Annotated in this window: 62 protein-coding genes and 1 pseudogene (2 of these 63 running past the window's edge); 45 read left to right on the plus strand and 18 right to left on the minus strand. The window is 69.5% G+C overall.

The window, feature by feature from the left end:
* Window positions 1–241: the 5' portion of a PI-PLC domain-containing protein gene (locus CLV67_RS04125; protein WP_106315808.1), read on the minus strand. It extends 704 nt beyond the left edge of the window; only the first 241 of its 945 coding nucleotides appear in the window; its start codon is at window positions 239–241; the stop codon falls past the left edge of the window.
* Window positions 242–342: 101 nt separating this feature from the next.
* Here CLV67_RS04125 and sigJ point away from each other — a divergent pair, with 101 nt between their 5' ends.
* Window positions 343–1,230: an RNA polymerase sigma factor SigJ gene (gene sigJ / locus CLV67_RS04130; RefSeq protein WP_106315809.1), complete on the plus strand. Its 888-nt coding sequence runs from the start codon at window positions 343–345 to the stop codon at window positions 1,228–1,230.
* Here sigJ and CLV67_RS04135 read toward each other — a convergent pair.
* The gene (locus tag CLV67_RS04135) at window positions 1,227–1,739 is read right to left on the minus strand and encodes a DUF402 domain-containing protein (RefSeq protein ID WP_106315810.1); all 513 of its coding nucleotides are present in this window, start codon (window positions 1,737–1,739) and stop codon (window positions 1,227–1,229) included. The genes sigJ and CLV67_RS04135 overlap by 4 nt on opposite strands.
* A gap of 155 nt (window positions 1,740–1,894) precedes the next feature.
* Between CLV67_RS04135 and CLV67_RS04140 the strand changes: the two genes are divergently transcribed.
* From CLV67_RS04140 to CLV67_RS04150, 3 genes are all read left to right on the plus strand, one after another.
* Complete coding sequence (locus tag CLV67_RS04140; protein ID WP_239166053.1) at window positions 1,895–3,802, plus strand: ATP-dependent DNA helicase; 1,908 nt, start codon at window positions 1,895–1,897, stop codon at window positions 3,800–3,802.
* A 10-nt stretch (window positions 3,803–3,812) separates the two neighbouring features.
* Window positions 3,813–4,223 (plus strand): NUDIX hydrolase, encoded by a 411-nt coding sequence (locus tag CLV67_RS04145; RefSeq protein WP_239166048.1) that lies wholly within the window; start codon window positions 3,813–3,815, stop codon window positions 4,221–4,223.
* A 591-nt stretch (window positions 4,224–4,814) separates the two neighbouring features.
* Window positions 4,815–5,603: a hypothetical protein gene (locus tag CLV67_RS04150; RefSeq protein WP_239166043.1), complete on the plus strand. Its 789-nt coding sequence runs from the start codon at window positions 4,815–4,817 to the stop codon at window positions 5,601–5,603.
* A 521-nt stretch (window positions 5,604–6,124) separates the two neighbouring features.
* Here the strand turns inward: CLV67_RS04150 and CLV67_RS04155 are convergent.
* Complete coding sequence (locus tag CLV67_RS04155) at window positions 6,125–6,499, minus strand: DsrE family protein (RefSeq protein ID WP_106315813.1); 375 nt, start codon at window positions 6,497–6,499, stop codon at window positions 6,125–6,127.
* A gap of 14 nt (window positions 6,500–6,513) precedes the next feature.
* On the opposite strand from CLV67_RS04155, the gene mtfM reads away from it, so the two are divergent.
* Window positions 6,514–6,618: a small membrane protein MtfM gene (mtfM, locus tag CLV67_RS54140; protein WP_043533180.1), complete on the plus strand. Its 105-nt coding sequence runs from the start codon at window positions 6,514–6,516 to the stop codon at window positions 6,616–6,618.
* Window positions 6,615–7,214: a heme-binding beta-barrel domain-containing protein gene (locus CLV67_RS04160; protein ID WP_106315814.1), complete on the plus strand. Its 600-nt coding sequence runs from the start codon at window positions 6,615–6,617 to the stop codon at window positions 7,212–7,214. The genes mtfM and CLV67_RS04160 overlap by 4 nt, the downstream gene beginning before the upstream one ends.
* A gap of 60 nt (window positions 7,215–7,274) precedes the next feature.
* Here CLV67_RS04160 and CLV67_RS04165 read toward each other — a convergent pair whose 3' ends face one another.
* Complete coding sequence (locus CLV67_RS04165) at window positions 7,275–8,018, minus strand: aminotransferase class IV (protein WP_106315815.1); 744 nt, start codon at window positions 8,016–8,018, stop codon at window positions 7,275–7,277.
* A gap of 18 nt (window positions 8,019–8,036) precedes the next feature.
* Between CLV67_RS04165 and CLV67_RS04170 the strand changes: the two genes are divergently transcribed.
* Together CLV67_RS04170 and ygfZ are read left to right on the plus strand one after the other, a co-directional pair.
* Window positions 8,037–8,459: a Fur family transcriptional regulator gene (locus tag CLV67_RS04170; RefSeq protein WP_106315816.1), complete on the plus strand. Its 423-nt coding sequence runs from the start codon at window positions 8,037–8,039 to the stop codon at window positions 8,457–8,459.
* A gap of 8 nt (window positions 8,460–8,467) precedes the next feature.
* On the plus strand, window positions 8,468–9,496 hold the full coding sequence (gene ygfZ / locus CLV67_RS04175) for a CAF17-like 4Fe-4S cluster assembly/insertion protein YgfZ (protein WP_106316420.1): 1,029 nt from the start codon (window positions 8,468–8,470) through the stop codon (window positions 9,494–9,496).
* A gap of 35 nt (window positions 9,497–9,531) precedes the next feature.
* Here the strand turns inward: ygfZ and CLV67_RS04180 are convergent, their stop codons facing one another.
* Complete coding sequence (locus tag CLV67_RS04180; RefSeq protein ID WP_106315817.1) at window positions 9,532–9,723, minus strand: DUF397 domain-containing protein; 192 nt, start codon at window positions 9,721–9,723, stop codon at window positions 9,532–9,534.
* Window positions 9,720–10,625, minus strand: coding sequence for a helix-turn-helix domain-containing protein (locus tag CLV67_RS04185; protein ID WP_239166042.1), 906 nt, complete (start codon window positions 10,623–10,625; stop codon window positions 9,720–9,722). The genes CLV67_RS04180 and CLV67_RS04185 overlap by 4 nt, the downstream gene beginning before the upstream one ends.
* A gap of 177 nt (window positions 10,626–10,802) precedes the next feature.
* On the opposite strand from CLV67_RS04185, the gene CLV67_RS04190 reads away from it, so the two are divergent.
* The 11 genes and pseudogenes from CLV67_RS04190 to CLV67_RS04240 all read left to right on the plus strand — a co-directional run bounded on the left by CLV67_RS04190 (window position 10,803) and on the right by CLV67_RS04240 (window position 17,504).
* The gene (locus CLV67_RS04190) at window positions 10,803–11,045 is read left to right on the plus strand and encodes a hypothetical protein (protein WP_170153745.1); all 243 of its coding nucleotides are present in this window, start codon (window positions 10,803–10,805) and stop codon (window positions 11,043–11,045) included.
* Complete coding sequence (locus tag CLV67_RS04195; RefSeq protein WP_239166041.1) at window positions 11,042–11,254, plus strand: helix-turn-helix transcriptional regulator; 213 nt, start codon at window positions 11,042–11,044, stop codon at window positions 11,252–11,254. The genes CLV67_RS04190 and CLV67_RS04195 overlap by 4 nt, the downstream gene beginning before the upstream one ends.
* Before the next feature lie 5 nt (window positions 11,255–11,259).
* Window positions 11,260–12,093, plus strand: coding sequence for a beta-keto acid cleavage family enzyme (locus CLV67_RS04200; RefSeq protein WP_106316422.1), 834 nt, complete (start codon window positions 11,260–11,262; stop codon window positions 12,091–12,093).
* A complete protein-coding gene (locus tag CLV67_RS04205; RefSeq protein WP_106315820.1) occupies window positions 12,090–12,998 on the plus strand; it encodes an asparaginase in 909 nt (302 codons plus the stop codon). Before CLV67_RS04200 ends, CLV67_RS04205 begins: the two co-directional genes overlap by 4 nt.
* An 85-nt stretch (window positions 12,999–13,083) precedes the next feature.
* Window positions 13,084–13,470 (plus strand): annotated as a pseudogene (locus CLV67_RS04210) (helix-turn-helix domain-containing protein); the annotation flags it as partial.
* A gap of 11 nt (window positions 13,471–13,481) precedes the next feature.
* Entirely contained in the window at window positions 13,482–13,952 is a 471-nt protein-coding gene (locus tag CLV67_RS04215; protein WP_106315822.1) for a hypothetical protein, read from the plus strand.
* A 68-nt stretch (window positions 13,953–14,020) separates the two neighbouring features.
* Window positions 14,021–14,332, plus strand: coding sequence for a DUF2516 family protein (locus CLV67_RS04220; protein WP_106315823.1), 312 nt, complete (start codon window positions 14,021–14,023; stop codon window positions 14,330–14,332).
* Between the two features lie 13 nt (window positions 14,333–14,345).
* Entirely contained in the window at window positions 14,346–15,233 is an 888-nt protein-coding gene (locus CLV67_RS04225; protein WP_106315824.1) for an alpha/beta fold hydrolase, read from the plus strand.
* A gap of 262 nt (window positions 15,234–15,495) precedes the next feature.
* Entirely contained in the window at window positions 15,496–15,972 is a 477-nt protein-coding gene (locus tag CLV67_RS04230) for a hypothetical protein (RefSeq protein WP_146168981.1), read from the plus strand.
* 190 nt (window positions 15,973–16,162) lie between these two features.
* Window positions 16,163–16,969, plus strand: a complete 807-nt coding sequence (locus CLV67_RS04235) for an EI24 domain-containing protein (RefSeq protein WP_239166040.1) — start codon at window positions 16,163–16,165, stop codon at window positions 16,967–16,969.
* 19 nt (window positions 16,970–16,988) lie between these two features.
* Window positions 16,989–17,504: an O-acetyl-ADP-ribose deacetylase gene (locus tag CLV67_RS04240; protein ID WP_106315827.1), complete on the plus strand. Its 516-nt coding sequence runs from the start codon at window positions 16,989–16,991 to the stop codon at window positions 17,502–17,504.
* 413 nt (window positions 17,505–17,917) lie between these two features.
* On the opposite strand, the gene CLV67_RS04245 is transcribed toward CLV67_RS04240, so the two are convergent.
* From CLV67_RS04245 to CLV67_RS04255, 3 genes are all read right to left on the minus strand, one after another.
* Window positions 17,918–18,931 (minus strand): LacI family DNA-binding transcriptional regulator, encoded by a 1,014-nt coding sequence (locus tag CLV67_RS04245; protein WP_106315828.1) that lies wholly within the window; start codon window positions 18,929–18,931, stop codon window positions 17,918–17,920.
* A 96-nt stretch (window positions 18,932–19,027) separates the two neighbouring features.
* Window positions 19,028–20,413 carry a GH1 family beta-glucosidase gene (locus CLV67_RS04250; protein WP_106315829.1) on the minus strand — a complete coding sequence of 462 codons (1,386 nt, stop codon included), beginning with the start codon at window positions 20,411–20,413 and terminating at the stop codon, window positions 19,028–19,030.
* Window positions 20,414–20,498: 85 nt separating this feature from the next.
* Complete coding sequence (locus CLV67_RS04255) at window positions 20,499–21,257, minus strand: maleylpyruvate isomerase family mycothiol-dependent enzyme (RefSeq protein WP_106315830.1); 759 nt, start codon at window positions 21,255–21,257, stop codon at window positions 20,499–20,501.
* A 49-nt stretch (window positions 21,258–21,306) separates the two neighbouring features.
* Here CLV67_RS04255 and CLV67_RS04260 point away from each other — a divergent pair, with 49 nt between their 5' ends.
* Entirely contained in the window at window positions 21,307–22,368 is a 1,062-nt protein-coding gene (locus tag CLV67_RS04260; protein WP_106315831.1) for a UDP-N-acetylmuramate dehydrogenase, read from the plus strand.
* Window positions 22,369–22,393: 25 nt separating this feature from the next.
* On the opposite strand, the gene CLV67_RS04265 is transcribed toward CLV67_RS04260, so the two are convergent.
* Complete coding sequence (locus CLV67_RS04265) at window positions 22,394–23,047, minus strand: CAP domain-containing protein (protein WP_106315832.1); 654 nt, start codon at window positions 23,045–23,047, stop codon at window positions 22,394–22,396.
* 406 nt (window positions 23,048–23,453) lie between these two features.
* On the opposite strand from CLV67_RS04265, the gene CLV67_RS04270 reads away from it, so the two are divergent.
* From CLV67_RS04270 to CLV67_RS04390, 25 genes are all read left to right on the plus strand, one after another.
* Window positions 23,454–24,152, plus strand: a complete 699-nt coding sequence (locus CLV67_RS04270) for a response regulator transcription factor (RefSeq protein ID WP_093619553.1) — start codon at window positions 23,454–23,456, stop codon at window positions 24,150–24,152.
* A gap of 87 nt (window positions 24,153–24,239) precedes the next feature.
* Window positions 24,240–26,591: a chemotaxis protein CheA gene (locus CLV67_RS04275; protein WP_106315833.1), complete on the plus strand. Its 2,352-nt coding sequence runs from the start codon at window positions 24,240–24,242 to the stop codon at window positions 26,589–26,591.
* Between the two features lies 1 nt (window position 26,592).
* Window positions 26,593–27,030 (plus strand): chemotaxis protein CheW, encoded by a 438-nt coding sequence (locus tag CLV67_RS04280; RefSeq protein WP_106315834.1) that lies wholly within the window; start codon window positions 26,593–26,595, stop codon window positions 27,028–27,030.
* Window positions 27,030–27,902, plus strand: a complete 873-nt coding sequence (locus CLV67_RS04285) for a hypothetical protein (RefSeq protein WP_106315835.1) — start codon at window positions 27,030–27,032, stop codon at window positions 27,900–27,902. The genes CLV67_RS04280 and CLV67_RS04285 overlap by 1 nt, the downstream gene beginning before the upstream one ends.
* A 13-nt stretch (window positions 27,903–27,915) precedes the next feature.
* On the plus strand, window positions 27,916–29,064 hold the full coding sequence (locus tag CLV67_RS04290; RefSeq protein WP_106315836.1) for a protein-glutamate methylesterase/protein-glutamine glutaminase: 1,149 nt from the start codon (window positions 27,916–27,918) through the stop codon (window positions 29,062–29,064).
* Window positions 29,061–29,906, plus strand: a complete 846-nt coding sequence (locus CLV67_RS04295) for a CheR family methyltransferase (RefSeq protein ID WP_106315837.1) — start codon at window positions 29,061–29,063, stop codon at window positions 29,904–29,906. Before CLV67_RS04290 ends, CLV67_RS04295 begins: the two co-directional genes overlap by 4 nt.
* A gap of 5 nt (window positions 29,907–29,911) precedes the next feature.
* Window positions 29,912–30,298 carry a response regulator gene (locus CLV67_RS04300; RefSeq protein WP_173476755.1) on the plus strand — a complete coding sequence of 129 codons (387 nt, stop codon included), beginning with the start codon at window positions 29,912–29,914 and terminating at the stop codon, window positions 30,296–30,298.
* Window positions 30,295–30,780 carry a chemotaxis protein CheX gene (locus CLV67_RS04305; RefSeq protein ID WP_106315838.1) on the plus strand — a complete coding sequence of 162 codons (486 nt, stop codon included), beginning with the start codon at window positions 30,295–30,297 and terminating at the stop codon, window positions 30,778–30,780. The genes CLV67_RS04300 and CLV67_RS04305 overlap by 4 nt, the downstream gene beginning before the upstream one ends.
* A complete protein-coding gene (locus CLV67_RS04310) occupies window positions 30,777–31,139 on the plus strand; it encodes a response regulator (protein ID WP_106315839.1) in 363 nt (120 codons plus the stop codon). Before CLV67_RS04305 ends, CLV67_RS04310 begins: the two co-directional genes overlap by 4 nt.
* A gap of 7 nt (window positions 31,140–31,146) precedes the next feature.
* Window positions 31,147–31,635: a hypothetical protein gene (locus tag CLV67_RS04315; protein ID WP_106315840.1), complete on the plus strand. Its 489-nt coding sequence runs from the start codon at window positions 31,147–31,149 to the stop codon at window positions 31,633–31,635.
* Between the two features lie 144 nt (window positions 31,636–31,779).
* Window positions 31,780–32,214: a flagellar hook assembly protein FlgD gene (locus CLV67_RS04320; RefSeq protein WP_106315841.1), complete on the plus strand. Its 435-nt coding sequence runs from the start codon at window positions 31,780–31,782 to the stop codon at window positions 32,212–32,214.
* A 38-nt stretch (window positions 32,215–32,252) separates the two neighbouring features.
* Window positions 32,253–33,575, plus strand: a complete 1,323-nt coding sequence (locus tag CLV67_RS04325) for a flagellar hook protein FlgE (RefSeq protein WP_106315842.1) — start codon at window positions 32,253–32,255, stop codon at window positions 33,573–33,575.
* Window positions 33,576–33,770: 195 nt separating this feature from the next.
* Complete coding sequence (locus CLV67_RS04330) at window positions 33,771–34,058, plus strand: flagellar FlbD family protein (protein ID WP_106315843.1); 288 nt, start codon at window positions 33,771–33,773, stop codon at window positions 34,056–34,058.
* A complete protein-coding gene (locus tag CLV67_RS04335) occupies window positions 34,058–34,849 on the plus strand; it encodes a motility protein A (RefSeq protein WP_106315844.1) in 792 nt (263 codons plus the stop codon). The genes CLV67_RS04330 and CLV67_RS04335 overlap by 1 nt, the downstream gene beginning before the upstream one ends.
* A 5-nt stretch (window positions 34,850–34,854) precedes the next feature.
* Window positions 34,855–35,910 carry an OmpA/MotB family protein gene (locus CLV67_RS04340; protein WP_106315845.1) on the plus strand — a complete coding sequence of 352 codons (1,056 nt, stop codon included), beginning with the start codon at window positions 34,855–34,857 and terminating at the stop codon, window positions 35,908–35,910.
* A gap of 17 nt (window positions 35,911–35,927) precedes the next feature.
* Window positions 35,928–36,389: a flagellar basal body-associated FliL family protein gene (locus CLV67_RS04345; protein WP_106315846.1), complete on the plus strand. Its 462-nt coding sequence runs from the start codon at window positions 35,928–35,930 to the stop codon at window positions 36,387–36,389.
* 110 nt (window positions 36,390–36,499) lie between these two features.
* Entirely contained in the window at window positions 36,500–37,450 is a 951-nt protein-coding gene (locus CLV67_RS04350; protein ID WP_239166038.1) for a flagellar motor switch protein FliM, read from the plus strand.
* On the plus strand, window positions 37,447–38,196 hold the full coding sequence (gene fliN / locus CLV67_RS04355; RefSeq protein ID WP_106315848.1) for a flagellar motor switch protein FliN: 750 nt from the start codon (window positions 37,447–37,449) through the stop codon (window positions 38,194–38,196). The genes CLV67_RS04350 and fliN overlap by 4 nt, the downstream gene beginning before the upstream one ends.
* A 5-nt stretch (window positions 38,197–38,201) precedes the next feature.
* The gene (fliO, locus tag CLV67_RS04360) at window positions 38,202–38,624 is read left to right on the plus strand and encodes a flagellar biosynthetic protein FliO (protein WP_106315849.1); all 423 of its coding nucleotides are present in this window, start codon (window positions 38,202–38,204) and stop codon (window positions 38,622–38,624) included.
* A 4-nt stretch (window positions 38,625–38,628) separates the two neighbouring features.
* Window positions 38,629–39,387, plus strand: a complete 759-nt coding sequence (gene fliP, locus CLV67_RS04365) for a flagellar type III secretion system pore protein FliP (protein ID WP_106315850.1) — start codon at window positions 38,629–38,631, stop codon at window positions 39,385–39,387.
* Between the two features lie 4 nt (window positions 39,388–39,391).
* Window positions 39,392–40,156 carry a flagellar biosynthetic protein FliR gene (gene fliR / locus CLV67_RS04370; RefSeq protein ID WP_106315851.1) on the plus strand — a complete coding sequence of 255 codons (765 nt, stop codon included), beginning with the start codon at window positions 39,392–39,394 and terminating at the stop codon, window positions 40,154–40,156.
* 48 nt (window positions 40,157–40,204) lie between these two features.
* The gene (locus tag CLV67_RS04375; protein ID WP_106315852.1) at window positions 40,205–41,296 is read left to right on the plus strand and encodes an EscU/YscU/HrcU family type III secretion system export apparatus switch protein; all 1,092 of its coding nucleotides are present in this window, start codon (window positions 40,205–40,207) and stop codon (window positions 41,294–41,296) included.
* Between the two features lie 170 nt (window positions 41,297–41,466).
* Window positions 41,467–43,518 (plus strand): flagellar biosynthesis protein FlhA, encoded by a 2,052-nt coding sequence (locus CLV67_RS04380; RefSeq protein ID WP_106315853.1) that lies wholly within the window; start codon window positions 41,467–41,469, stop codon window positions 43,516–43,518.
* Window positions 43,496–45,079 carry a hypothetical protein gene (locus tag CLV67_RS04385; protein ID WP_239166037.1) on the plus strand — a complete coding sequence of 528 codons (1,584 nt, stop codon included), beginning with the start codon at window positions 43,496–43,498 and terminating at the stop codon, window positions 45,077–45,079. Before CLV67_RS04380 ends, CLV67_RS04385 begins: the two co-directional genes overlap by 23 nt.
* Before the next feature lie 12 nt (window positions 45,080–45,091).
* Window positions 45,092–45,343, plus strand: coding sequence for a hypothetical protein (locus tag CLV67_RS04390; protein ID WP_106315855.1), 252 nt, complete (start codon window positions 45,092–45,094; stop codon window positions 45,341–45,343).
* Window positions 45,344–45,391: 48 nt separating this feature from the next.
* On the opposite strand, the gene CLV67_RS54145 is transcribed toward CLV67_RS04390, so the two are convergent.
* The 8 genes from CLV67_RS54145 to fliE form a co-directional block, all read right to left on the minus strand.
* Window positions 45,392–47,650, minus strand: a complete 2,259-nt coding sequence (locus CLV67_RS54145) for a flagellar hook-length control protein FliK (protein WP_106315856.1) — start codon at window positions 47,648–47,650, stop codon at window positions 45,392–45,394.
* Window positions 47,651–47,691: 41 nt separating this feature from the next.
* Complete coding sequence (locus CLV67_RS04400; RefSeq protein WP_106315857.1) at window positions 47,692–48,666, minus strand: transglycosylase SLT domain-containing protein; 975 nt, start codon at window positions 48,664–48,666, stop codon at window positions 47,692–47,694.
* The gene (locus CLV67_RS04405; RefSeq protein ID WP_106315858.1) at window positions 48,663–49,121 is read right to left on the minus strand and encodes a flagellar export protein FliJ; all 459 of its coding nucleotides are present in this window, start codon (window positions 49,119–49,121) and stop codon (window positions 48,663–48,665) included. The genes CLV67_RS04400 and CLV67_RS04405 overlap by 4 nt, the downstream gene beginning before the upstream one ends.
* A gap of 472 nt (window positions 49,122–49,593) precedes the next feature.
* Window positions 49,594–50,901 (minus strand): FliI/YscN family ATPase, encoded by a 1,308-nt coding sequence (locus CLV67_RS04410; RefSeq protein WP_106315859.1) that lies wholly within the window; start codon window positions 50,899–50,901, stop codon window positions 49,594–49,596.
* Entirely contained in the window at window positions 50,898–51,566 is a 669-nt protein-coding gene (locus CLV67_RS04415) for a FliH/SctL family protein (RefSeq protein ID WP_106315860.1), read from the minus strand. Before CLV67_RS04415 ends, CLV67_RS04410 begins: the two co-directional genes overlap by 4 nt.
* On the minus strand, window positions 51,550–52,575 hold the full coding sequence (gene fliG, locus CLV67_RS04420) for a flagellar motor switch protein FliG (protein ID WP_106315861.1): 1,026 nt from the start codon (window positions 52,573–52,575) through the stop codon (window positions 51,550–51,552). The genes CLV67_RS04415 and fliG overlap by 17 nt, the downstream gene beginning before the upstream one ends.
* Window positions 52,576–52,591: 16 nt before the next feature.
* The gene (fliF, locus tag CLV67_RS04425) at window positions 52,592–54,202 is read right to left on the minus strand and encodes a flagellar basal-body MS-ring/collar protein FliF (RefSeq protein WP_106315862.1); all 1,611 of its coding nucleotides are present in this window, start codon (window positions 54,200–54,202) and stop codon (window positions 52,592–52,594) included.
* A gap of 1 nt (window position 54,203) precedes the next feature.
* Window positions 54,204–54,501 carry the 3' portion of a flagellar hook-basal body complex protein FliE gene (gene fliE, locus CLV67_RS04430; protein WP_239166036.1) on the minus strand. It continues 62 nt past the right edge of the window, so 298 of the gene's 360 nt are visible here — the last part of the coding sequence; its start codon lies off the right edge, out of view — the gene reads right to left on this strand; the stop codon is at window positions 54,204–54,206.

Genomic DNA, 54,501 nt, shown 5'->3' on the forward strand with positions numbered 1-54,501 from the left:
GGGTGCGGCCCGGCTGCGGCCCGCCCGGGCCGAGGTAGAGCTCGCCGTGCGGACCGGGCGCCGCCCGGACGGTCATCCCGGCCAGCCCCAGCTTGAGGACGGTGGGCAGCGGGTCTGCCGTGTCCGGGCAGGTCAGCGCGTGCCCGGCGGGGAGGTGGGGACGGGATCGGCGCAGAATCGCGACCGAGACCGCGCCGCCGGCACCGGCGAGACCCGCCAGGCCTCCCGCGATAGTCGCCATGTCTTGCACCGCGTGCACCATCCGATTCGTACTTTATGGGTGTTTTATACTGTGGCACAGCCGATACCCGCAGACCGGCAATGTCGCGCAGAATTTGTTTCATGCCGTCACCGTCCGCGGTCGAGTTCGAGGCCCAGCGTTCCTACCTGACAGCCGTCGCCTATCGGATGCTCGGCAGCCGTGCCGAAGCCGAGGACGCGGTCCAGGAGGCCTGGCTGCGCTACGCGCAGCAGACCCAGGAGATCCACGATGTGCGGGGGTGGCTCACCACGGTCACCGCACGGATCTGCCTGGACCAGCTCAATTCCGCTCGGGTACGCAGAACCGCGTACCCCGGTGAGTGGCTGCCCGTCTATGTGGTGAAACCGGACGCCGACCCGGCCGACCGCGCCGAACTCGCCGACCAGATCAGCATCGCCCTGCTCGTGGTGCTCGAGAAGCTCACCGCCGAGCAGCGGGTGGCGTTCGTGCTGCACGACGCGTTCGGGGTGCCGTTCGACGAGGTGGCGACGGTGCTCGACAGCACGCCGGCGGCCGCTCGGCAGCACGCGTCCCGGGCACGTAAAGCGGTCGCCGACGGTCAGGTCCGGCACACCGCGGGGCTGGCCGAACAGCGGCGGGTGCTCAACGCCTTCCTCGCCGCGGCACAGGACGGCGACATGCGTACGCTCGCCGCCGTTCTCGCCCCCGACGTGGTCGCCATCGGCGACGGCGGCGGAGTGGTCCGCACCGCCCTGCGCCCGGTCCTCGGCGCCGACAAGGTCGCCCGGTTCTTCACCGGCCTGCTCACGTACCGGCTGGCCGAGGTCACCGACATCAAGGTCGACCCGGTCGTCGTCAACGGCTCGGCCGGGATGATGCTGCGCGGCACGTGGCCGGACGGCAGCCCGCTGCTGGTGGTGAGCGTGGTCGCGGTCGCCGACGGCCGGATCACCGGCATCTACAACCAGCAGAACCCGGACAAGCTGGTGCTGGGAAGCGCCTTCTAGTCCTGGGGGGTGACTTCGAGCAGGTGCTTGCGGTAGTGCGAGGCGAACGGCTCGGTGCCGTCGCCCAGCGCCGTGAGCAGCTGCCGGGACGCCGCGTACGCGTGCTCCACGAGGTCGTCGGAGTAACCGAACGCCACCCGGTGCTCGGCGAACTCGTCCTCGTCGCGGAGCTCGACCAGGCCCGTCTCGCGGCGCCGTACCGCGTCCAGGTCGAGGTCGATGATGTGAACCGTGTCACCCTCCCAGCGGGCCGGGGTGGTGATGTCGCAGTAGACCTCACTGGTCCGCGGGGGCGGGTTGAACATGCCCGTCCACCAGGCGTGATGCGGGATGAGCAGGACGAACGGGATCTGCTCGACGGATGGTCGGCCGTGGTAGACCGAGGCGGTGCCGCGGGTCACGCCGACCCAGATGCCGAGATCGTCCTCGGCCAGGCGGCGGGCCGGGTAGTCACGATGCGCCGATCCGTCGTACTTCGTGTAGATCACCCGGACCATCTCGCTCGGCATGGCTTGCACCCTAGCGGTGACCCGGATATGTCGGTGGTGGCGGGTACGGTTCCTCCGTGCCCGCAACCGGTAAGAAGAAGGCCACCGCAGAGCAGGTCCTCGCCGCCGCCGTCGGGGCGGTCCCGGGAGGATCCGCCCGGCCCGGCCAGCAGGCCATGGTCGAGGCGATCGCCAAGGCCGTCAAGAACAAGGAGCACCTGCTCGTCCAGGCCGGCACGGGCACCGGCAAGAGCCTCGGCTACCTCGCTCCCGCCCTGCTCGTCGACGGTCCGGTGGTCGTCTCCACCGCCACCCTGGCCCTGCAGAACCAGCTGATCGCGCACGACCTGCCCCGGCTCGCCGAGGCGGTCCAGCCGGTGCTCGGGCGCAAACCCACGTTCGCCGTGCTCAAGGGCCGGCACCACTACCTGTGCGCGGCGAAGATGGAACACGCCGACGAGGAGGGGCCCACCGACACCCTCTTCGACGCAGCCCCGGCGCCCAAGGCCGGGCAGTGGCTCGGTGAAGGCGCACGACTCGGCAAGCAGATCATGCGGATCCGGAAATGGTCGGAGAAGACCCAGACCGGTGATCGCGACGAACTCGACCCCGGCGTCGAGGACCTCGCCTGGCGGCAGGTGTCCATGCCGGCCCGCGACTGCGTCGGGGCGGGCCGCTGTCCGTACGGCGCGGAGTGCTTCGCCGAGGCGTCCCGCGCCCGGGCCCGCGAGGCCGACATCGTCGTCACCAACCACAGCCTGCTCGCCGTCGACATGATCGCCGACCGCCAGATCGTGCCGCCGCACAAGCTGCTGATCGTCGACGAGGCGCACGAGCTGGCCGACCGGGTCTCCTCCGCCGCGCAGGCCGAGATCACCCCCGAGGCCGTCGAGCGCGCCGCCCGCCGGGCCCGCACCCTGATCACCCCGGCCGCCGCGGAGGCGCTGGCCGAGGCCGCTGACGCGCTCACCGTCGGCCTGGCCGACCTGCCCGCCGGACGGCTCACCGACGGTCTGCCCGAGCGGCTGCGGATGGCCGTCGCGACGCTCGAGTCGGCCACCCGCGCGGGGCTCACCGCGATCGGTGAGATCAAGTCCGACGATCCCGACCCGGTCGGCAAGCAGCAGGCCAAGGCGGTCCTCGACGAGCTGTCCACGACCGCGCAGCGGCTGCTCGAGGAGAACGCCTACGACGTCGCCTGGGTGGAGAAATCCGACCTGGGCAGCGGACGGCGGGCCCTCGTGGTGGCACCGCTGTCGGTCGCCGGCACGCTTTCGGAGAACCTGTATTCCGACCGGACCGTGGTGGTCACCTCGGCCACGCTCACCCTCGGCGGACGGTTCGACACGGTCGCCCGCTCGCTCGGCCTGCCCGTGGCCGCGGCCGGTCCCGAAGGGCAGCCCTCGTCCGGCGACGGGTGGTCGTCACTCGACGTCGGCTCGCCGTTCGATTACCCCAAACAGGGCATTCTGTACGTTGCGGCGCACCTCCCGCGGCCCGCGCAGTCCGGCCTGCCCGACGCGGCCGGGGCCGAACTGCTCCGGCTCGTGGAGGCGCTCGGTGGGCGTACGCTCGGGCTCTTCTCCTCCCGGAAGGCCGCCACCCAGGCCGCCGAGCTGCTGCGGGCCAAGACCGACCTGACGATCCTGCTGCAGGGCGAGGAGACGCTGCCGATCCTGGTCCGCAAGTTCAAGGAGGACCAGAACAGCTGCCTGTTCGGGGTGATGTCACTCTGGCAGGGCGTCGACGTGCCCGGCGACGCGTGCCAGCTGGTCGTCATCGACCGGCTGCCGTTCCCCCGCCCCGACGAGCCCCTCGCCGCGGCCAGGGCGGCAGCGGTCGACGCGTCCGGCGGCTCCGGCTTCACCGCGGTCAGCGTCCCGATCGCGGCCGTCCGCCTGGCCCAGGGCGTCGGCCGGCTGATCCGCTCGACCGGTGACAAGGGCGTGGTCGCGGTCCTCGACTCCCGCCTCGAGACGGCCCGCGGCTACGGCGCCTTCCTGCGCAGGTCACTGCCGCCGTTCTGGTACACGACAAAGCCGGATGTCGCCGAGGGCGCGCTACGCCGCCTGGCCAACTCCTGAAGGGATTCCCGTGATCCACGTCGCCTGCACGTTCCTGGTCGACCGCAGCGGATCGCTGTTGCTGCAGTTGCGAGACGACAAGGCCCCCTACTACCCGAACGTGTGGGGCCTGCCAGGGGGAGCGATCGAGGCCGGCGAGACACCGGTGGAGGGCGCGGTCCGCGAGTTGTGGGAGGAGACCCGCCTGCGCCCTGACGGCGAGTTGCGCCTGTTCGCCCAGCAGGAGCTTCCCGAGCAGAACCGAGTCAAGAACTACTTCTACGGTACGACCAGCGCCCGCCAGGAGGACGTGGTGCTCGGCGAGGGCGCCGCGATGGTCTTCATCCCACCGGCCGAGGTGCTGGACCGTCCCTTCACGCCGGGCAGCGCCGAGACGATCGAGCGCTTCCTGGCCTCCCCGCAGTACGCCTCCCTGTTCTGACCTCGCCACACTCCGGTCCCGCCACCACCCCGTGCCGGGCGGTCCTGTCATCCGTGCCGGGCGGTCCTGTCATCCGTGCCGGGCGGTCCTGTCATCCGTGCCGGGCGGTCCTGTCATCCGTGCCGGGCGGTCCCGTCATCCGTGCCGGGCGGTCCCGTCATCCGTGCCGGGCGGTCCCGTCATCCGTGCCGGGCGGTCCCGCCGTCACCTGCGCGTCGTCACCTGCGCCCGGCAATCCCCGTCGGCCGCCGCCGTGTCGACAAGGGCGTGCTCTGGAACAAGCAGGCGGTGTCCCCTCGCGGGGGTCCGTGCAGCTGGCTATGAGCCACCCCAGAAACCGCGGAACGCCCGAACGTCCGCCGTGTTCAGGGGTCGTTGACCGCGCGCCGTTCGCCGTGCATTCGCTGGCGCGCCGACGTGCGCATTCAGTCGGCGCGCCGACGTGCGCATTCAGTCGGCGGGGCGACGATCGGGGAGCACGCCGCTGTGGTCACGGTGGTCCCTCGTGTCACCATGGCTGCCGTGACGGGGCTGGGGTTTGCGGAGCCACCGCCGGAAGCTGCGCGGCGGCGGGGGCGGTGGCTGCGGATCGTGTCCGGGGTCTGGGCCGCGATGCTGCTGGCGGCCGTGTTCTGGTCGGTGCGTAGCGATCCGCCGACCGTTCCCGAGCAGCGAGACATAGCGCGGGCGCTGGCCGGCTTGAGGACCGCGTCGGGTGCCGTGGTGGCCGCCGCCCAGGATGAGCGGTGGGTGCTGAGCCTGGGCGAGCTGCGGCTTGAGGACTGTTCGATCAACCCCGCGTGGGACGGCCTGGTCGCGACTCGGGAGGTGGTGCTCTACGTGCCGGAGGGCGACGCGTGGACGGCTCTCGGCGGCATCGCCGACGGCCTGCCCGCGAACTATGCGGCCGGCATGAACGCCTCGCGCGGGGCGACGCGCCTGTCGCTGTTCGCCGATGCGGGGGAGCACGTGGGGATCGAGGCTGAGGCGCACTCCTCGGACCAGGTGCTGACCGTGCGTGTCTTCACCGGCTGCCGGCCGGACGTGCCCGGGCTCGACCCGGCCGACCCCGCTGCCGGCTCGATGCCCGACCTGCTGCGATCCACGGTGGCGGGGGTCACCGGGTCCGGTGGCGGTGCCGTGGAGGCCATCGCGAGCCGGGCGGTGGTCTGCCCCGACGGGGGCACTCTCGCGGCGTTCGTGGCGGATGCGGGCCCGGCCACGCCGGACAGCGGTCCCCGTGGCGTGCCGGAGGGCGCGCTCCCCGTCTGGACGGACGCGAGCGGCTGGGCGTACCGCATGGGCTCCGAATCGGTGGTGATCACCACCGACCGTGACCGTTTCCGCGTGACCGTGACCACCGCCTGCCGCCCCACCTGAACCCCACTGCAGCGTGGTGATCTGTGCCCACCGGCGGCCCGTAAGCCACCACGGCGTCGGGCGCGCCCCGTTGTGTGGTGATCTGTGCCCGCGGGTGGACCGTTGGTCACCACGGCGTCGGGTGTGAGCCGTTGTGTGGTGATCTGTGCCCGCCAGCGGCCCGTAAGTCACCACGGCGTCGGGTGTGAGCCGTTGTGGGGCGATCTGTGCCTACGGGTGGACCGTAAGTCACCACGCCGTCGGGTGTGAGCCGTTGTGTGGTGATCTGTGCCTACGGGTGGACCGTAAGTCACCACGGCGTCGGGTGTGAGCCGTTGTGTGGTGATCTGTGCCTGCGGGTGGACCGTAAGTCGCCACGGCGTTGGGCGCGCCCCGTTGTGTGGTGATCTGTGCCTGCGGGTGGACCGTAAGTCACCACAGTGCCCTGAGCGCACCCGATCTCTGCCCGCGGGCGGACCGTAAGTCACCACAGCGCCCTGAGCGCACCCGTCTGCGCCTGCGGGCGAACGCCACCCCGGTTGTCAGTAGACGAGCGCCTGCGCGCCCTCCGACATGATCTCCTCGACGAAGACGGCGGCGCCGGCGATCCGGATGCCGGGGATGACGTCGGCCGGGCCGATGTCGCGGCGGGCCGCGCACTGTGTGCAGGCCGTGATCCGGCCGGCCTCGAGCAGCACCTCGATCAGGTCGGGCAGCGGGGCGGCGTGCGGCAGCGCGAACTCGGCCGCTCGGCCCGGCAGGGCGAACCAGGTGGACTCGCCGGTCAGCCACAGCGACACGTCGAGGCCCGCCGTGGCGGCGGTCGAGGCGACGTTGAAGGCCTGGTTGCAGCGTTCCGGTGCGTCCGCGCCGGCGGTGGCCTTGACGACCAGCAAACGTGCCATACCGGCCAGCATAAGATGGGCCGGTCATGGTTACGGAGATCGGGTTCGTGAGCCTGCTGGTGGCCGCCCTGGGTGGGCTGGCCGGCGGCTTCGGCTATCTGGCAATGCGCATTTCGAGGGGACGCTGGTGAGCAACGAGACGGAAAACCCGCTGGGCCCACCGCCGTGGCTCAACGCTCCGCCGGTCGACGGGTATCCCTATGAGGACACTCACGACCTGCGGTCCGGTCCGGATCTGCACCCGTCGCTGCTCGGCCTGCTGCCGTTCGTCGGGTTGTGGCGTGGCCGGGGCCAGGGTGGCTTCCCCAACGAGGACGACTACAACTTCGCGCAGGAGATCAGGATCAGCCACGACGGCCGGTCGTTCCTGCGATATGAGTCGCGGGCGTGGCTGCTCGACGACGAGTCGAAGCCGCTCGGGCAATCGCTCGTGGAGTCCGGGTTCTGGCGGCCGATCCTGGTCGACGGGCGTCCGGGTGACGAGATGGAGGCCACGATGATCCGCCCGGACGGGGTGGCCGAGCTCTACCTGGGCAAGGCGGCCACGACCCGGCTGGAGATGACGGCGGACGCGGTGGCGTACACGCCGTCGGGCCTTCACGTGACCGGCGGACAGCGGCTGTTCGGCATCGTCGAGGGTGCTCTGCTGTACGCCCACGAGATCGCGGTCGACAACAGCGGCCTGAAGCCGCACATGTCGGCCCGCCTGCTCCGAATCGGCGGCTGACCTCCCGCCGCGAGACTCGCCGCGATCTTGTGAGGTTGCGCCCGGAAAGCAGCCGCAACCTCACAAGATCGCGAAGAAGCCCAGGAGTGCGAGCAGACGCGACGTCCACGGGGAGCGCGGACGCGGCGCCCCGTCCAGCTCGATCACCTCGGCCAGCCCTCGCAGCGAAGACGCCAGCCAGATCGCGTCGGCGGACGCCAGCTCGTCGAGTGTGATCATGCGCTCGACCGGGGCCAGTCCGACCGACGGCGCCAGTGACAGCAGGTGCGCCGCGGTGATACCGGACAGGATGCCGGCCTCGGCGGGCGGGACCGTGCAGAGTTCGTTGCCGGTCAGCCAGACCACCGACGCGGTGGGTGCCTCCAGCACGTACCCCTCGGTGGAGAGCCAGACGAGATCGTCGGCGCCCTGCCGTACCGCCCATCGTCGTGCCGAGAAGTTCTCCCCGTACGACAGTGATTTGGCCGCGGTGATGGACCACGGCGGACGTCGCCGTACCGAAATGCCCTGGTCCGCACTGAGGACCCGGACCCCGTCGCGCCGCTCGCGCAGCACCTGCGCCGGGATCGGACCGACTGAGACGTCCAGCACGTTCCGCGTGTAGATGATCCGCATGGCACCGGACTCCGGGAGGTCCGTCAGCGGCGGCAACGGGGGCGCCGGCAGGTCGAGGATCGCGGCCGACCGGGACAGCCGGGCCAGATGTTCGTCGAGCAGCCACGGGCCGGACGGCCGCAGGTGCACGGTCTCGAAGACGCCGTCACCGAGCAGGTCGCCGGGCGCGACAAGGATCCTGTCGTTCACCCGAACTATGCTCGTCACGTGTCCGCCACATCGCTAGCCGCCATGCTCCGCGAGCGGGGCCTGCGACTCACGCCACAGCGCCAGCTGATCCTCGAAGCAGTGCACGAACTCGGTCATGCGACACCCGAGTCGGTGCACAACGCTGTCCGTGAGCGCGCCGCCGGTGTGAACATCACCACCGTCTACCGGACCCTGGAGCTTCTCGAGGAGCTGGGCCTGGTCAACCACACGCATCTGTCGCACGGCTCGCCGACCTATCACGCGGCCGGTGAGGACCAGCACGTCCATCTGGTGTGCCGGTCGTGCGGCTCGATCGCCGAGGTGGACCCGGCGGTGATGGATCCGGTCACCGATCGCCTGCTGGGCGAACGCGACTTCCGGGTCGATGTGGGACACGTCTCCCTGTTCGGGGTGTGCGGCGATTGCAAGGAGGCCGAGTGACCATCGTCATGGTCGAGGACCTGGAGCCGGGTTCGGCGGATGCCGGGGTGCCGGCCCACTACGGCGACCCGATGCGCGAGCAGCGGCTGCTGGAGACCGGTGTCGGGCTGGTCGACCGGTCGAACCGCGAGGTGATCGCGGTTCCCGGCGTCGAGCGGGCGAGCTGGCTGCACACGCTGACCACCCAGCACCTGTCCGCCCTGAGGGCGCACGAGGGCAGTGAGCTGCTGGTCCTCTCACCGAACGGGCACATCGAGCAGCACGCCTTCGTCACCGAGGACGGGACGACGGCGTGGCTGGACACCGAGCCGGGCGCCGGTGCGGGCCTCCTGAAATACCTCGAGATGATGCGCTTCTTCACCCAGGTCGAGCCACGCGAGGCGAGCGCCGAGATCGCCGTGTTGTCGCTGGTCGGACCCGGTGCGGCCGCGCTCTTCCCGGACCTCGCGGCCCCTCGGGTGCACCCGGTGCCGGAGACCCGGTTCGCCGCCGGGTCCGTTCCTTCACAGGCAACTTCCCTCTATTCGGTACGGGCATTCGAAGGCGGCCTGGCCCGTCGCGTACCGCTCGGAGTCGACCTGCTCGTGCCACGTTCCGCCAAGGACGCGGTCATCGAGAAGCTGGGCGTGGCTCCGGCCGGGCTCTGGGCCTACGAGGCGGCGCGGGTCGCGGCCCGTATTCCGCGTCTGGGCTGGGAGACCGACCACCGCACCATCCCGGCCGAGGTCGAGCTCATGGCGACGAGCGTGCACATGGAGAAGGGCTGCTACCGCGGCCAGGAGACCGTCGCCCGGGTCCACAACCTGGGCCGTCCGCCCCGCCGTCAGGTCCTGCTCCACCTCGACGGGGTGGCCACCGATCACCCGCCGGCCCACGGGACGGCGGTGGAGCTGGACGGCCGGGCGGTCGGTTTTGTCGGCACCGCCGTGCGCCACCACGAGCTGGGCATGATCGCCTTGGCCGTTCTGAAGCGCAACGTGCCCGACGACGCCCGCCTCACCGTCGGCGAGTCAGCCGCCGCAATCGACGCCGAGTAGGGTTCTGACCCGGCCAGGTAGGCCGGGCCGTCCCGTCAGAACTCGCCGCGCTTGATGCCGTTGATGAAAGCGGTCCACTGAGCGCGCGTGAATGTGAGAGTGCCGCCGTCCGGGTCCTTGCTGTCCCGAACCGCAACGACGGTCGGAAGGCTGTCCGCTACCTCGACGCAGTCACCTTGCGCATTGGACCGGCTGCTCTTACGCCATGTCACGTCGTAGCTGGTCACGATGATGTATCCCCTAGATCTTTCAAGAGCGCAGTGATCATCTCTTTCGAGTCTCTCTCATCGAGAGCCAAGTTTTCCAGGTCCGCCCACACCTGCTCATAGATGATGATCTCGCGAGGGTGATCGAGGTAAAGCGCGCCGGTGACATTCTCGCTGTAGACCGTCGGCGGTTCGGTATTAGCGCGGTCGTTCGCTGGGAAGGTAAGAATCGTGAAATTTCCGGCACTGGCGGCAGAGCATGGCCCCATGGAGGGCAGGACTCGGACCTTCACGTGCGGCAACTCTTCTGACGCCTTGAGCAGATGCCAAAGTTGTTGCTGCATCGCACCGGCGACATCGACTCGTGCCCGTACCGCCGCCTCGGCGAGGATGACATCGAGCTGAGGCGGCGGCGGAAAGTTGCGGGTTAGCAGGCCTTGGCGTTCCTTTCGGACCTGGATTCGTCGCTCGATCTCACCAGTGGGAATCTTGGGCCACGTGCTTGTCATGACCTTCTCTATGTAGGCGTGGGCCTGCAAGAGACCTGGGATGAGCGTGGCCTGATAGGTCCGTAACCGACTTGCGGCGCCCTCCAGCCCGACATATAGCTCGAACCATTCTGGGATCACGTCGCCGTACGCGTGCCACCAGCCTTTGACCTTGGTTTCCTTGGACAGGCTGACCAGGGCCTCCTTGACGTCGTCGGGGACCCCGTAGAAGTCGCAGAGCAGCTTCACCTCGGTGGATTTGACGACGACGTTCGGGTCGCCCTTCTCCAGGCGCCAGATCTTCTGTTGTGAGCATTCGATGTGCTCGTACGCATCCTTGATCGTTTTCCCGGCCGCATCTCGATATTGCCGCAGGAACCGGCCGAGTTGCCGCCGAGGGACCGTCGAGCCCGAACCGGGGATCGCTTCGACCACGGGCATCGTCCTTTCCTGGAATACTCCGTGCGCCTTCCTGGAATAGGTACACGCAGATCTTGCAGAAACCAAGGCATTGATGAGGATTTCATTCTTTGGATTGTTGCGAAGACTTTCCCGCCAGGCCACGATCGGAGCATCTTCCCTGGTCAGAGTCGCAATCAAGGGGGCCTGCGCATGCGCACTGGAAGGGCCGGGCACGACCCGGCGCGAATGCTCGACTGGGACTGTCTCGCCTGCGACAAACCCTGGCCGTGTGATCCGGCGCGTGAGGAGCTGCTGGCCACGCACGATGCGGTGCAATTGCGGATCACGATGTGGAGCGCCCTCGAGGAGGCCGTGCACATTCTGCCGCCGACACCGGCTTCGGAGCTGTTCGAGCGGTTCCTGCGCTGGACGGATCGGAGGGTGGCCGGATGAGTGGCGAGCTTGCGCTGATGGGGGTCACCGAGATTCACCGGCGGATCGGCGGGTCCCGCGGACGCGTACGACATCTGGTCTTGCGAAAGGATTTTCCGCAGCCTGTCGTGGTGCTCCGCCAAGGGCGGGTGTGGCTGGAGCCCGAGGTCGAGGCCTGGATCCGGGCACTCCCGGCCGGGGAGATCACACCGTCCCGCATGGCAGGATGACCGCCATGACCGGGACTGTGATCACCGTCGCCCCGACCGGCGCGGAGAGCAAGAAGGTGGACGTACCGGCCCTGCCAGTGACCCTGGCCGAGCTGGTCGCCACCGCCAAGGAGTGCGAGGCGCTGGGCGCTTCGATCATCCATGTCCACATCCGTGACGACGACGCCAGTCCGACCCTCGATCAGGGCCGGCTGCGCGACACCGTCGCCGGATTGCGGGAGTCCACCGGCCTGATCGTGCAGCTGTCCTCGGGCGGCTCGGTGCACGATCCGGAGGCGGACCGTCTCGCCGTGCTCGACGCGGCGCCGGAGATGGCGTCGTGCACGATGGGCACCGTCAACTTCGGCGACGACGTGTTCCTGAACCGCTGGGAGTTCATCGTCGACCTGCACACCCGCATGCAGGAGCGCGGGATCGTGCCGGAGTACGAGATCTTCGACCTGGGTCAGCTCACCAGCCTGCAGCGCCTGCTCGGCAAGCACGGCCTGCCGTTCGGCGGTCACGTGCACGTCGACCTCGTGATGGGCGTGCCGGGCGGGATGCCCGGGACGGCAGCCGCCCTCGTCGCGTGCGAGCAGGCGATCAGGGACCTGCCCGAGGGCACCACGTTCTCGGCGACCGGCATCGGCCGCGGCACTCTGCCGGTGATGCTCGCGTCGCTGGCGACCGGCGGGCACCTGCGCGTCGGGATGGAGGACACGCTGACGTACGCCAAAGGCCGTCCCGTCGAGTCGAACATGCAGCTCGTGGCCCGTGCCGTCGGCTTCGCCCAGCTCGCGCAGCGCCCGCCGCTGACCGCTGCTCAGGCCCGTGAGCTGCTCGGGGTCCCCGCCCGATGATCGTCGCCGAGGTAGTCCGCTCCGGCTTCGTGGAGAGCGTCCACCACGGGATCGTCGCCATCGTCGGTGGCCCCGGCATCGGCGATGTGGAGACGCCGTTCTTCCCCCGATCGTCGAACAAACCACTGCAGACCGTCGGCCTGCTGAACGCCGGGTTCGTGCCGCGCGAGGAGGCCGACCTCGCCCTGGTCAGCGCCAGTCACGACGGCGAACCGTTCCACGTGGAACGTGTCCGCGCCATCCTGGCCGCGGCCGGCATCGGTCCGTCGTCCCTGGGCTGCCCGGCGGACCTGCCGCTCGGTGAGACGGCCCGGCGTGCCTGGCTGCGCGGCGGCGGCGAGCCGGAGCGGATCCTGATGAACTGCTCGGGCAAGCACGCCGGTTTCCTCGCCACCTGTGTGATCAACGGGTGGCCGCTGGAGTCCTACCTGGAGGTCGACCACCCACTGCAGAAGGCGCTCGCCGACGCGGTGAGCCGGCTGTCCGGCGAGCCGATCGCGGCGCTCGGTGTCGACGGCTGCGGCGCGCCGATCTTCGCGATCTCCCCGCTCGGCCTCGCACGGGCCTTCCTGCGGCTGGTCGAGGCTTCACCTGGAACTCCGGAGCGCCGGGTGGCCGACGCCATGCGGGCCAACCCATCGTTGGTCGCGGGCACCGGTTCAGAGGACACCGTGCTCATGGAAGCCATCCCCGGCCTGATCGTGAAGCGGGGCGCCGACGGCGTGTCCGCGGCCGCGATCGCCGGTGCCGGGGCGGTCGCGCTGAAGATCTCGGACGGCGCGAGCCGGGCTCGTGTGCCGGTGCTGCTGGCCGCGCTGCGCCGGCTGGGTGTCGAGGTTCCGGACATCGTCGAGCCCGTTCTGGGTGGTGGACGTCCGGTCGGCGAGGTTCGCGCGGTCATCTGACGACCCCTACGGGTGACTCGGTTCACGCTAGCTGTTGCAAGCGTTTTGCTTGCAACAGCTAGCACTGCGGGCTACCTTCGAATGCATGGCCACGCCAAAGGACCTGCCTGAGGACATCGGGACCTTCATCCGAGACCTGCGGCAGACCGCGAAGATCTCGCTCCGGCAGCTCGCCGACAAGGCCGGGGTGAGCAACCCCTACCTGAGCCAGATCGAGCGTGGCCTGCGAAAGCCGAGCGCCGAGGTGCTGCAACAGATCGCCAGCGCCTTGCGAGTGTCGACGCCCGCGATGTACCTGCGGGCCGGGCTGCTCGATGGCGAGGGCCAGCAGGGCGTGCTGGCCGCCATCGCGGTCGACCCGGAGCTCACGATCGCGCAGAAGCAGTCCCTGTCGCAGATCTACGAGACATTCCGCAACGAGAACGCGCGCAATGCCCCGCCCGCAGAAGACCCGCCCGCAGAAGACGCTGAGGAGCAGAAGAGATGACCGAGCAGACCAAGACCAAGATCCCCGCCCCGCTGTACGCCGCCGCCGGCGCCGGTGACGTGGCCTACGAGCAGCTCCGCAAGCTGCCCGCCGTGCTGAACGAGCTCAGCGACCGGGCCGCCGCCTCCCTGCGCGTCTACAACGAGCAGGCCGGCACCAAGGCCGCCGAGCTGCGTGGCAAGGCGCAGGAGGCCGACTTCGTGGCCCTGCGTGACAGCGCGACCACCGCCGCCGTCACCTTCGCGCAGACCGCCCAGGAGCGCGCCATCGCCGTCTACAACGAGCTGGTCGCCCGCGGCGAGCGCGTCGTCGGCACCGGTGTCGTCGAGGCCGCCGACGTGGTCAACTCCGACATCGAGGCCACCGAGCAGCCGAAGGCCGTCGAGGCCGCGGTCGAGGACGCCAAGGCCGTCGAGGCCGCGCCGAAGCCGCGCAAGCGCGCCAAGCCGGCCGCGTCCGCCGAGTGAGCTGACGCTTACGCGACATGATCCGTGGGCCCCGGCACTGCCGGGGCCCACGGCATAGACTCTCTCTCATGGCCACATCAGCGCCGATCTTCTTCGACGATGTCCGCTACTACCTGGACGTCACCCTGCTCATCGTCTCAGTGGTGGTGCAGGCCGTTGCCCTCATCCACTGCCTGACGCAGCGCGGCGCCGGATTCCAGGCCATCGGCACCCTGCCCAAGGGTGCCTGGGCCGGCATCATCGGCATCTGCCTGGCACTGACGATGGTGACCTACGGTTACATGCTGATCAGCATGATCGGGATCGCCGCCGCTCTCGTCTACATGCTCGACGTCCGCCCCGGCCTCAAGGACCTGTCGGACGGCAAGGGCTTCTGGTGATCCGGGTGCGTGCGTGAGGGGTCGATTCGGCCCGCCTCCGCCGGACGGCGGGCCCCGCACGCAACGTGTCGACCGGACCGGGCCGCGGACGGGGCGCCCGACGCTGCCGGGTCCGGCCACCGAGCTGGTCACCCTTCCCTCCGGCGTACGCGTCGAGCACCTGACCACCGGTGCCGGCGATCCGATCACGGTCTTCGCGCACGGGCTGGCCGGTGACATCTCCGGAACCCGGCCGCTGGGCAGCGCGGTCGTCGGCCGCCGGGTGTTCTTCCACTTCCGCGGGCACGGCAGATCCGACGTCCCGGCCGGCCCGTGGTCCTTCGACGACCTGGCCGGTGAGCTGCGGGCCGTTGCCGATCTGACCGGTGCCACCCGGGCGGTCGGCGTGAGCATGGGCGCGGCCGCGCTCTGCCGTCTGGTCGCCGCCGCACCCGACCGGTTCGAGCGGATCGTCCTCTATCTGCCCGCTCCGCTGGACGGTTCCCGCGCCGCCGCGTCGGCCCAGCGTCTCGGGCGGTTGCTGGCATCGGTCGAGTCCGGTGAGGCCGCGATGATCGCCGACGCGGTCGAGCAGGAGATGCCCCCGTCGGTGCGCAACACCCCGGCCGGCTGGAGCTTCCTGCGGCAGCGGGTGGAGCAGTTGCAGCGCGACGGGCTCGCGCCGGAGATCGAGTCGATCTGGTCGGCCCCCGCGCTGGCCGACGAGTGGTTGCTCAAGGAGTTCCGGGGCCGGGCGCTGGTGATCGGCTGCCAGGGCGACGAGACGCATCCGGTGAGCTGGGCCGAGCGGCTCGCCGGCCTGCTGCCCGGCGCCGACCTCGAGGTGTACGACCGCCCGGCGGTTCTCTGGAACAGCCGGGCCGCACTGCGCGACCGCATCTCCACGTTCCTCAACGGCTGAGCTCCCGCGTTCCGGTCGCGGCTTCCGCCCGTACCGAAAGGTCCACCCTGGTTTGCCGGCCCGCGTTCTGGTTTGCCGGCCCGTTCTGGTTTGCTGCGCCGTCCTGGCTCGCCACCCCGTGCTTACCTGCTGTTTCCGGGCCTGCGGGCCGTCCTCGCGTCTGTTGACTGCTGAGGCAAATGTCCGAAAGCCGTAACTTTTCCGGCCCTGGACCGGTGAGTGGTACGTGCGCTTGTCCCCCAAATCCGTCTTTTTCGCTTTGGTGGCTATCGGGCTGCCGTTCGCGGTAGTCACCGGCTGGGCGCTCGGAGCTCCCGCCGACCGTCAGACCACCCTCGGCGCTGCCGACATCGACGGTCCCTTCTACGGCGACGGCGGCCTCGGCTCCGCCCCCGGCGGAACGGACCCCGCCCGGACCGGCTCGGACGGCTACACTGCCCGCCCGCCCCGGGCCACCGCGGATCCCGCCGCCTCCCAGCCGGTCCCCGCGAGCGGGCCGAGCACGGTCACCACTGTCGTGACCGTCACCCGGACCGCGGTGCCGTCATCGCCCGTACAGTCGACCGACCCGCAGTTGACCAACCCGCCGGTGCCCACACCGACGCAGGTGAGCAGCCCGCCCGACCCGTCCGAGACGCCACCGGTGCCCACACCCACCCAGAACCCGTCCGCTTCGGACCCCACCTTCGCCCCTGGCCTGGAGCGCTTGATCCGTTCCGGCTACCGCCCCTGGAAATGATCTCCCCGGCTGTGAGCTACTGCTGTCTCAGCGGGCTCGTGACAGCGGTGTGTCACAGCCGCGAAGATCCGGCCGTGGGTTACTGCCGTCTCAGCGGGCTCGATACAGCGGTGTGTCACAGCCGCGAAGATCCGGTCGGGACACGCCCGGTGGTATACGGGCTGGTGTCCGGGTTCTAAGCTCCCGGAACGTGAGCGGTGATCTGAGTGAAACCCGGCCGGTGACGGCCTTCCGTGAGTTCGCGACCGGCGCCGGGTTGCTCGGGCGCGGGCTGGGCCTGGTTCTGCGCAGTCCCCGGCTGCTCCTGCTCGGACTGCTGCCCGCCCTGCTCTCCGGCATCCTCTACACCGTCGCTCTGGTCCTGCTGGTCCGCTACCTGCCGAACCTGGCCGCCGACGCCACCTGGTTCGCCGACGACTGGACCGGCTGGGCCCGCGGAACCATGCGGTTCTTCGGTGGCGTCGCGGTGCTCGGACTGGGCCTGCTGCTGGCCGTGCTCACCTTCACCGCCGTCACCCTGGTCATCGGCGACCCGTTCTACGAGAAGCTGTCCGAGCTGGTGGAGGACCGCTTCGGCGGTGTGCCCGATGCGGTCGACGTCGGTTTCTGGCGAGCACTGCGTCGCAATGTCACCGACGCGCTCAAGCTGGTCGGCATCTCGATCCTGGCCGCCGTCCCGCTCTTCCTGCTGGGACTCGTGCCGGTCGTCGGCCAGACGGTGGTTCCGGTCCTGGCCGGCGCTGTCGGCGGCTGGTTGCTGGCGCTCGAACTGACGGGCGTCCCATTCCAGCGGCGCGGCCAGCGTCTGCGTGACCGCCGGACGGTCCTGGCCCGCAACAGGCCCCTGGCACTCGGTTTCGGCAGCGCGGTCTTCGCCACCTTCCTGATCCCGCTCGGCGCGGTCCTGCTGATGCCGGCGGCGATCGCCGGCGCGACCCTGCTGGCCCGCCGTTCCCTGGGCAAGCCCATCGCGATAACGAATACCGCGTCCTTGTAGGGGTCGATACGGTCTGTTCGTGGAAATCGAGCTGATCGAAGGCGACATCACCACCCAGCACGTCGACGTGATCGTCAACGCGGCCAACTCCTCCCTGCTCGGCGGCGGGGGCGTGGACGGCGCGATCCATCGCAAGGGCGGCCCGGACATCCTGGCCGAGACCCGGATGCTGCGAGCCTCGAAGTACGGCCGGGGCCTACCGGTCGGCCAGGCGGTCGCGACCACCGCGGGGCGCTTGCCGGCCCGCTGGGTGGTGCACACCGTGGGACCGGTCCACAGCACCGGCGAGGACCGATCCGAGCTGCTGCGTGCCTGCTACGAGAACTCGCTGCGGGTAGCCGACGAGCTCGGTGCCACTTCGGTGGCCTTCCCACTGATCTCGGCGGGCATCTACGGCTGGCCGGTGGATGACGCGGTCCGGCAGGCGCTCACAGTGCTGAGGGTCGCCGAGCCGATCAACATCCAAAAGACAACCCTCATCCTGTACGGGTCAGACACCGCCACCACAGCCCGCCGCGTAGCCGCCACCCTCTGAAGCCCGCTCCCCTCAGCCCTCGCGTAGCGCGCACCCACCGATCTCGTGCGCCTGTGACCCGTCCCGCGCGCAGATCTTGTGAGGTTGTGGTCGCTGGAGCGGCGTAACCGCACAAGATCGCCCGCCGCTTCGCCGCGTCGCCTTCTTGGCGGCAGATCTTTGTGAGATTCGGGTCGAGATGGCGGCCGAACCTCACAAGATCCGCCGCACTGATGGGCGGCGAGGCGGCGGCGGCGAGGCGGCGGCGGAGCGGCGGCGGGCCGTGGAAGGCTGGCGGCGGGCCGGGGACGGTTGGTGATGGCGGGATGATTGGCCGGAAGTCCGGCCGAGGCGCGAGGGCGGACGAGCGGTCTACGCCGCCGGCGTGGTGATCGTGGACGGCCGCGGGTGAGAAGCCGCCGGAGTGACGTCGGTCATGCGGACGCCCGGACGATCAGCTCGGTGGGCAGGACTATCGCGGGCTCGACGTCGGGGTCGCCGGCGATCAGGCGCAGCATCTGGCGGGCCATCACGCGTCCGGCCTCGGCGATCGGCTGGCGGACCGTGGTGAGCGGCGGATCGCTGTACCGGCTGATCTCGAAATCGTCGAAGCCGATGATGGCGACGTCGTCGGGCACGCGGCGGCCGGCGTTGCGCAGGGCCTGCAGCGCGCCGTGGGCCATCAGATCGGAAGCGGCGAAGACGGCGTCCAGGTTCGGGTCCTGTTCGAGCAGCGAGCGCATCGCGGCGACCCCGGAGTCGCGGGTGAAGTCACCGGCCGCGACCAGTTCCGGCAGGCCGGCCTCGCGGAGGGTCTCGTGGTATCCGGTGAGGCGTTCGAGGCCGGCGACCATGTCCTGCGGGCCGGCTATCGTCGCTATCCGCCGGCGGCCGGAGGTGATCAGGAGCTGGAGGGCCGCGGCGACACCGCCGGCGTGGTCGACGTCGACGTATGGCACCGGCGGGTCGGCGAGCATCGGGCGGCCGCTGCAGATGACCGGGATACCGCGCCGGGCGAGGAGGCCGGGTAGCGGGTCGGCGCCGTGGATGGAGGCGAACATGACGCCGTCGACGTGACCGGCGACGGCGTAGCGTTCGACCCGGTGGTATCCGGCGGCGGAACCGGCCATCATGAGCACCAGCTGCTTGTCGGCGGTCTCGAGCTCGGAGCCGACGCCGCGGATGATCGCCGGGAAGAAGAGGTCGTCGGAGAAGACCCGGTTGGCGGTCTCGGGCAGGATCAGCGCGATCGAGTCGGTCTGCCGGGTGACGAGGCTGCGGGCCGCCTGGTTCGGTACGTATCCGAGTTCGTCGACGGCCCGGTTGACGGCCTCTCGGATGGCCGCGGCGACCGTGGTGGAACCGTTGACCACACGGGACACGGTCGCACGGGAGACCCCGGCACGACGGGCAACCGCTTCGAGGGTCGGCCGTTCCCGCGTCGTCACAAGCCGTCCCCCTGACATGAGCGATATTCGCGACGATGGAGATCTCGCACCCTACCCTGAGCCGCGTCCGGCCGAGGGTAGGGTGCGAATCGCGACTCACTCCAGGCCGTTACGCCGGATCACCTCGCGGTACCACTTCGCGCTGTCCTTGAGCACACGCTGCTGCGTCGTGTAGTCGACGTGCACCATACCGAAGCGCTTCGCGTACCCCTCGGCCCATTCGAAGTTGTCCATCAAGGACCAGGCGAAATAGCCGCGGAGGTCGACCCCGGCGGCCAGTGCGTCGTGGCAGGCGCGCAGGTGGGCGTCGACGTACTCGATGCGCAGGGGGTCGTGGACGCCCTCGGGGTAGGCCGCCCCGTTCTCGGTGATCATCAGCGGGGTGCCGGGGTAGTCCCGGTGGATGCGGGTGAGCAGCCGGGTCAGCGACGCCGGCTCGATCTGCCAGCCCATGTCGGTGACGGGGCCGACCGGCTTGCGGAAGGCGATGCCCTCGCTGCCCGGGTAGTCGAGCGCGCCGGGGTGCCCGGGCTTCGCGGAGACGTACGACGGCGTGTAGAAGTTGATCCCCAGCACGTCGATCGGCGCGTTGATGATCGTCTCGTCGCCGTCCTTGATGAAGGACAGGTCGGTGATCCGCGAGATGTGCTCGAGCACGTCGGCGGGGTACCGGCCACGCAGGATCGGGTCGAAGAAGATCCGGTTGGCGACGCCGTCGATGATCCGCGCGGCCTCGATGTCGGCCGGGTTGGCCGGGTCGAGCGGGGAGACCTCGCACGGGTTGAGCGTGATGCTGATGTTGCGCGCACCGGCCGAGCGCAGTGCCCGGGCGGCGAGGCCGTGGGCGAGGTTGAGGTGGTGCGCGGCGGCCAGCGAGCCGGCCGGGTCCTGCCGGCCGGGGGCGTGGATGCCGTTGCCGTAACCCAGGTACGCCGAGCACCACGGCTCGTTCAGCGTGGTCCAGGTGCCGACCCGGTCGCCGAGGCGGCCGTAGACGACCTGCGCGTACTCGGCGAAGGCCTCGGCGGTCTCCCGCACGGTCCAGCCGCCGCGATCCTCGAGCGTCTGCGGGAGGTCCCAGTGGTACAGCGTGACGACCGGGTCGATGCCTTTGCCGAGCAGCTCGTCGGTGAGCCGGTCGTAGAAGTCGAGACCGCGGGTGTTGACCGGGCCGGTGCCGTCCGGGCGGACGCGCGGCCAGGCGACTGAGAAGCGGTACGCCCCGAGACCGAGATCGCCCATCAGGGCGACGTCCTCGACGTACCGGTGGTAGTGGTCGCACGCGACGTCGCCGGTGTGGCCCGCGTGGACCCTCCCCGGCGTATGGCTGAAGGTGTCCCAGATGGACGGGCCGCGACCGTCCTCCCTCGCGGCGCCCTCGATCTGGTACGAGGCCGTGGCCGTCCCCCAGACGAAGCCTTCGGGGAAGGTGATCCCCGCGGGGGCCGGCTGCGCCGACGTGGACGTGACGGTTGCCGTCATGTCATCTGCTCCTGATGATCCGCCGAACTTAACCGGTTCATCTTACGGCCTGAGAGCGCTCTAACAAGGGCGTCGGGCCGGAAGTTCAGCCGGTACGGAGTGCCTGGAAGAGGCGAGGGTCCCCGGTGAGGGCGAGCTGGTCGGCCCGTTTGCGACCCATCAGCGCCAACTGTAGGTCGCTCACACTGCCCGTGGCCTTCGCTCTGGCGTGATGATCATCGCTGTCAAGGATCGTTCCGGTGTCGAGCAGCGCGATCCCGGCGCCGCGCAACCGGACGAACCACTCCTGCCCGGCGTCCGTGCCGACCAGGTGCACCACGCCGTGCAGGTCGGTCGGGCCACCGCGCCTTCCGGCCGGCAACCAGGTGTCGAGGATCTCGCCGATCCCGTCGGTGGCCAGCTTCGTCTCGATCGGGGTGGCCCGGCCGGCGGCCGACTCGGCGTCCCACCGGTGCAGCGAGATCTCGTGTGCCATCCGCCGTTGCCAGAAGCTCGCCCGTTTCGGCTGCGGCGCCCAGTTCCACGCCGGGAAGTCCGGGTCGAGCGCCTCCAGCGTCTCGATCGTGCCGGTCAGCTCACGCCGCAGGTGGTCGAGCGTCTCGTTCCAGTCCGAGGACGGATCCGGCGCCTCGCCGTCCGGGCGGTCGGTCACACCGCGGGCGACGTGGGTCCGGACCCAGTAGAGGGTCCCGGTGACGTGGTGGGCGAGATCGGCGACGGTCCAGTCCGGGCAGCCGGGTACGGCCGGGTCCGGCCCGCACTCGGCGACGGCCTCCCAGAATGCCGGGCCGTCGGCACGCAGCGCCGCGAGCCAGAAATCCTTCGTCGCGTGCAACCTGTTCATCGCAGTCGTCTCCCCGCTCAGCCGGACCGCCGGTGAAAGCCTCCCTCGGATGGACCTTAGGGTTGGCGTCGTGACTGATACCCCTTCGGCCCCGGAGAGATTCCTGTCGGCGTACACGACGCTACGCCTTGGCGGGCCCGCAAGCACAGTGACCACCGCGGTCCATACGGACGAGGCAGTCGAAACCGTGCGCGCGGCGGCCGCTGCCGGGCGGCGTCTGCTGGTGCTGGCCGGGGGCAGCAACGTGGTGATCGGCGATGACGGCTTCGACGGCGAGGTGCTGCTGCTGCGCACCCGCGGCATCGAGGAGACCGGGGAGGACGGTTCCGGGGTCCTGGTCCGGGTCGCGGCCGGCGAGTCCTGGGACGATTTCGTGTCGTACGCGGTGACGAGCGGCCTGTCCGGTGTCGAGTGCCTGTCCGGCATCCCGGGCGCCGCGGGTTCCACCCCCATCCAGAACGTCGGGGCGTACGGCCAGGAGGTGGCGCACACCATCGAGGCGGTGCACGCCTACGACCGTCAGGCCGGCGAGATCCGGGTGATGACCCCTGCCGAGTGCCGCTTCGGCTACCGGACCAGCGTCTTCAAGCACGACGACCGTTTCCTGGTGACCGCGGTCGACTTCCGGCTGGCCCGCTCCGGCGAGTCGGCACCGATCCGATATGCGGAACTGGCCCGCTCGCTCGGTGCCGAGGCCGGTGACCGGGTGCCGCTGCACCAGGCCCGGGAGACCGTCCTCAAACTGCGCGCGGGCAAGGGCATGGTGCTCGATCCGGAGGACCGGGACACCTGGTCGGTGGGCTCGTTCTTCACCAACCCGGTCGTCGACGCCGCCTTCTTCGCGACGCTCGGCGAGATGCCGCACTGGCCGGGTGCGGACGGCACGGTGAAGATCCCGGCCGCCTGGCTGATCGAGCACGCGGGCTTCCCGAAGGGGTTCGCCGGTGACGGGGTGGCCATCTCCGGCAAGCACACGCTGGCGCTGACCAACCGCGGAACGGGTAGCACCGCCGCGCTGCTGGACCTGGCCCGGACCATCCGGGACGGCGTCCGGTCGCGGTTCGGTGTCGAGCTGCATCCCGAGCCGGTCCTGGTCGGCTGCGAGCTCTGACCCGCCCGGCCAGGAAAAAGGCGGGCTACTCCCAGCCGAACACCTGCGTGTAGTACGGGGTGCCGTCCGCGGCGAAGGCGACGCCCGCGCCGAACGACTTCGCCTTGCAGTTGAGGATGTTCTTGCGGTGTCCCGGGCTGCCCATCCAGGCGTTCACCACGTCCGGCGCGGTGCGGTATCCCCAGGCGATGTTCTCTCCGGCCGGCTGCTGGTAGCCGGCCGCCTCGCTGCGGTCGACGAAGGTCGAGCCGTCGCGCCAGACGTGACTGAAGAGCCTGGTCCGGGCCATGTAGTTGGACTGTCGCAGGGAGGCCGTGACGAGCTGGCCGTCGACCGCCAGGGCCGGACAGCCGGCCTGTCTGCGTTCGTCGTTGGTCAGCCGGACCACCTGCACCATCACGGCGCGGGCCCGGACCTGGGCCGGGTTGAGGGTGGGGGCGGGTGCGGTCGTGGCGGCGGGTGCCGTGGTGACAGGCTTGGGCGGGATCGGCTTGGGCGGGATCGGCTTGGCCGGTGCCGGGGTGGCGGGAGCGGGCGCCGTGGTGACGGCCGGTGGTGACGGGCTCTCCGGCGGGCGGGGCGGCGTGATCGGTCCGTGGGCCAGCGCGGGTGCGGAGAGCGCGAACAGCGCGGGTGCCGCCGCCAGCGCGGCGACACGTCGTACCACCAGGTCGAACACGGGTGCCTCCCGGAGCGCAGATACGGGCGCGGATCGCCCGTCACGGCTATCGCACCCCGTTGCACGCGGCGTGTCACATCTTTCGCGGAAAGGGCGATAAGCCGTACGAGAAATGTCAGGCTGTAGGGATGTCCCGATCGGGCCCCTGGATGACTCCCCTTGATAACGGCCGCAGTGGATCCTCGCGGACCGGCTCGGAGTCCGGCACCCGACGCTAGACTGTCACTGTCCGTAAATAGACGGTGACATCACGCTATTTGGTGGTTTACGTCTGCGGACTCTCCCGCTCGCGGTCGCGCGGGCGGTGCCAGGCAAAAGCTGATCCTCGGCAACACGTCCGCGTGCCCGGAGTTCAGCCGTGCCCGAACAGGGCGCGAGCACGGGTTGGGGGCAGGGTGAGCAAACGATGAGTCGCCTTCTCGTGGTCGAGGACGACCCGGACATCGCACTCGCTCTCCGGCTGTTGTTCAGTCGGGCCGGTTATGAGGTGGCGCATGCCGCCGACGGCAGGTCCGGGCTGAAGGAGGCCTACGCCGAGCACCCCGACCTGGTGGTGCTGGACGTCGGTCTGCCGGAGATGGACGGCTGGCAGGTGCTGGAGCGGCTGCGTGACGTCTCGGACGTCCCGGTGCTGGTTCTCACCGCCCACGGCCAGGAGGCGGAGAAGGTACGCGGCCTGCGCGGCGGCGCGGACGACTACCTGACCAAGCCGTTCGCCAACAACGAACTGCTGGCCCGGGTGGAGGCGCTGCTGCGGCGCTCGTCCTCCGGGCAGAACAGCTGGGCCAGCCAGGTCTACGACGACGGCCTGGTGCATCTCGACCCGACCAAGCGCCGGGTCTACGTCAAGGGCGAGGAGAAACGTCTCACCCCGACGGAGTTCCGCCTGCTCAACGCGCTGGTGCGGCATGCCGGTGCGGTCCTCTCGCCGAACCAGCTGCTCACACAGGCCTGGGACGACCCGACCGGCATCGGTCAGGAACGGGTCAAGTTCGCGGTCCTGCGTCTGCGGCGAAAGCTCGGCTGGTCCGATCCCGACGAGTCGCCGATCGAATCGGTCCGAGGTTTCGGCTATCGCTACCGCCGTCCCGGCGGGGAGTCCTGATCATTCCGGCGTACCGGGCGATCTTCTCAGTTGGTGCCCCGAGGGGTCGATGAGGGCAGTGAAGCCGCGAGCAGGAGGTAGCAAGTCGTGGAAGACCTTGGCGAGATCGTTGGCGAATTCCTCATGGAGAGCCACGAGAACCTGGACCAGATCGACCGGGACCTCGTCAGCCTCGAGCAGGAGCCGGGATCGCGTGATCTGATCTCCCGCATCTTCCGGGCGATCCACACCATCAAGGGCACCAGCGGGTTCCTCGCGTTCTCCCGCTTGGAGAAGCTGGCGCACGCCGGTGAGTCGCTGCTCTCGCGGCTTCGTGACGGTGTCCAGCCGGTCACCCCGGAGACCATCACCGTCCTGCTGCTCTGCATCGACGGTGTGCGGTCGATCCTCTCCTCCATCGAGGAGAACGGGTCCGAGGCCGAGGTCGACATCGAGAGCATGATTGTCAAGATCCAGGCGCAGATGAACGCGCCCACGGACGCCGCACCCGCCGCCGCACCGGCTGCGGAGGCTCCGGCGGCCGAGGCGGAGACCCCGGTGACCGTCGAGCAGGAGGCTTCGGCCGCCCGCCCGTCACCCGAGCCGGTCGCCGACCAGCGCCAGCCGCTCGGCCAGATGCTGGTCGACGCGGGCGCGGCCCAGCCCTCCGACGTGGCCTCGGCGCTGCAGCAGCAGATCGAGGGCGACGAGCGCAAACTCGGCACGATCCTGCTCGACGAGGGCAAGGCGCAGCCGGCCGCGGTCAGTGAGGCACTGCAGTCGCAGGCGCCGAAGCGGAGCATCGCGGACAGCGCGATCCGGGTCGACGTCGACCTGCTGGACACCCTCATGAACATGGTCGGTGAGCTGGTCCTGGCCCGGAACCAGCTGGTCCGCGGCGTGATGGAGATCGGTGACTCCGGTCTGGTCCGCAGCGCCCAGCGGCTCGGCATGATCACCAGTGAGCTGCAAGAGGGCATCATGAAGACCCGCATGCAGCCCATCGAGCACATCTGGTCCAAGCTTCCCCGAGTCATCCGGGACCTGAGCAACTCGCTCGGCAAGCAGGTCGCGCTGGTGATGGAGGGCAAGGAGACCGAGCTCGACCGAAGCCTGCTGGAGGCGGTCAAGGACCCGCTGACCCACCTCGTACGCAACGCGGTCGACCACGGCATCGAGGACCCGGAGCGGCGGATCGCCAGCGGCAAGGGGCCGGAGGGCACGCTCACCCTCCGCGCGTACCACGAGGGTGGTCACGTCGCCGTCGAGGTCGCCGACGACGGTGCCGGCCTCAACGTCGAGCGGATCGCGCAGAAGGCCGTGGAGAACGGTCTGCTCCGGCCGGAGCAGGTGCCGAACATGGACAAGCGCGACATCATGGCGATGGTCTTCCAGCCCGGCTTCTCCACCGCCGCGAAGGTCACCAACGTCTCCGGCCGAGGTGTCGGCATGGACGTGGTCAAGACCAACATCGAGAACATCGGCGGTGCGGTCAGCGTCGACTCGACGCCCGGCGAAGGCACGGTCTGGCGGCTCACCATTCCGCTGACGCTGGCGATCATCCAGGCGCTGACGGTCGACTGCGGCGAGCAGCGCTACGTCGTGCCCCAGGTCGCGGTGCTCGAACTGGTCTTCATCGACGGCAATACCACCAAGGTCGAGTACGCCTCGGGCGCGCCCGTCTACCGGCTGCGCGGCAAGCTGCTCCCACTCGTACGGCTGGATCGTGCTCTCGGTCTTGAAGTCGGTGGTGACCAGGGCGTCTACATCATGGTGCTGCAGGCCGACGGCCGTCGGTTCGGACTGGTCGTGGACCGCGTCCTGAACACCGAAGAGGTCGTCGTCAAGGCCCTCAACACCAGATTCAAGGACATCGGGTTGTACGCCGGAGCGACGATCCTGGGTGACGGCAAGGTCGGTCTGATCCTGGACGTGTCCTCGCTGGCCCGCCGCTCGCATCTGGCCGTCGACTCCGAGCGCGAGAACGTGGCCGAGAAGCGTGGCCAGGGCGGTGGAGGCACCGAGCGCCTGCTCGTCACCGCGGTCGGCGAACGCCGGGTGGCGATCCCGCTGGACACGGTCACACGGCTGGAGGAGTTCCCGCGCGATCGGATCGAGCACGCCGGCTCACGCGAGGTCGTCCAGTACCGCGGTCAGATCCTGCCCCTGGTGCGGCTGTCGCACCTGCTCGGGGCGTACGGCGAGGAGCTTGAGGGCGACACCGTGTCGGTGGTCGTCTACAGCGAGGGCGGAAAGAGCGTGGCACTGGTGGTGGATCGGATCGTCGACATCGCCGAGAACTCGACGACCGCACGCCGCGACGCGGAGGAGGACGGCCTGGTCGGCACCGCGGTGATCCAGCAACGGGTCACCGAGCTGCTCGACGTGCGCCGGGCCATCCTCGCCGCCGACCCGAACTTCTACAGCGATGCGATGGACGACATGCTGGTGGAGGCCTGACATGGCGAGTCGTCAGTTCGCCACCTTCGAGGTGGACGGCCAGCTCTTCGGCGTCGAGGTGCACACGGTGCAGGAGGTGCTCTCGTACAACGAGTACACCCCCGTGCCGCTCGCCCCGCCCGCCGTCGGTGGCCTGTTCAACCTCCGCGGTCAGGTGATCGCCGCAGTGGATCTGCGGGTGCAGCTGGGCCTTGCCCGGCAGGCCCTGCAGGGTCCGGTCATGAACGTCATCCTGCGCGGTGACGGTGAACCGGTGTCACTGCTGGTGGACAAGATCGGCGAGGTGGTCGATCTCGACGACGAGACGTTCGAGCCGCCACCGGACACGCTGAGCGGACCGACACGGGAGCTGGTGGTGGGCACGTTCAAGCTGGACGGACGGTTGATGCTGGCTCTCGACGTCAATCAGGCCGTCGATACCTACCGCGCCACCATCTGATGTACAGCCTGGTCAGCGCCCCCGTTCTGGGCTTCGATCTGACCCGCCTGGAGGGCGGGCCGGCCGTGGCCGAGGTCATGCTGCGCGCGTTGCGTCTGCAGAGCGGGGACCTGTCGGTGCTCGCCGAGCGGCTGCCGGACGAGAACGTCCGGGGGCCGCTGTGGGTCGAGGTGGAGAGCGCCGCCCGGCGGATGCCCACCCTCAAGGGGATGTCGAAGGACGACCCGGCCGGAAACCTCGCACTGGTCGAACGCGCGCCGATCGGTTCGGTCGACGCGTTGCTGACCTGCCTGCGCTACGACGTGATGTCGTGGACTTGGGAGGGGGCCGGACGGGACGCGAGGCAGAGCGAGGACGCCGCGGCCGCGACCGCGCTGCTCTGCGACGCGGCGGTGGCCAGCTACCTGCGAGAGGTGCTGGACTCCGACATCCGGCGCCGGCTCGGCGCCGGATGGGTGTCGGCGGTACGGAAACTGCCGGCCGGCGCCCCGATCGACCTGGGCCCGCACCACTACACGGTGTCGGCTCTACTGGACCGCTTGCGGACGCTGCGGACGGAGGATCGGCTACGGGTCTCCACCGCGGCCGACGACGCCCGGCGCAACACCGCCGGTTGGTCGCCCGCCGTGCATTCGGCGTCGTGGGCGGCGTACCTCTCGGACCGGGTCCGCACCGCGGCCGCGGCGCAGATGCTGCTCGTACAGGCGGTCGACACGGCCGGTATTCCGCTGGCAGATCGTGCCGGAGGGGTCTGGAACATGCTCAGCGGCGCCGTTCAGGCGCTGGTGGTGCGCGACTTGCTGGACACCGCCACGGCTCACCGGCTGCTCGCACCGGTGGTCGCGGCGCTCGGCCCGGCCTGGCTCGGTTGAAGGGAGTGGTCGAATGATCTCGGTTCTCGTCGTCGACGATTCCGTGGTGGTCCGTCGGCTGATCGTCGATGCACTCGGCGAGGCGCCGGGCATCCAGGTCGTCGGCACCGCGGCGAACGGTCTGCTCGCACAGGCGAAGATCGATCAGCTCAAGCCCGACGTGATCACCATGGACATCGAGATGCCCCAGATGGACGGCATCGAGGCGGTTCGCGAGCTGCGCAAGCGGCACAGCACCCCGGTGATCATGTTCAGCACGCTGTCGGCGGCGGGAGCGACCGCCACGCTGGAGGCGCTGGCCGCGGGCGCCACCGACTACGTCACCAAGCCGAGCAACGTCGGCTCGGTGCAGGAATCGATGATGGCGGTACGCGAGCAGCTCGTACCGAAGATCCAGGCTCTCGGTGGTCGCCGTCGTCCCCCCGCCGGATCGCCCAGCCGGAGTTCCGCACCGGCCGGGCTGCGTCCCGGCGGTCCCGCGCCGCTGCGTCCCGGCGCACCGGGACGTCCGGGCGCCACCGGCCCGGCCCCGGCCCGTCCCGCGGCCAAACGGGCACCCGGCGGCAAGATCGAGATCCTGGCGATCGGCTCGTCCACGGGCGGCCCCGACGCGCTCACCAAGGTGCTGCTCGGGCTGCCGGCGGACCTTCCCGTGCCGATCGTGATCACCCAGCACATGCCGCCCGTCTTCACCAAGATGTTCGCCGAGCGGCTCGACCGCAGCACCCCGCTGAAGGTCGTCGAGGCCGGCGATGCCATGGAACTCACGGCCGGAACGGTCTACATCGCCCCCGGGGACCGGCACCTGATCTTCCAGCGCCGCGGGGTCTCGACCCTGACGCAGCTGAGCAACGCGCCGCAGGAGAACTCCTGCCGCCCGGCCGTGGACGTGATGTTCCGGTCGGTGGCGGGTCTGTACGGCGGGTCGTGCTTCGCGACCATCCTCACCGGCATGGGACAAGACGGACGGAGTGGTGCGAAAGTGCTACGAGACTCGGGCGCCGAGGTGCTGGCGCAGGACGAGGCGACCTCGGTGGTCTGGGGTATGCCCGGCGCCGTGGTCGCCGCCGGCCTGGCCGACGAGGTGCTGCCGCTGGACCGGATCGCGGGAGCCCTGCTCAACCGTGTCCGGGTGGGCCGGTCACCGGCGGTGGCGCGATGACCCTTTCCCAGGGGGAGTTCACCTTCATCTCCAACCTGGTGCGCAAGGAGGCCTCGATCGTCCTGGCTCCGGGAAAGGAGTACCTGGTCGAGGCCCGGCTGATCCCCGTCGCCCGGGCGGTCGGCGCCGCCAACGTCAACGACTTCATCGGTGACCTGCAGAAGCGGCCGAATCCCACGCACCAGCGCAAGATCATCGACGCTCTCACCACCAACGAGACGTCGTTCTTCCGGGACCGGGAGCCGTTCTCGGCGCTCACCGACGTGGTGCTTCCCGAACTGATCAAATCCCGCGCGACCGTGCGCAAGCTGCGCTTCTGGTCCGCCGCCAGCTCCAGCGGGCAGGAGGCGTACAGCCTGGCCATCACGCTGCAGGAGACCCTGCCGGCCGGGTGGACGTACGAGATCGTCGGCACCGACATCTCGACCGCGATGGTGGAGCGGGCGCAGAAGGCCGAGTACAGCCAGGTCGAGGTGAACCGCGGCCTGGCGGCGACCCAGCTCGTGCAGTACTTCGAGCGGGCCGGTGCGCATTGGCGGATCATCCCGGCGCTGCGCAAGAACGTCTCGTTCAAGCACATGAGCCTCACCGCGCCGTTCCCGCCGATGCAGCCGTTCGACGTGATCTTCCTGCGCAACGTCCTCATCTACTTCGACGTGGCCACCAAGCGCCAGGTGCTGCAGAACGCCGCCAAGATCCTGCGCCCGGACGGCCTGCTCTTCCTCGGTGCGGCCGAGACCACGATCGGGATCGACGACAACTACGAGCGGGTGGCCGCCGGCCGAACCTCCGCCTACCGGACTCGCACCGCGGCGCCCGCCGGTGCCGTGAGAAGGGGATGACGCCGATGCGCGCCATGGTGATCGACGACTCGCGTGCGATGCGCATGATCCTCAAGCGCATTGTCACGAAGCTCAACTTCGAGGCGGTGGAGGCGGGGGACGGCAAGGAGGCCATGGATCTCCTCGCCGACATGACGGAGGTGCCGGAGCTGGCCCTAATCGACTGGAACATGCCCAACATGAACGGGCTCGAGTTCGTCACCAAGGTCCGGGCCGATCCACGGCTGCGGGAGATGACCCTCGTCATGGTCACCACCGAGAGCGAACAGAGCCAGATCGTACGGGCGCTCGCCGCGGGTGCCCACGAATACGTGATCAAGCCCTTCACCGAGGGCGCCATGATCGAAAAGCTGGCCCTGCTGGGCCTCGTCCCGACCGGAGCGAACTCATGAGCGTCGAAGTCGAGGTCGACGAGAGCGACCTCGCCGAGATGGTGGAACAGGTGTGGGAGTCGTACCTGGATCCCGAGGGCGTGAGCCCGTTGATCCCGACGTACGACGAGAATCAGCCGTCCGAGGTGCATTCCTCGGTCTCCATCACCGGTTCCTGGACCGGGCATGTCGTTTACGCGTCCTCCCGTGCCGCCGCCCAGCGCGCCGCGGCCGCCTTCCTCGCCATGGAGCTTGAGGAAGTGAGTGAGGAGGACATCTCCGACACGCTCGGCGAACTCGCAAACATCGTCGGAGGCAACGTCAAAGCGATGTTGCCTCCCGGGGCGCAGTTGTCGCTCCCGCAAGTCAATCTCTCGCCGGAGGCTTCGGCGCGGTTCCCGAACACCCAGCGCATCAGCGGGGTGTACGGGGTGTGGGAGGGCGAACCCGTGTCCATTTCGATGTGGCAGAGCAGCACCGACAACAAGGAGGAGGGTGCATGAAGATCCTCATCGCCGACGACAGCCGGGTGATGCGGCAGATCGTCGTCCGGACCCTGCGGCAGGCCGGGTTCGGAGATCACGATCTGATCGAGGCGGCGGACGGCAAGGAAGCCCTGGACATGGCCACCGCGCAGAAGCCGGATCTGGTCATCTCGGACTGGAACATGCCGCACCTGACCGGTATCGAGGTTCTCCGGCAGCTCCGTGCGGCCGGCAACAACGTCAAGTTCGGCTTCGTCACCTCGGAGTGCACGCCGGAGATGAAGACGGCGGCCGAAGCGTCCGGATCCGCGTTCTTCATCGTCAAACCCTTCACCGCTGAGCGATTCGATGAAGTGTTCGCTCCTATTTTGGGATGATTAAGACATGTCAGACGTCTCGGTTCTTCCCGGCTCTCTAGCCGTACGCAACCTGTTCGAGGACCTCCTCGGGCGAGAGGTGACCGTCAGTCCCGGCGACCCCATCGGTGCGCCGGAGGTGCCTCTCACGACGAGCGCGATCTTCACCGACAACGGTCAGAAGATCTACGCGGTCATGGGCATGACGCTCAGCCTCGCCGCCAACGCCGGGGCTGCGCTCGGTCTGCTGCCGGCCGGCGCTGCTGAGGACAGCATCGACGAGAAGCAGCTCTTCCCGAACCTGGCGGAGAACGTCTTCGAGTTGTGCAACGTCTTCACCAGCCTCCTCAACCGTGAGGGCGCCCCGCACGTGAAGCTGTACCAGGTGATCTACCCGAACCAGGAGCTGCCGGCCGACGCTCGCGCCGTCCTGCTCGCCCTGGGGCGCCGCCTGGACCTGAGCGTCGAGGTCAACCGTTACGGAAAGGGCAAGCTCAGCCTGTCCCTCGCACCCTGACCCTTCAGACCTATAGGCGTACAAAATTGAAGATCTCCCGTTGCGGGCCCGCCGGTCATCCGGCGGGCCCGCAAATTTGTGCCTAAGCAAAACTCGGGCCGGGCCGAAGCTTAGGTTGAGCCTGCTACGGGACAGGAGAAGTCGATGACCTCACCGATGTCCGGACCAACCGGAGCCGATGCGGCCAAGGCCTTGGCCGCGGCCAAAGCCTCTGAAGCGAAAAGCAAGTCGCTCGGCGACAAGGACACCTTCATGAAGCTCCTTGTCGCACAGCTGAAGTATCAGGACCCCACGAAGCCCGCCGACTCGACCGCGTTCCTGGCGCAGACCGCGCAGTTCACGCAGGTCGAGAAGCTCGAGGCCATGATCGACATGCTGCAGTCGCAGCGGATGATCGGGGCCAGCTCGCTGGTCGGAAAGACGGTCACGTATCAGGACGCCACCGGCGCTCTGCAGACCGGCGTGATCAGTTCGGCGAAGCTCAATGGAGACAGCGAACCGACGCTCAAGGTCGGGAACACGGATGTGCAGCTGTCCAAGGTCACGGAGATCTCGACGACCGAGAACAAGACCGCCTGATTCCCGGTTCGCCCTCCTACCGCTAAGGACCTTTCTCAATGCTGCGTTCTCTTTACTCGGGCATCAGTGGCCTCAACGCCCACCAGCGGATGATCGACGTCACCGGTAACAACATCGCGAACGTCAACACCACCGGCTACAAGTCGTCGCAGGTGCAGTTCAACGACACGATGAGCCAGATGCTGGGCGCCGGCGGATCGCCGCAGAACGGGATGGCCGGCACCAACCCGGCCCAGGTCGGCCTCGGCGTGCGGGTCGGTGGCATCACCGCCAACTTCAGCCAGGGTTCGGCACAGACCACCGGCAAGTCCGGCGACATGATGATCCAGGGTGACGGCTTCTTCATCACCCGCAGCGGCAACGAGAACCTCTACACGCGTGCGGGCTCGTTCTTCTTCGACGCGAACGGCGTGCTGGCCACGGCCACCGGTGAGCCCGTGCAGGGCTGGACCGCGGACTCGGAAGGCATCGTGAACTCGGGTGTGCAGCCGGGCGACATCAAGATGCCCCTCGGCGCGACCATCCCGCCGAAGCAGACCACCGAGATCACCATGAAGGGCAACCTGACCAGCGACTACCCGGCCGACCCGCTGGCACTCAACGACATCGTCACCATCCCGGTCAAGGTGTTCGACGACAAGGGCGCCACCCGCACGGTCACCGCCGTGTTCACCCGTGGCGTGCCGGACCGGACGACCGTCGTGACCGACTGGACCGTCGACCTGTACGAGCACTACGACCCCAGCGGCCTCACTCCGAACGTCGCGGTCAACGGCACCAGCCAGATGACCCTCGACATGTCGAAGGGCAAGCCGACCGTCGAGGCTACCGACAGCCCGACACCCGGAAACCTCGACTCCGACGGCAACATGGTCTTCCGGCCGGCGGACCCCTCCGCCACCCCGCCGGACCCGGGTCTGAAGATCAACCTGAAGGACCTGACCATGTACTCGGGTCTCACCGACGCACGGGTGTTCAACGTCGACGGCCAGACGGCCGGCGCGCTCACCTCGCTCTCCTACACCGTCTCCGACAGCGGCGAGATCATCGGCGTCTACAGCAACGGCCTCAAGCAAACGCTGGGTCAGGTCGCCATGGCGACCTTCAAGAACGTCGCCGGCCTGGAGAAGGTGGGCAACTCCCTCTTCAGGACCACGGTCAACTCCGGGTACGCCCAGGTCGGCGAACCCGGCAGTGCCGGCATGGGTCAGGTCATCTCCGGCGCGCTGGAGATGTCCAACGTCGACCTCGCGCAGGAGTTCACCAACCTGGTCGTCGCCCAGCGCGGCTTCCAGGCCAACAGCCGCATCATCACGACCTCCGACGAGATCCTCCAGGAGCTCGTCAGCATGAAGCGCTAGCACCAGTAGCACCCGGGCGGCCGGGACGGGCACACGTGCCCGTCCCGGCCGTTCGTGCGATCCGGCCGGGCGAGTCATTCGCACCCGGATGGCGACCGCCTCGATCTCATCGGCAACCGGGATCGGGCCGAAGTTACAGGCGAAGGGCCACGGACGGCCCCCACCAGCCAAGGACGACCCAAGGACGGAACTGTCTTGATCCTCGTAACTCGTATCAACGGTGCCGTGTTCGCACTGAACCCGGACCTGGTCGAGCGCGTCGACTGCACGCCCGACACGGTCGTCTCCCTGGTGGACGGCACCAAGTACATCATCGCCGAGTCCGTGCCCGAGTTCATCGACTCGGTGCGTCACTACCGCGCCTCGCTGATCGCCCAGGCGAGTCGTATGGAGCCCGAGCCCTCGGCCCTCGCCACCTCCTCGTCCTCCTCGGAGAACGAGCTCGACGCCAAGGTGCTCCCGCTGCACCGGAAGGAACGCTGATGGACCTCGCTACCATTATCGGTGTCGTCGCCGGCCTCGCCGTTGTCTTCACCGTCCAGCTCGTGGAGGGCGGCTCGCCCACCTCCATCATGCTGTGGCCGTCGATGCTCCTGGTCTTCGGTGGCGGCTTCTTCGCCGCCATGGCGGGTGGCGTCATGAAGGACACCAAGGCCTTCACCACACAGCTCAAGAAGGGCTTCACCCAGAAGGTGGTTCCGGCCGCCGAGCTGCTCGACAGTGTCGTGAAGCTGGCCGAGCGGGCCCGCCGCGAGGGCCTCCTGGCCCTCGAGGACGCGGTCAAGACGGTCGAGCACCCCTTCCTCAAGCGGGGTCTGCAGCTGGCCATCGACGGCACCGACCCGGACGAGCTGCACGACATCCTGCACGCCGAGGTCGCGGCCAAGAAGAAGTCCGACAAGGCGGGCGTGAAGTTCTTCGAGTCCTGGGGCGGTTACGCGCCCACGATCGGCATCATCGGCACGGTCATGGGTCTGGTGCTCGTCATGGAGAACCTGGACAAGCCCGAGACGCTCGGTCACTCGATCGCCGCGGCCTTCTGCGCCACCCTCTGGGGCGTGCTCAGCGCCAACATGATCCTGCTGCCGATGGGCGCCCGGCTGGCCCGTCTGAGCGCGGTCGAGGCGGAGGAGATGGAGCTGGTGATCGACGGTGTCCTGGCCATCCAGGCCGGCTCGAACCCGCGTCTGGTCGCCCAGAAGCTGCGCAGCCTGCTGCCGCCCGACGAGATGAAGAAGGCCGAAGCTGCGGCCTCGAGCAAGAAGGCGGCCTGACCTAGATGAGTTCCGGCGGGGGAAAGCGTAAGCAGAAGCACGAGGAGCACGAGGAGCACGCCAACCACGAGCGCTGGCTCGTGTCGTATGCCGACATGATGACCCTGCTGTTCGTACTCTTCGTAGTCCTCTTCTCCATGAGCGACGTCAACAACAAGAAGTTCGCCCAGCTGGCGGCCGGTCTCTCGGCCGGGTTCGGAGCTCCCAGTGCAGCCTTCCAGGGCAACACGGCACCGCTCGACGGCTCGGCCAACAACGCCCAGGTGGTGCAGATCGATCCGGGTTCCAACCCGGGCGACGGTTCGTCCGGCACCGAGGGTCTGAACAAGAAGCAGAAGGAAGCGGTCGAGCGGGCCATCAAGGCCGAGGACCGCAAGAAGGCATCGGCCAACGCGGAGAAAGCCGCCAAGGAGGTCGAGGACCTGAAGGCCATCGAGCGCAAGATCGCTGACGCGCTGCTGGCGCAGAAGATGCTCAACAGCGCCAAGTTCACGATCGACCAGCGCGGCCTGGTGGTCACCATCGTCACCAACGAGGTCGTCTTCGCCGGCAACCGGGCGGAACTCCAGGAAGGCGGCGAGAAGATCCTCAAGGCGATCTCACCGACCCTGGCCGGCCTGCCGAACAACATCGAGGTCGACGGTCACACCAACCAGCTCAAGGCCAGGACCACGTACTACCCGAGCGGCTGGGAACTGTCCGCGGCGCGTGCCTCGACCACGGTCCGGTTCTTCACCGACCACGGTCTGCCGAAGAAGCGGCTCAGCGCGGTGGGCTTCTCCGACACCAAGCCGCTGATCGACCCGAAGGACCCGCGTTCGGTCCAGATGAACCGCCGGGTGGACGTCGTCGTCCTGACCCAGCTCACCGCGGACCAGGCGGCCCTGCTGCCCTCCGCGGCCGGCAAGGACGGGCAGTTGCACACCGGTCAGACCACGGCCCAGTACCAGGCCGAGCAGAAGACCGCGGCCACCACGCCGAGCACCACCACGCCGAGCACCACCACGCCGGGCTCGAGCACCACGACCAAGACCACCACCAGCACCACACACCACGACTGAACTGAGGGGGAGTTCTGATGGCTGACGAGAAGGACACGGCTGCCGAGGCGCCGAAGAAGTCGAACAAGATGCTCATGGTCGTCATCGCGATGGCACTCGTCATCCTCGGTGGCGGTGGTGCGGGGGCGTTCTTCATGCTCCGCGGCGACTCGGCCTCCGCGGCCGAGGAGAAGCCGGTCAAGGGCGCGGTCGTCGCGATCGACAGCGCACTGACGGTCAACCTCGCGGACGGGCACTACCTGAAGTTCGGGTTCGCCCTGCAGATGACCGAGGCGGCCGGCCACGAGGAGATCGACACCTCGCAGGCGCTGAACCTGGCGATCGAGCAGTACACCGGCCGCCCGATCGCTGAGCTCTCCACCGAGGAAGGCCGCAACAAGCTCAAGGCCGAGCTGCTCGAGAAGATCGAGAAGGCCTACGAGGTGGAAGAGAAGCAGATGGTCATGGACCTCTACTTCACCTCCTTCGTGACGCAGTAAGACACCATCGCCGGGCGGGTCTCCTCACGGGGATCCGCCCATAGGCGCGAGAACTGGATGAAAACGCCGCCATGGCTCAGCGGTTCGGTAACTGAGCCGATGAGGACGACGTGACCACCGCTCAGCGATCCCCCGGCAGGATGTCACGTCGCGGCCAAGGCGGAGGCCCGACCGCGTACGACTTCCGGCGCCCCATCAAGCTCTCCCGCGAGCACGTCCGTACGTTGCAGATGGTCTTCGAGTCGTACGCACGGAGTTGCGGCACCCTTCTGACCACCCGGCTCCGGGTGGTCAGCAACGTTTCCCTGATCTCCATCGAGCAGCTGAACTACGACGAGTACGTCGCCGCGCTCGCCAACCCGACGATCATCGGTGTGGTCACCCTGGACCCGTTGCCCGGAACGGTCCTGCTGGAGATCGCCCAGTCGGCGGTGATGACCGCGATAGATCATATGCTCGGCGGGCCCGGCGGTGCCCAGCCGGAGCGGCCGCTGACCGAGGTGGAGATGCCGCTGCTGCGCGGCCTGATCGAGCGGATGCTTGGCGAGCTGCGCTACGGCTTCGAGAGCATGGTGGACCTCACGCCGAAGCTCAAGGAGATCGAATACAACGCGCAGTTCCTGCGTGCGCACGCGCCCGGCGACGCGGTAGTGGTGGCCTCGTTCGAGACCAAGATCGGCGCCGAGGAGTGCATCTCCACGATCTGCCTGCCTTTCAACACGATCCTGCCGGTGCTGTCGCGCACCGAGGCGATCGTGCTGAGCGCGGCCGAGCGGCAGGTGAAGGACACCGCTCTGCGGAACCTGACCGCCGGACTTTCCGCCGCTCCGATCGACGTAGCAGTGCGATTCCAGCCCATTCGGATGCGCACCGATGACATCGTGGATCTACGCCCCGGTGACGTCGTCCCGCTCGGACATATGACCAGCCGGCCGCTCGAGGTGACCGTAAACGACATCGTTTTCGCTCATGCAGTTCCCGGTAATCAAGGCGCCCGGCTCGCGTGTCTCGTCGTGCCGTCGCCCAACGAGAGCTCGTCCAAGGAGTCTGGCCGCCCATGACCGCGCCCACCATGACCGCGCCTCAGCTGGCGCTAGCCCGGAACGCGGCCGAGGCCGCGCTGGCCGTTCTGCCCACCAGCCATGCCCTGGTGGCCGCCGACCCGGTCATACCGGACGCGGGGACGGTGATCGAGGGACAGGCGATCACGGCGCGGTTCACCGGCGCGGCCTCCGGCGAGGTCCTCGTGGTGGTCGGGCAGGACCTGGCGGACGCCCTCCGGGAGAGCCCGCTCGGCGAGCTGGACATCACGGCCGCGGTCCGGCCGGCTCTGGAGGCGGCGGCACGGGTCTTCGGCCCGGTGGTGCTCGACCCCGGCCAGCTGATGGAACCGGAGGTCGCCCTCAGCGCGCTGGCCGCCAAGGAGGGCGCGGTCGCGGTTCCGCTCCGCGACGAGTCGGAGGTACGGGCCGTCCTGGCGCTCGCCCTGAGCCAGTGGCCCGGTGACGACCCGGGGGCGGTGAACATCTCTCAGCGGGCGGCTCCCGCGCGTTCCGGGGGACGGGGCGGACTGGACATGCTGCACGACGTCGAGATGGAGGTCTCGGCCGAGCTCGGCCGGACCCGGATGAGCGTGCGGGAACTGCTGTCGCTCACCCCCGGCGCGATCGTCGAACTGGACCGGGCCGCCGGCAGCCCCGCCGACCTGCTCGTCAACGGCCGCCTGATCGCCCGCGGCGAGGTCGTCGTGGTGGACGAGAACTTCGGCATCCGGATCACCGAGATCGTCTCGCCCGGAGGGGAGTAGCGGTCTTGATCCCGCTCGTGCTCCGGGTGACCTTCGCCCTGCTGGTCGTGCTGCTGCTGATGTGGCTGCTGGCCAGGGCGGTGCGTCGGCCGTACCTCATGCGCCGTACCGGCCCGCTGACCGTGCTGGACCGCCAGCAGCTGGGCCGTGGCTCGTCCGTGGCCGTGGTCCGGGTGGCCGACCGGGCGCTCGTGCTCGGGGTCACCGACCAGCAGGTCAACTTACTCGGCGAGGCCGACGTCGACGCGTTCGAGACCGAGCCGGAGGAACACCGCGACCACCTCGAGGTGGAGCCGGACGGCCTGCACGCCAAACTGCCCGGCCGCCATCCGCTGAGTCTCGGCGGCCGGCTGGACGGTTCCCTGCTCTCCCCACGTACCTGGAGCTCCACACTGGAGTTCCTGCGCGACCGGACCACGAGGCGGTGACGTCATGAGGCGCGCGATTCCGTTGCTCATGCTGGCGGCCACCATGGTGCTGCTGCCGGCGGCCGCCGACGCGGCTCCCGCGCCTCCCTCGCCACCCAGCATCGACATCCAGATCAACGGTACGAATCCGGACGGCAGCCGCCCGGCCTCGTCCCTCGTGATCGTCCTCGGACTGACGCTGCTCTCGGTGGCGCCCGCCCTGCTGCTGCTCTGCACCTGCTTCACCAAGGTGTTCATGGTGCTCGGTATCACGCGCAACGCGCTCGGCCTGACCAGCATGCCGCCCAACCAGGTGCTCGCCGGCCTGGCGCTGTTCCTGAGCCTGTTCATCATGGGCCCGACCGTGTCGCAGGTGAACGAGCAGGGCGTACAGCCCTATCTCAAAGGGGACAAGACCCAGTCCCAGGCGTTCAAGGACGGCGTCGAGCCGCTCAGGAAGTTCATGTACGAGGTGACGCGTGAGGACGAGCTGGCCCTGCTGATCAAAGTGTCCGGTGAGGAGCGGCCCGCCAACATCGAGTCGGTTCCGCTGACCACGCTGATCCCGGCGTTCGTGCTCTCCGAGCTGCGGGCCGCGTTCATCATCGGGTTCGTCATCTTCATCCCGTTCCTGATCATCGACCTCGTGGTGTCCGCGTCGCTGATGTCGCTGGGCATGATGATGCTGCCGCCCGTCACGGTGGCGCTCCCGTTCAAGTTGCTGCTGTTCGTGCTGGTCAACGGCTGGGCTCTGATCATCACGGCACTGGTCGGCTCGTACTGACGCGATGAACTTCGACATCGCCATCGCGGAGTTCCTGGCGATCATGCTGGGAGCGGTCCGTACCGGCGCGTGGCTGATGCTGTGCCCGCCACTCAACTCGCGGCTCATCCCGGGACAGGTGAAGGCGCTGCTCTCGGTGGGACTGACCCTCCCGATGGCGCCCTATCTGACCAGCACGGTCCCGTCGCTGGAGACCAAGGACCTGATCGCCACCGCCGCGTTGCAGGTGCTCGTCGGGGCGGCGCTCGGGTTCTTCACGGCGTTGCTGTTCTCGGCCCTGCAGGCGGCCGGTGACCTGCTCGACCTGTTCAGCGGTTTCACGCTGGCGGCGACGTACGACCCGTTCTCGCAGAGCAGTGCCTCGATCTTCGGGCGGTTCTACAACCTGGTGGCGCTCACCCTGCTCTTCGCCAGCGACGGGCACCAGATGATCCTGCGCGGGTTTCTGCAGAGCTTCCGTACGATGCCGCTCGACGCCTCGTTCTCGATGGAGACCTTCAGCCGGCTGCTGCTGAAGGGCATCGGCGAGATGTTCCTGGCCGCGATCCAGATCGCCGGGCCGCTGATCGCCGTGCTGTTCCTGGCCGACGTGGCGCTGGGTCTGCTGAACCGGGTGGCGCCCGCGCTCAACGCGTTCCAGCTCGGCTTCCCCATCAAGATCTTCCTGGTGGTGGCCCTCTCCGGGATCGCCATCGCCATGCTGCCGACCATCCTCGACACGCTCGTGGAGAAGGCGGTAACGGCGGTGGTCCGGCTCAGCGGTGGTTGAACTACGCCGAAAAACGTGAGGTAGGGCGCGAGCGCGAGGAGGTGAGAGATGTCCGGCGAGAAGACCGAAGAACCCACTCAACAGAAACTCAAGAAGGCCCGCCAGGAGGGCCAGATCGGCCGGAGCCAGGACATCGGTGCCTGGGTCGGCATGCTCGCCGCGAGCATCATGCTGCCGCGCACCCTCGGCAAGACCATGGATCACGCCCAGGAGCTGATGGAGAAGATCCCGGACCAGATCGCTGATCCGGACGTCGGCAAAGCACTGGCGATCTTCCGGGAGGCGCTGCTCAGTGCCGCCTGGGCGGTTCTGCCGCTGGCGCTGACCATGATGGCGGTCGGCATCGTCGCGGCGGGCGCGCAGGGTGGCATCCGCGTCGCCACCAAGCTGTTCATCCCCAAGTTCAGCAGGCTCAACCCGTTCAGCGGCTTCAAGCGCATGTTCGGCCCGCAGGCGCTGTGGGAGGGCTTCAAGGCACTCTTCAAGACGATCGTGCTGGGCGTCGTCCTGTACCTCACGATGCAGGACATCGTGCCGGTGCTGATGACCGCCGGGCAGCTGCCGCTCGCCTCCCTGCTCGGTGTGGTCAACGACGCGGCGATCCAGCTCATCCGGGCCGCCGCGGTGGCCGGCATCGTGATGGCGGCGGCCGACTACTTCGTGGTGCGCCGTCGTACTCAGAAGCAGCTGCGGATGAGCAAGGAGGAGGTCAAGCAGGAGCACAAGAACACCGAGGGCGACCCGCTGATCAAGGCCCAGATCCGGGCCAAGCAGCACGCCATGGCACGGAACCGGCAGATGGCGGACGTGCCTACCGCGGACGTCGTGGTGGTCAACCCGGTGCACGTCGCCGTCGCGCTGCGGTACGAGCCGGAGAAGGGCGCGCCGCGGATCGTGGCGAAGGGCAAGGGCCCGATGGCCGCGAAGATCCGCGAGCTGGCCACCGAGAACCGGATCCCGATGGTGCAGGACATCGCGCTGGCCCGGGCGCTGAACCAGAACTGCGAGGTCGGCCAGGAGATCCCGGCCGAGTTCTACGCCGCGGTGGCCAAGGTGCTGGCGTTCGTCATGAGTCTGAAGGCACGTGGTGCGGCGGCCGGTTTCCACCGCAACCCGAACCCGACCCCAGCCATGGCATAACCACCGATTCCGGAGATTTCCTCACAACGCGGGGCAAGAGCAGGGAAGATCGAGACGTGGCGGTGCCACAGCGGCCTCAGTGACGGCGACGGAACGCCGAACAGAACAACGCCAGGACGGCGACGGCTGGGCTCGGATGGCCATCGGACTGCCCATGCTCGGAAGGTGCCGTGAAGAACCGAAACCTAGGCAGGTTCGCCGTACCCATAGGGGTCGTCGGCATCATCCTCATGATGGTCGTCCCCCTCCCGACCTTCCTGCTGGACATGTTGATCGCCGTGAACATCACGGCGGCGCTCCTGGTCCTGTTGATCTCCATGTTCGTCCAGAGGCCGCTCGACTTCGCGGTCTTCCCAGCGTTGTTGCTGGTCATGACACTATTCCGGCTGGCCCTCAACATCAGTGCGACACGCCTGGTGCTTCGGGACGGCGATGCCGGCAAGGTGATCCACGCGTTCGGCAGCTTCGTGGTCGGCGGCAACCTGGTCATCGGTCTGGTGATCTTCTCGATCCTGGTGATCGTCCAGATGATCGTGGTAACCAAGGGTGCCGAGCGTGTCGCCGAGGTCGGCGCCCGCTTCACCCTCGACGCCATGCCCGGCAAGCAGATGGCGATCGACGCCGACCTCAACGCCGGCCTGATCGACGAGGCCGAGGCGAAGAAGCGCCGCGCCGATGTGTCCGCCGAGGCCGACTTCTACGGCGCCATGGACGGTGGCTCCAAGTTCGTCAAGGGCGACGCCATCGCGGCCATCATCATCACGCTGATCAACCTGGTCGGCGGTTTCGCGATCGGGGTCGCCCAGGCCGGGATGGCCCCGGTCGATGCGATGAACCACTACAGCCTGCTGAGTATCGGCGACGGCCTCGTCTCACAGATCCCCGCGTTGCTGCTGTCGGTCGCCACCGGTCTGATCGTGACCCGCTCGGCCACGTCCGGCGACATGGGCCAGAGCGTCACCACCCAGCTCAGCCAGAACAAACTCGCGCTGCGCATCGGCGGCGGTGCGGCCATGGCCCTCTGCGTCATCCCCGGCCTGCCGCCACTGCCGTTCCTGATCGTCGGCGCGACCGTCCTGTTGATCGCCCAGCGGGTCAAGGAACCGGTACCCGAACCGATCGAGAAGGCCGGCGCCGCCGCCGAGGCGGTCGACCTGCCCGCGCCGGACTCGCCGGAACAGCTGCTCGGCGAGATGCGTATCGACCCCCTCGAACTCGCGCTCGCCCCGGACCTGGTCGACCTGGTCGACGCCAGCAGCGGCGACCTGCTCGACCGGGTGCGCGCCCTGCGTCGCAAGATGGCCATGGAACTCGGCGTGATCATGCCGCCGGTCCGCACCCGGGACGACCTGGATCTGCCGCTCTCCTCGTACGCCATCCGGATCTCCGGTGTCGACGCCGGCACCGGTCAGGCACCGCCCGGCACCGTCCTCGCCATCGGTGAGGGACTGCAGGCACTCCCCGGCCGGGCCGGGGTCGAACCGGTCTTCGGGCTCGCCGGCAAGTGGGTGCCCGCCGAGATGCATTACCAGGCCGAGATCTCCGGCGCGACCGTCGTCGACCGGGCCTCGGTGATCATCACGCACCTGGCCGAGATCGTCCGGACCAACGCGAGCCGCCTGCTCGGCCGCGAGGACGTCCGTGCCCTCAGCGAGATGGTCAAACGCACCCACCCCGTCGTGGTGGAGGAACTGACCCCGGCCCTGCTCAGCCTGGGCCAGGTCCAGAAAGTGCTGCAGGCCCTGCTCGACGAGGGCGTGCCGATCCGCGACCTGGTCCGGATCTTCGAGGCGCTGTCCCTGCGGGCCAAGGTCTCGGTCGACCCCGACGGCCTGGTCGAGGCGGCACGCAGCGCCCTCGGCCCGGCCATCGCCGCCCAGTACACGACCGCCGGCCGGCTCACCGTGATCACGCTCGACCCGATGCTCGAGCAGAGCCTGCTCGAATCACTGCGGCCCAGCGACACCGGCGCCTTCATGGCGATCGACGGCATGCGTGCCGAGGCGATCGTCAGCGAGGCGAGCCGGCTCTCCGAGGCCGCCGAGCAGCAGGGACTCAATCCGGTCCTGGCCTGCTCACCACAGCTGCGGCTGCCACTGATGCGACTGCTGCGAGCCGGCTCCCGCCGGGTTCAGGTGCTGTCGTACAGCGAAATCTCTGGTTCCACCGCACAGATCGAGACGATAGGGGTGGTGAACGGTGCCTACGCGGGTGCTGCTTGAGGGACCGGCCATCGAGCCGCTGCTGGCTCAGGTACATGACGAGTACGGCTCAGGCGTCCGGATCATCTCCGCCGACAAAGTACGAAGCGGTGGTATCGGGGGCTTCTTCGCGAAGCAGCACTACGAGCTCTCCGTCGAGGTACCGGATTCAACCGAGGAAAGTGACGACATGGCGCAACAGACCGTCGCCGGCAACGGCACACACAACTTCGACCGGCTGCTCGAGCAGGCCGAGGCACAGGACCGGGTGACCGCGGATCGCCCGGCCGCCCCGGAACGGCGAACACGCCAGGAGGGCCGGCAGGCCGGCATCGGTGACACCGGAGCGGCGTTCGCCGAGCTGATGGCCGGACTGGATGTCGCCGGTCACCTCGGCGAGGGCCGTGCCCCGGGCCGGTCCCGGTCGTCCGAGCCTCGTGAGGAGTCGCCTACCGTGCGGCCGTTCCGACCGGCGACCGCCACCGGGTCGCCGGTCAACGCGGGCCAGCGGCCACTGCCGGCCGCACTGCCGACGATGCCGAGTTTCGGCGAGCGGCCGGCCACCTCCGACGAGCGGCCCGCGGCCTCCGGCGATCGGCGGGCCACCTTCGGAGATCGGCAGGCAGCCAAGGAACGTGAGGCTCCGGTGCCACGTGAGACCATGACACCGATCCGGGCCGCCACGGCCATGCCCCGGTCGGTCTCTCCGGCTCCGCTGCGGACCGCCGAGCCCACCCCGGCTCCGCCGCGTGCCGCCTTCGTCCAGGCGCCCGCTCCGGCTCCGATGAGGTCCGCGGCAGAGGTGTACGGGCTCGACGAGTCGATCCCGGTCTCCCCCGCCCCGGTGACCCCGGCTCCGGCGCCCGCGCTGCGCTCCGGTGATCTGGACCCGGTGCAGCGCAACCTGATCACGGTCGGCATGCCCGAATCGATGGCCCGCAAGATCACTGGCGGTGACACGTACGCCGGTGTTCTGAGCGTGCTGGCGGCCCGCCCCGCGGCCCCCGGCATCCCGGACGGCCCCGGCGAGATCCTGGTGCTGGCCGGCGAGGTGCACACCGCGGTGCCGATCGCCAAGCAGATCCTGGAACAGCTGCACGTCGACCAGACCCATCTGCTGCTCGCCGGCCCGTCCACGGCCGGTACCGGGCTGCACTCGTCCCGGCTCATCTCCAGCCGCACCTCGGCCGAGTCACGGGCCGAGAAGCTGCAGAGCTCAGAGCACCCGTGGGTCGTCGTGATCGACGCGCCGGTCGGCGGCACCGACCCGTTCTGGGTCAACGACATGTGTGACGCGCTTGGCGCCACCGCGCTGTGGGCCGTCGTCGACGCCACCCGCAAGACCGCGGACACCGCCCGTCACCTGCGCGGCCTCGGCGACGTCGAGGCGCTCGTGGTGCACAGCGTGGAACTCACCGCGGACCCGGCGTCGGTCCTCGGCCTGGACGTCCCGATCTTCTCGCTGGACAGCAAGCCGGCCACACCGCACGCCTGGGCCGCGATGCTGTGCGCCCGGATCGCGGCCGAGGTCATGCCGTCGGCGGTGGTACCGCGCCGGGTGACCCGCTCCGGCCGGCGCTGACCCCACCAGCCGATGATCAAGCCATCGGTTCTGCTGTTCGCGCTGCTGATGAGCGCGCCGGCGTGGTACCGCCTGCTCCACGACGAGGTCGACCTGATCCAGGTGCTGATCCGCTTCCTCGTTGCGGTGCCGATCGCCGCCGTGCTGCTGGCCGGGCTCCGATTCATCCTGGCCGGATACCGTAAGGCCGACGAGGAGCCACCGCCGCCCGCGGTGGTGCCCGAGCCGTACGAGAGCGCCCCGGAGCCCGGCAAATCGACCTGATCGGCGCCGGCCCCGCACGTTGCGGGAGCCGGCGCCGATTCCGTCGTCTCAGGCGTGGATGTCCAGCCGGCCGGAACCCGGATCGACCCGGCGGGTGGTGGCCGGGGCGGGTTCGGCGCCCACGTCCGGTCCACCGCGGTTCCCGCCGTCGGCCCGCCGGCCCGGAACGTCGCCGAACTGCTGACGGCCCTGCTGCTGGGCGTTGCCCTGGCGCAGATCGAGCGAGCAGTTGCCGAAGCCGGAACCCTCCAGCTCCCGCCGCAGGTCGTCGAGGCCCTGCCGGAGTGCCTCGGTGCCGGCCTCGGTGCCACCGGTCAGCTGCACGCTGATGTCACCGTTGCGGATCTCGGCCACCACCTGGACCGGGCCGAGGTCGGCCGGGTGCAGGTTCACCGTCAGCCGGTGCACGCCGTCGGCGTCCAGCCGCAGCGGGACGATCCGGGTGGCGAGCTGAGCCGCCGGAGGAGCCGGTGTGGCCGGTGCCGGCGGTGGTGCGGGCTGAGCGTCGGCGACCGGCGCGGCCGGTGCCGCGGCCTGCGGTGCGGTCACCCCGGCGAGCCCGGCCGCGGCCGGAGGAGCCGGAATGCCGGTCTCGGCCGCTCCGGTGGCCTGGGGAAGACCTGCGGAGAACGCGGTGGCGCTCTCCGGCGTGGCCCGTCCCGCGCCGGCCGGCAGGTCTGTGCCGGTACCGGATTCACCCTGGCCGGACGGGTTGCCCTGCTCCGAGCCCGAGCCCGAGCCCGAGCCCGAGCTGGAGCCCGAGCCCGAGCCCGGCGCGGCGTCGCCGGCCTGGGGTGTACCGGTGGACTGGTCGGGTGTGGTGACGGTTCCGGTGGGCTCGGTTGCCGTCGGGGCCGTCGTCTCCACCGGGGCTGCGGTGCCGCGCAGACTCTCCGGGCGTAGCGCGGCGGCGACCTCGGTGGTGAGCGCCGGTCCCTGCGCCGTGCCGGGCGTGGCCGGTGCGGTGACCGACGACGCTCCGGGCGTCTGGCCCTGTGCCGTGACCTGAGCTGATGCCTGCGCCGGGGTGGCTGCGGCCGGCGCGGCGGGCGTGGTGGCCGTCGCCGCCTGGCCGGTCGCCTCCGGCGCGCCGGTGGCGGTGGCGGTGGCAGCGCCGGCGGCGGTGGTGGTGGTGGTGGCCGGCGTGGTGGCCGGCTGCGCGGTGGTCGCCGATGAGGTGGCGGACTGGTCGGGGCTCTGCGCCGTGGTGGCCGGCGCGGCAGTGGCGTCGGCCGGAACCGCCGGGGTGGCAGGGGGCTGAACCTGCGTCTGGGCCGTGGCACCCGCAACGGCACCGGTATCGGTGCCGGCCTGCGGAGCCGCGCCCGTGATCGCCGCTGTGGCAGTGCCGGTGTCCGGGCCGGCGTCCGTCGGGAGCGGTGCCACCGGCACGGCGGTCATCACACCGCCGAGGGCGATGACGGTCGAGTCGGCCGGTGTCTGCTCCTGCTCCCGGACGTCCTCCGACACCGTCTCGGCCACGGCGCCGGCCGTGTCCTTCACGGGTGCGGCCGTCTGGTCCCGGACCCCGGCGGGTGCCGCGGCTGGGCGCGGGACAGCGGTTCCGGACGCCGTGATCGGGCGCCTCGCCGGACGCGTTGCCTCGTCCCGGACGGCGTCGTCCCGCCCGGTTGCGGCCCGGTCCGGCGACGGCCGGTCCGCGGGCCGCTTGGCGTCGCGTCCGGCGCGCCGCTCCAGAGCCACCCGGTCGGCGCGCTGGTCGGCCCGCGCGGCGGTGGCCTGCCGATCCGCATGATCGGCAGCCCGGTCGGCTTTGTCGGCGATCCGGTCGGCTCGGTCGGCTTTGTCGGCGATCCGGTCGGCCTTGTCGGCGGCCCGGAAGGAGGCGGACCGGGCAGCACGGTGCGATTCAGCGCGGTGCGATTCGGCGCGGCCGGAATCAGGACGGCCGGCGTCGGGGCGGGCTGAGTCCGGCCGGGCTGGGTCGGTCCGGGCGGTGCCGGCCCGTCCGGTGGCCGCACGTGAGATCGCGGCCCGTTCGGCGGCGGCCCGTGACGCGGCATCGCGTGACGCGGCGGCCCGTGACGCGGCTTCGCGTGACGCGGCTTCGCGTGACGCGGCTTCGCGCCCGGTCGTGCTTCTGGTGGCAGCGGTGCCGTGGCCGTCGGCGGACGCGCGGTCGCCGGTACGCCGGTCGCGTTCGTCCTCACCGGCCGGCGGGCCGACCTCGGCGGAGAGCGCCGATCCGAAGTTCGATCCGCCCTCCTCGCGTCGCCCGCCCGGTCGCTTGGCCGTCTCGTTGCCCGGCCGCCGGTCCGGACCCGTCACTGAACCCGACATGGTCATGCGGTCTCCCCCTGCTCTCCGACTGTCGATCCGGATCAACCTCAGCCGCCGAGCGCGGCCAGGGCCTTCTGCACCTTCGGGACGTACGCCTGGGTCTCGGCGAACGGCGGAATGCCGTCGTACTTGTGCACGGCCCCGCCGCCCGCGTTGTAGGCGGCCAGAGCCAGCGGCACGGACTTGAACTCGCGCAGGTGGGAGGCGAGCAGCTTCGCCGCGCCGTTGACCGCCTGTGCCGGGTCGAACGCGTTGTTCACACCGAGACCGCGGGCGGTCGCCGGCATGAGCTGCATGAGGCCCTGGGCGCCGGCCTTGCTGACGGCCCGCGGGTCGTACCCGGACTCGACCTTCGCGACCGCCGCGAGCAGCTTCGGCGAGACGCCGTGCTTGGCGCCGGCCTGCTCGAACAGGTTCGCGTAGGGCACACCGGCCAGCGCGCCGGAGGTGCCGCGCAGACCGGCCGGACGCAGCGACGACATGTCCTGCACGGCGGCCGTCGGCACGGTGTCGAGGACCCGGCGGATGGCGCTGGGCGTCTCGTAGACGCTCTGGATCTTGACGTGGTCGCCCGGCTTCGGCGCCGCGATCATCTTGTTGTCACCGAGGTAGATCGCCACGTGGTCGACCGGCGAGTTGAACGCGAGGATGTCGCCCGGCTTGGCGTCGGCCAGGCTCGTGACCGGACGGCCCGCCTTGGCCTGCTGCCACGAGTTGCGCGGCAGCTCCACGCCGAGATCGCGGTACGCCCGCTGGACCAGGGCCGAGCAGTCCAGACCCTTGGCCGGGTCGTCACCGCCGAAGACGTACGGCGTACCCAGATATTTCTTGGCCGCCTTGACGACGTCGCCGCCGGACGGCCCGGCCGTGGTGGCGCCGCTGGCCTTGCCGGTTACGCCGGCGAGCGCCGACGCGAACTTCGCGCCGGACGTACCGCCGGTGGCCGCCGGGGCCGGGTTGAGGCCGAGCTGATCCTGCAGTTCGGCGACGCGGGACAGGACTCCGGTGACACCCAGCATCATGCTTCGCTCCGCTTCGGGTCGTTGACGGTTCCGGCGGCGTTCCGCGCCTTGGCGGTGACCGCGAGTTCGTCGAGGGCGGCCTGATCGGTACGCAGGTCGTGGGCCTTGACGGTGACGGCGTGACGTTCGGCCATCATCTCCACGGCCCGGCGCCGCTTGGCGGCGTCGGCGAGGACGGCGAGTTTCTCCTGCTCGATCTGCTCGGCACCGGTCACCATCCGCTGGGCGTCGAAGAGTCCCGCGGCGAGCGACTGGCGGGCGACCAGCGCCGCGACCATGGCCCGGGCCGAACCCTCGGACGGCGCGTCCGCACCGACGAGGTCCAGCTTGCGACGCTTGACGAGGGCCTCGGCCTCACGGATCTCGGCGCGGGACTGGATCACGGCGCCGCGGGCGGCGTCCTCCTGTGCCTTGCGGGCGCGCAGCACGGGTGCCAGTCGGAACAGGCGGTTCAACGTTGGCCTCCTAGCGGGGCCGGTGGGCCCTCACCTAGCCGCTTCGGTCCGCCCGCCGAACCCCTGAGGCCCTGCACCGACTTCGCTACTGAGCTGCCAGGACGGGTTCCCTCAAGGCCGCCGTTCGCTGCCGTCCACTGCTTTCCCGGCGTCACCTGCGGCGTTGCGCGACGGCTGGGCGGGGTGCGAGGTCCGGCCCCGCGCCGCCGGTAACGAACGACGGTGGGCGGGGTGCGAGGTCCGGTCGCGGTCTGCCGGAATCGCGCCGGGGAGTGCGGCCTTCGCGGTTGGTCACGCGACTTTTGTCGTACAGAACAAATAGCATCGAACCGCACCAGGATCGCACCGCCTTCGCGCTCGTGAGGTGTGCGGGAGGCAAGGCCGAAACGCGGCCGCCGGGCGTATGCGGTGGAGACCGGCTGTGTCGTGTCGCTGTCTCACAGGCCCCGAGGCAGCGGTGCGACACCGCCGGTCAGCAGGTCGCTATCAGGGCGCGCAGCGCGGCCCAGGCCGAATCGGCGGTCGTACGGTCGTCGAGGTCCTGGCGGAGGAAAGCGTTGATCTGGGACCAGGCCGCGTTGGCGCGGTCGGCGTCGTGGTTCGTGCCGGGTACGTAAGCGCCGATCTCGACGAGTTCTCGCACGTCGCGGTGCGCGGCCATCAGGCGGCGCAGTTCGGTGGCGTCGGCCCGCTGCTGCGGTGTGATGATCTTGTTGGCTACCCGGGAGATCGAGTCGAGTGCCTGGATCGCCGGGAAGTGGCCGGCGGTGGCGAGTTTGCGGTCCAGCACGATGTGACCGTCCAGGATGGATCGTGCCGCGTCGGCGATGGGCTCGTTGTGGTCATCGCCCTCGACCAGCACCGTGTAGAGGCCGGTGATGCTGCCGCGCGCGCCGGGCCCGGCCCGTTCGAGCAGTGAGGCGAGCATCGCGAAGACCGACGGCGGGTAGCCCCGGGTGGCCGGTGGCTCGCCGACCGACAGACCGACCTCACGCTGCGCCATCGCCGCACGGGTCACGCTGTCCATCATCAGCAGAACGTCGGCGCCCTCGTCCCGGTAGTACTCGGCGATCCGGGTGGCCACCGCACCGGCCCGGAGCCGGACCAGCGGCGGGGTGTCCGAGGTGGCGATCACCAGCACCGACCGGGCCAGGCCTTCGGGCCCGAGGTCGTGCTCGATGAACTCGCGCACCTCACGGCCGCGTTCGCCGACCAGGGCGACGACGTTCAGTTCGGCGGCGGTGCCCCGGGTGATCTGGCTCATCAGGGTCGACTTGCCGACGCCGGAGCCGGCGAAGATGCCGATGCGCTGGCCCTTGCCGCACGGGACGAGGGTGTCGAGAACGCGTACCCCGAGGGACATCTGCGTGCCCACGAGCTGCCGTTCCATGGCCGAGGGCGGTGCCGCGTCGATCGGGACCATCTGGCCGCGCAGTGGCGGGCCGCCGTCCATCGGACGGCCCAGGCCGTCCAGGATGCGTCCGCGTAGATCGGGGCCCACGGCGACGCGCAGCGGGCCACCGGTGCTGAACGCGGGAGTGCCGGTCCCCAGGCCGGCAATAGGGCCGAGCGGCATGCAGGACAGCCGGTCGCCGTCGAGCGCGGCGACCTCGGCCAGGACGGTGTCCGGCCCGGTGCCGATCCGCAGCAGGTCGCCGACGTTGGCCTCCAGGCCGCTCACCGACACGCGGAGCCCGACAGCACCGGTGACCCGCCCGCTGACCAGCGGACGGGCTGCCTCCATGGCGCTCTGCAGACGATGCTGGAAGAGATCGGTCACAAGCGCAGCGCCTCACGGGCCCGCTCCACCGCTGCGGCGATGGTCGCGTCGACGGTCGCGGTGCCGGTCTCGGCCACCGCGTCACCGGGCCGGAGCCCGGGGTCGGGGCGCAGCATGATCTTGCGGCCATCGAAGTCGAAGTTCTCGCCGGAGCCCTCGCCGACCAGGTTGCGGAAGTCCTCCGGGTGCAGACTGACCACCACGTCACCATGCTCCGGCGCTGCGGTCACAGCCCGGCGCAGGGCGTCCGCACCGCGCTCCGGGTCGTCGCGCAGGTGGCGGCCGATGATCGCCTCGGCCAGGTCCCACGCGCTCGCCAGAACGACCTCCTGCAGCTCGGTGAAGGTCGGCATGAGCTGGTCCTCCAGGCCGGTCACCGCACGGCCGAGGGCGTTGACGGCGCTGGCCAGGCCGGCTGCGCGGCGCTGTTCGTACGCCTTCTCGGCGGCGACGGCACGTGCCGCGGCAGCCTGGTTGGCCTCCGCGGCGTCGCGCTTGCCCTGCGCCCATCCCTCGGCGTACCCGGTGGTCCGGGCCTGTTGCCGGGCCCGTTCCACGACCTCCTCGTCGACCGGGGTCTCCTGTCGCAGGTCGATGCCGAACCGCGCGGCGACGATGTTCTCCGCCGCCACCCCGCGGATCACCCGATCAGGCGATGAGCTCATCGGCCTCGCCGCCCCGCTGGATCTCGATCTGTCCGGAGTCCTCCAGGGTGCGGATGACACTGACGATCTTGGCCTGGGACTCCTCGACCATCTTGACCTTGACCGGGCCGAGCAGGTCCATCTCCTCGAGCAGGTTCTCCCGGCCGCGCTCGGACAGGTTCTTGGTGACCTTGTCCCGTACGCCCTCCGGCACGCCCTTGAGAGCAGTGGCCAGGTCGGCCGGCTCCACCTGGCGCAGGATGAGCTGCACCGCGCGGTCCTCGAGGTTGATGATGTCCTCGAACATGAACATCCGGCGGCGGATCTCCTCGGCCAGCTCCGGGCTGCGCGCGTCGAGCGCCTCCAGGATGAGCCGCTCGGTGGTGCGGTCCGCGCGGTTGATGATGTCGACCAGCGGCTGCAGACCGCCGACCGTGGAGAGCTCGTCCGGCTGGAGCACGCTGGACAGCTTGCGCTGCAGGGCGCTCTCCACCTGCCGGATGATGTCCGGCGAGGTGCGGTCCATGATCGCGATACGGTGCGCGACCTCGGTCTGCACCTCCAGCGGCAGCCCGGCCAGGATCGACGAGGCCAGTCCGGAAGGGATGTGGGCCAGCACCAGCGCGATCGTCTGCGGGTGCTCGTACTGGACGTAGGAGAGCAGCTGCCGTGGATCGGCGTGACTGAGGAAGTTGAACGGGATGTCGTTCATCGACGCCTCGAGCCGCTCCAGGATGAGCGCCGCTCGCTCCTTGCCGAGCGACGCCTCCAACAGCTCGCGGGCGTAGTCCATGCCACCCGACCCGGCGTATCGGGTGGTGGCCATGGCGTAGAACTCGTCCATCACGTCGTCGACCTGGACGGGATCGAGTTTGCCCAGCCGGGCCACCTCGGCGGAGACCTGCTCGACCTCTTTGTCGGTCATGTTCGCCATGACCTGGGCCGCGTGTTCCCTACCGAACTGGACCAGCATGATCGCGGCCTTGCGCACTCCGGTCATGGAGAGCGTGGTGAGCGCCGGTGTAGTCAACTGTTGCTCCTGTGGTTCAGCGGTTGCTCTCGTCGGCGGAGATCCAGCTGCGGATCAGGGACGCCGTCTCGTCCGGCTTCTCCCGGACCAGGTCCTCGATCTCACGATGACGCTCCTCCCGCGCTTCGTCCGTCGTATCGGCGACTTCGGGAAGCTCCAGCATGTGTGCCGTGGTGACGTCGATCTCAGCCGCGCGCTGCGCCTCCAGCGCTGCCTGCATCTCCTCCAGGTGCCGCCGCTCCTCCTCGGTGAGCTGCTGCTGACGCTTCTTGGCGCGGCGGTTGGCCCGCCAGGCCAGCAGGATCAGCATCAGCACCACGAACAGCAGGGCCGCGGTCTGGATCAGCTTGGTCTGTTTCGCCGACTTCTCCGCGGCGGCGGCCGCCGCGAGTTCGTCCTTGACGGCCTGTGCGGCCGAGTTGTCGAACGGCATGGACGCGACCGCGATGGTGTCGCCCCGGGTCGGGTCGATGCCCGCCGCTGCGCTGAGCACCTGCTGGATCTCGTTCGGGTTGATCGAGCCGGCCACCGCGCTGTTCAGCATGACCGCGACGTTGAGCCGCTCGATGCTGCCCGGCGCGTTGCGGCGCACCTCCTCGGACTCGTTGAGGGTGCGTTGCCGCTGCTCCTGCTTCTGTACGTACTGTCCGGTCCCGGAGCCGTTGGGCACCTGGATGTTGTCCGGGCCGAGCACACCGCCGCCGGGGGCGCCGCTGCCGGTGTAGGTCTCGGTGCTCAGGCTCTCCGACTGGGCCGGCGTGGCCGGGTCGGCGCTGTACTTCTTGTTCCGCGACTCGACCTGGTCGAAGTCCAGCGTGGCGGAGGTGGTGACCACCGCCTGGCCCGGACCGACGAGGCTGTCGAGCATCTTCTGCAGCGAGGCGTTGAGACGGTTCTGGAACGCGACGGTCTGCTGCTCGGCACCGCTGTCCGCGCCGGCCGCGCCGATCGCGTTGCCGCCGCCGGCGGAGAGCATCCGGCCGTTGGAGTCGGCGACCGTGACCTGCGTCGGGTCGAGACCCTCGACGCTCGACGCCACCAGGTGCACGATCGACTGCACCTGGGCGGTTTCGAGCGGGTTGTTCGCCTTCGAGGCGACCAGCACCGACGCGGTCGGCTTGGACTGGTCGTCGGTGAAGACGTCCTCCTTCGGCATGACGAGGTGCACCGTCGCCGCCTCGACACCGTCGATCGACTTGATCGTCTTCGACAGCTCGCCCTCCAGCGCCCGCTGGTAGTTCGCGTGCTGCATGAAGTCGCTGGTGGTGATGCCCTGCTGGTCGAGCAGCGAGTAACCGGTGCCCTCGTCGTTCGGCAGGCCCTCGCTGGACAGCTGGAGCCGGAGCTGATTCACCTGCTCGCGGGGGACCAGGATGGTTTGACCGTCGTTGGCCAGCTCGTACGGCGTACCCGCCTTGGAGAGCGACTCGACGATCGCGCCGGCGTCCTTGGTGGACAGATTGTTGAAGAGGATCTGGTACGACGGCTTGGCCGCCCAGGTGGCGAAGAAGTAGCCACCGACAGCGAGTGCGAGGACCGCGAAGATCGTGACAGCCTTCTGTCCCGGCGTGAAGGACTTGAAGGTGTCCGTTATGCGGCGTACCGGAGCGGGAAGGCGGTCGGTCATGTCAGGCCTGCATCCTCATGATCTCCTGGAAGGCCTCGACGGCCTTGTTGCGGATCGCCATGGTCAGCTGCAGTCCGAGGGCAGCCTCGGTGGAGGCCATCGTGTACTGCGCCGGGTCGGACAGGCGGCCGTCGGCCACCTGCACGGCCAGGTCGGCCGCCTTCGTCTGGTTGGCCTGGACGTTCTCGATGCCCTTGGCGAGCATCCCGGCGAAGTCGGAGTTCGGGCCCTGCGGCCCGGCGGGCTCGGACGTGCCGAGCGCGTTGCCGAGGCCGCTGAGGCCACCCAGTCCGCCGCCG

This window comes from Actinoplanes italicus, from assembly GCF_003001815.1.
GTDB lineage: Bacteria > Actinomycetota > Actinomycetes > Mycobacteriales > Micromonosporaceae > Actinoplanes > Actinoplanes italicus.

What these genes read in the sequence shown, in the direction of transcription:
- ygfZ (WP_106316420.1), top strand. Translation starts at nt 8,468, where the DNA reads ATGGTCGAGGACCTGGAGCCGGGTTCGGCGGATGCCGGGGTGCCGGCC.
- CLV67_RS04335 (WP_106315844.1), top strand. Translation starts at nt 34,058, where the DNA reads ATGGACCTCGCTACCATTATCGGTGTCGTCGCCGGCCTCGCCGTTGTC.
- CLV67_RS04205 (WP_106315820.1), top strand. Translation starts at nt 12,090, where the DNA reads ATGATCGTCGCCGAGGTAGTCCGCTCCGGCTTCGTGGAGAGCGTCCAC.
- CLV67_RS04375 (WP_106315852.1), top strand. Translation starts at nt 40,205, where the DNA reads ATGTCCGGCGAGAAGACCGAAGAACCCACTCAACAGAAACTCAAGAAG.
- CLV67_RS04300 (WP_173476755.1), top strand. Translation starts at nt 29,912, where the DNA reads ATGCGCGCCATGGTGATCGACGACTCGCGTGCGATGCGCATGATCCTC.
- CLV67_RS04390 (WP_106315855.1), top strand. Translation starts at nt 45,092, where the DNA reads ATGATCAAGCCATCGGTTCTGCTGTTCGCGCTGCTGATGAGCGCGCCG.
- CLV67_RS04255 (WP_106315830.1), bottom strand. Translation starts at nt 21,257, where the DNA reads ATGAACAGGTTGCACGCGACGAAGGATTTCTGGCTCGCGGCGCTGCGT.
- CLV67_RS04325 (WP_106315842.1), top strand. Translation starts at nt 32,253, where the DNA reads ATGCTGCGTTCTCTTTACTCGGGCATCAGTGGCCTCAACGCCCACCAG.
- mtfM (WP_043533180.1), top strand. Translation starts at nt 6,514, where the DNA reads ATGGTTACGGAGATCGGGTTCGTGAGCCTGCTGGTGGCCGCCCTGGGT.
- CLV67_RS04215 (WP_106315822.1), top strand. Translation starts at nt 13,482, where the DNA reads ATGACCGAGCAGACCAAGACCAAGATCCCCGCCCCGCTGTACGCCGCC.
- CLV67_RS04220 (WP_106315823.1), top strand. Translation starts at nt 14,021, where the DNA reads ATGGCCACATCAGCGCCGATCTTCTTCGACGATGTCCGCTACTACCTG.
- fliP (WP_106315850.1), top strand. Translation starts at nt 38,629, where the DNA reads ATGAGGCGCGCGATTCCGTTGCTCATGCTGGCGGCCACCATGGTGCTG.
- CLV67_RS04270 (WP_093619553.1), top strand. Translation starts at nt 23,454, where the DNA reads ATGAGTCGCCTTCTCGTGGTCGAGGACGACCCGGACATCGCACTCGCT.
- CLV67_RS04415 (WP_106315860.1), bottom strand. Translation starts at nt 51,566, where the DNA reads ATGAGCTCATCGCCTGATCGGGTGATCCGCGGGGTGGCGGCGGAGAAC.
- CLV67_RS04345 (WP_106315846.1), top strand. Translation starts at nt 35,928, where the DNA reads ATGGCTGACGAGAAGGACACGGCTGCCGAGGCGCCGAAGAAGTCGAAC.
- CLV67_RS04285 (WP_106315835.1), top strand. Translation starts at nt 27,030, where the DNA reads ATGTACAGCCTGGTCAGCGCCCCCGTTCTGGGCTTCGATCTGACCCGC.
- CLV67_RS04310 (WP_106315839.1), top strand. Translation starts at nt 30,777, where the DNA reads ATGAAGATCCTCATCGCCGACGACAGCCGGGTGATGCGGCAGATCGTC.
- CLV67_RS04400 (WP_106315857.1), bottom strand. Translation starts at nt 48,666, where the DNA reads ATGATGCTGGGTGTCACCGGAGTCCTGTCCCGCGTCGCCGAACTGCAG.
- fliF (WP_106315862.1), bottom strand. Translation starts at nt 54,202, where the DNA reads ATGACCGACCGCCTTCCCGCTCCGGTACGCCGCATAACGGACACCTTC.
- CLV67_RS04320 (WP_106315841.1), top strand. Translation starts at nt 31,780, where the DNA reads ATGACCTCACCGATGTCCGGACCAACCGGAGCCGATGCGGCCAAGGCC.
- CLV67_RS54145 (WP_106315856.1), bottom strand. Translation starts at nt 47,650, where the DNA reads ATGACCATGTCGGGTTCAGTGACGGGTCCGGACCGGCGGCCGGGCAAC.
- CLV67_RS04260 (WP_106315831.1), top strand. Translation starts at nt 21,307, where the DNA reads ATGGACCTTAGGGTTGGCGTCGTGACTGATACCCCTTCGGCCCCGGAG.
- CLV67_RS04135 (WP_106315810.1), bottom strand. Translation starts at nt 1,739, where the DNA reads ATGCCGAGCGAGATGGTCCGGGTGATCTACACGAAGTACGACGGATCG.
- sigJ (WP_106315809.1), top strand. Translation starts at nt 343, where the DNA reads ATGCCGTCACCGTCCGCGGTCGAGTTCGAGGCCCAGCGTTCCTACCTG.
- CLV67_RS04305 (WP_106315838.1), top strand. Translation starts at nt 30,295, where the DNA reads ATGAGCGTCGAAGTCGAGGTCGACGAGAGCGACCTCGCCGAGATGGTG.
- CLV67_RS04290 (WP_106315836.1), top strand. Translation starts at nt 27,916, where the DNA reads ATGATCTCGGTTCTCGTCGTCGACGATTCCGTGGTGGTCCGTCGGCTG.
- CLV67_RS04340 (WP_106315845.1), top strand. Translation starts at nt 34,855, where the DNA reads ATGAGTTCCGGCGGGGGAAAGCGTAAGCAGAAGCACGAGGAGCACGAG.
- CLV67_RS04280 (WP_106315834.1), top strand. Translation starts at nt 26,593, where the DNA reads ATGGCGAGTCGTCAGTTCGCCACCTTCGAGGTGGACGGCCAGCTCTTC.
- CLV67_RS04155 (WP_106315813.1), bottom strand. Translation starts at nt 6,499, where the DNA reads ATGCTGGCCGGTATGGCACGTTTGCTGGTCGTCAAGGCCACCGCCGGC.
- CLV67_RS04200 (WP_106316422.1), top strand. Translation starts at nt 11,260, where the DNA reads ATGACCGGGACTGTGATCACCGTCGCCCCGACCGGCGCGGAGAGCAAG.
- CLV67_RS04250 (WP_106315829.1), bottom strand. Translation starts at nt 20,413, where the DNA reads ATGACGGCAACCGTCACGTCCACGTCGGCGCAGCCGGCCCCCGCGGGG.
- CLV67_RS04295 (WP_106315837.1), top strand. Translation starts at nt 29,061, where the DNA reads ATGACCCTTTCCCAGGGGGAGTTCACCTTCATCTCCAACCTGGTGCGC.
- fliN (WP_106315848.1), top strand. Translation starts at nt 37,447, where the DNA reads ATGACCGCGCCCACCATGACCGCGCCTCAGCTGGCGCTAGCCCGGAAC.
- CLV67_RS04190 (WP_170153745.1), top strand. Translation starts at nt 10,803, where the DNA reads ATGCGCACTGGAAGGGCCGGGCACGACCCGGCGCGAATGCTCGACTGG.
- CLV67_RS04315 (WP_106315840.1), top strand. Translation starts at nt 31,147, where the DNA reads ATGTCAGACGTCTCGGTTCTTCCCGGCTCTCTAGCCGTACGCAACCTG.
- CLV67_RS04195 (WP_239166041.1), top strand. Translation starts at nt 11,042, where the DNA reads ATGAGTGGCGAGCTTGCGCTGATGGGGGTCACCGAGATTCACCGGCGG.
- CLV67_RS04140 (WP_239166053.1), top strand. Translation starts at nt 1,895, where the DNA reads ATGGTCGAGGCGATCGCCAAGGCCGTCAAGAACAAGGAGCACCTGCTC.
- fliR (WP_106315851.1), top strand. Translation starts at nt 39,392, where the DNA reads ATGAACTTCGACATCGCCATCGCGGAGTTCCTGGCGATCATGCTGGGA.